Source organism: Larkinella sp. C7 (assembly GCF_006149005.1).
Lineage (GTDB): Bacteria > Bacteroidota > Bacteroidia > Cytophagales > Spirosomataceae > Larkinella.
In genome coordinates this window covers 288,358-346,028 of sequence record NZ_VBSL01000004.1, presented here as the reverse complement: position 1 = coordinate 346,028, position 57,671 = coordinate 288,358, and the positions used below count along the sequence as shown (strand labels likewise).

Below are 57,671 nucleotides of genomic sequence, written 5' to 3'. Positions count from 1 at the left end.
GTTTCTCGTTGACCGGGCTAAAAACCGTCCCTTTTTCGTTGGGATGGTTCAACTGCGTATTGTTCCAGGGGTGCAGTTGCTGTTGCAGCGAATGGCGGTTGGCAAACACCTCGCCCGAAAGGTGCAACTCGGCTTTTCCGTTGGAGACGGTTTTGGTGGTCAGATAAGGCCGCTCCAGGTGAATCGGCGGCACTATTTCCAGGCGAGCCCCCTGCCACATGCCCACACTGAAGAACGCTTCGCCCCCCGAACCGCCCGAGATTACCCAGGGTTTGATGATCCGGCCACTGGCCCGCGGATTGAAGCCGGTTCGTTTGGAAAAATCATAGTCGCCGGTCGAGGTTCGGGGCAGATTTTCGTAATCCGTGGCCTTGTTGCCCCAGTTTCCGGCGCGCACTTCCACCGTAATCTCATTCGCCTGCCCCCACCTGACCAGACGGCTGATTTCAACCGAAGGTCCGCCGAACATGCCCTCGTGAACCCCCACCAGGCTGTCGTTTACCCAGACTTTCGAGAAATAATCGACGCCGTCGAAGCACAGAAAGAGTAACGACCCCTGCGCAGAGGCTGGGAGGTTTACGGTTTTCCGGTAATACCAGACCTTTTCTTCCAGCCAGCGGTATTGCGTCGAGTTCTTGTGGTAATAGGGATGCGGTAATTTCCCGGCTTTGAAATAGGACCAGTGAACCGAATTGGGAACATGGGTCGGAAACGGGTCTTTCCGGGGCGTCTTCAGATCCGCTACGGGGGCATCGGTGTGCGACAATTCCCACCCGCTCCCCGACAACGCGATGTGCTGCGCTCCGGTGCGGGGGCTGATGCGGTACGGACTCCAGAGTTTCGGGCTTTTGTCATCCGACGGCGCCAATCCCGGCTGGGCCGAAACCGAACCGACCGTCAGCAGTGTTGTGAGTAGGAAGAACAAATAAATCGGATTATCTTTCATTGTTAAAAAGCTAAGGTCATGGAAGCACTCAAATTTGTACAAAGAGTTACCGACGATACGCTGGTGTTGCCGATGCCCCCATCGTATCGGGAGCAGGAGGTCGAGGTGATTGTTTTGAAGAAAGAATCGGTTCCAAAACCGGAACTGACGAAAGAAGAAAAGCTGGAAATTCTTCGCAAATACAGGGGTAGCTTGCCAAAGTGGGAGCCCGGCCCTGATTTTGAAGACGAAATGTATGCGCAGGAATGAAAATATTTGTCGATTCTTCGATTTTGATAGAATATATCAAAGATCAAAAGACTGGACTGCTGGAAGAGATGTTCATTCAAAGTCTTCCACTTTACTACAATAGCATTGTTCTTACGGAATACATCTACTACTTTCTGGGGCATCACGGCACAAAATCTCCCCGCACGTTGAAGGAAAATAAACGGATTCCTGAAATTGTGATTCAGAATGAACCGCTTGGCCTGCTTAGCTTGTTTGAACAAGTTAACAATCCCGAACCTCCTTCTTCGACTGTGATCCGTTTGATGAAAACATACAATTTGCTTCCGAATGATGCCATTATTTTGGCACATTGTCTGACTGCGGGTATCCATGACTTAGCTTCTTACGATTCTGATTTTCAAATTCCCTGCGCAAGTGAAGGCGTTACGTTAATCGACAGCGTCGAGGTGCTGCACGTTCATTTTCCGGCTTCATAAGGCCCCGGTTTCCCATATCCGCGCATCAGCAGCAAACCGCCGTCGAGGGTGATCGTTGAACCGGTCATGTAACTGCCCGACGCCACCAGATCGACCAGCACTGCCGCCACCTCCTCAGCCTGCCCCAGTCGCCCGGCCGGAATCCCCTGACTGACTTCCTGAAGCAGGGCCGGATTTTCCCAGACCGCCCGGTTGATGTCGGTCTGAATGGCCCCGATGGCGAGCGTATTCACCCGAATCTGGTGCGGAGCCAGTTCCATCGCAACGCCTTTCATCAGGGTTTCGAGCGCCCCCTTGGTTGCGCCGTAGAGACTCAGCCCCAAACCGGGTCGGATGCCGTTGACTGATGTTATCGTCCAGATGCTTCCCGCAACACCCTGTTTTACCATATTTCGGGCCACTGATTGAGTCAGGAAGGTGGTGCTTTTGAAATTGACCGCGTTAAACTGCTCAAAATCAGCTTCCGTTACGTCCAGAAAGTGCTTTTTGTACGAAACCCCCGCGTTGTTGACCAGCACATCCAGCGACCCCGCCAACTCCCACGCCTGTTCGCCCAGGCGGATGGCCTGAGCGGTATGCTGTAAATCGGCCTGCAACACATGAGCAACACCGCCCTTCTGCCGGATCGCGTCGGCGACGGTTTCGGCGTCGGCCCGGTTTTCGTGAAAGTGAATCACCACCTCACACCCTTCCTCCGCCAGCCGCAGCGCAATGGCCTTTCCAATACCGCCCGACGCCCCCGTCACCAGGGCTTTTTTACCTGTCAATCTCCTCATTGAGCGTCTCTTTTTCGATAGTCAATTTCGCTATTCAATATTTGATGTTCAGGATTCAATATCCCCTATTCCTTTCACATCCCTCCCACGGTCGGAAACCAATCCGGCCGATACGGATCCTGGTGAAAACGGGCGTAGTAATCGCCTTTCTCCTCGTAATATTTTTCGTAATGTTTCATCTTGTCCTCATCGAGCGTGACACCCAGCCCCGGCCCGGTGGGCACCTTGATGCAACCGTTTTCGTACTTCATCAAACCGCCCTCGATGATGTCGTCGGTGAGGTAATGGTAATGGGCATCACCGGCAAAATTCATGGTCGGAATGGTCGAAGCAGTATGAATCATGGCCGCCAGTTCGATGCCGAACTCCGCCCCGGAATGCATGGCAACGCCCAGATTGAAGGTATTGCAAACCGCAGCCAGGTCTTTCACCCCGCGCGGACCTTCCCAGTAATGCAGGTCGGTCAGCACAATGTCCACCGAACCCATCCGAATTGCCGGAGCGAGGTCGTCGAATTTGGCGGGATACATGTTCGTTGCCACCGGAATGCGAATCTGCTTGCGGACGGCGGCATTGCCTTCCAGTCCCCACGACGGATCTTCAAAATATTCGAGGTTCAGGTCTTCCATCCGGCGGCCCATCTGCACGGCGGTTTGCACCGACCACAAGCCGTTCGGATCGATTCGCAAGCCGAAATCGTCGCCCAATTGCCTGCGGCAGAGTTCCAAAACCCGAACCTCCTCTTTGGGAGCCATCACCCCCGCCTTGAGCTTCATCGCCTTGACGCCCAGCGTTTCGTGCAGTTCCTGGCAATAGTCGGCCAGATCTTCGGCGGTTTCGTCATGCCGGGATACTGCACCACCCCCACCCGGCCGGTCATACCGCCAGAACAGATACGCAATAAAGGGCACTTCGTCGCGGATGCGTCCGCCCAGCAAATCGCTCATCGGGCGCCCCAGCACTTTGCCCTGAATGTCGAGACAGGCCATTTCGAGGGCGGCATACAGGCGGGCATTGGACAGGTAATAAATGCTCCGCAGTACTTTCAACTTCATGATTTCCAGTTGAAACGGATCGAGCCCGATGATGCGCGGTTTCAGCTTTTGCAATGCCCCCCGCTGGTCTCCCCCGCCCACTTCACCCAGTCCGACAATGCCTTCGTCGGTGATGACTTCGACAATGGTCCGGAGAAAATAACCGGGATGCACGCCGGTATTGTGGCGAAGCTGGGCGTTGAGCGGAATGGCCACGCAGCGGGTTCGCAGGTCAATGATTTTCATACTTGTTTTTTTTGATTGCCGTATAAGGGCCTTATTCTACGATTTTAATGCGCATCGACCATGCGCCTTGTCAGTCCAGCACCACGACCTGCGTACGTGCGCCACTTTTCGGGAACTGAACTTCTTTCTCGTATTTCTTCCCGTTCCGTTGCGTAACCACTTTATACGTACCGTAGAATCCTTTATAACTTACCGCGTTATTTTTGGGCGAAGTCGTTACGTTCGTACGCCACTCCTGGTTGATAAGCCGGTCTAATACGTTGTAAGCGGGCTTTTTGGTAAAGTCACGGTTTAACAGCCCGCCTTTCCATTTGTCTTCGCCGGGCACGACCGTACCGTCCGGTTTAATGCGGGCGGGAGCGGCTGTTCCATCGACCAGATTCCACCAGATAATGCCTTCCACTTTGGGGTGACTAAACCATAGTTTGTAGTAATTCTCAGTCATGACGGCCTGGTATTCCGGGCCTTTCTCGGACAAAGCCGATACCGTAATTTCGGTAATGTGAATGGGCAAATTGAAGTCGGCGTACAAATCGAGGGTGTGGAACAAGGTGGAAGGCGTCATGGCTTTACCCTTCAGGATCTGTTCATATTCCGGCTCGCTGAAGTTATGAAACTGCATACCGATCGCATTGATTTTGGCATTCCGTAACAGCAGATTTTCGGTGAGCAGGTAATCGGCATTGTATTCACGCTTGTTGCTACGTCCCCAGATGCCAGTAGTGAAATTAAGCGTAAACACATTGCTGTTCGGGAAATGGCGCTCGCTTTCCTTAAACGCTTTCAACGCGAAATCTTTAGGCATCAGCACGTCGGGGTGTCGGTCGGTTACTTCATTGACTACGTCCCAAATCTGAATGTCGTGACCGTACCGCTCGCCGATTTCCTGAATCCGTTTGCTGATTTTCTGCTCCATGATTTTTTCATCCTTCGGTAACCAGGTTGGCAGCGACCAGCGCGGATTGTCCCACACGAGCGTATGGCCTTTGGGTGTGAGATTGTATTTCCGGACAAACTCCATCACGACGTCGGGCGCAGGACGGCGGTAACTATAGGGGCTATCTTTTCCAAAACGGAGTTTGCCCGGTTCAGGCTCCAGTTCGGGCCAGTAAAACGGAATGGTGACGAAATTGAATAGTTTGGCAAAATGCGCTTCATACAGCGCATCTTCTTTCGGATTCTTAAACCCCTTCACCATGAAGCCATTGGCTCCGAAGTAAAAATCGTGGCGGGTTTGTGTTAACGAAACCTCCCCGGTTGATATGGGATTCCCTTCTTTATCCGTAAACTGAATGGTGAAGGTCCCCATCCGGTTTTCGCGGATGCCATCGGCAATGCGTTGTTGGATGGCGGGGTCGTTCCACTGATTTTTATACTCGTCGGAAAGCTGGGCCGAAGCCTGAAGGGCCGAAAAGGTTAGGAATGCTGCCGTAACAATGTGTTTCATTTTCAATTGGTAACCGGTTGGAAATTGGCGGGCTAGTTATTTTTTGGAAATTTGAATTGCCCGATTGCGCCCGTTTTTATAATCCATCGTATCGGATATCGAAAACCGCTGATCAATACCCCGGATTCTGGTCAGTTGCGGTAAGGGCGGTGTTGTAATTCAGCTCCGCAACCGGAATGGGCCAGAACAGGTGTTTATCGGCCACGTCTTTTCCGGTGGCGGTTTTGATCACCTCTTTCAGTTTGGCCGTTCCGAGCCGTTTCAGATCGAGCCAGCGTTTGGCTTCGTACTGCGTTTCGTAGCCTCGCTCTTTCAGCACCAGTTCATGAAAGGTCGTCGCGGTATAGTCCGCCAGTTTGAAATCCACGTCCGAAGCCACCGTTGGCACCTTTCCGTAGGCCCGGCGGTGTACCTGATTCAGCGCTTCCATCGCAGCGGCCGTTGGCCCGGTTCCGGCCCGGCTGGCGGCTTCGGCATACAGCAACAAAATATCGGCGTAGCGGTAGATTGGGAAATCATTCCCCGCGCCGTCGCTGGTAGCCGCAACCGGGTCCGAAAACTTCTTGCACAAAATGCTGTTTTTCCCCAGGCCAATGTCCCAGCTATACCAGAAGGCGGTTTTCCGTAAATCTTTTTCGTCCCAGGTTTTCTGCACCGGATTGTTCTGGGTGTCGCTGTAATGCGCATAAAAACCGCCAGCACCGTGGAGTCTCGAACCCGGATGGTGCGCAAACATGGCCAGATACATTCCCTGCCCGCCCTGACGGGTTGCTTTCAGATACCAGATTTCTTCCGTCGAAGTAACGACCGTCGGGCCGAACACCTTGCTGTCAAAATCGGCGGCAACCGTCACCGGTACCAGCGAAAATTTCCCGGATTTGATGATTTCGTCGGCTTTGTCGCGGGCTTCGGCGTACTGGTTCCGGGTAAAATACACTTCGGCCAAAGCCGCCTTGGCCGCCCATTTGGTGGCCCGGCCCACCTGCGTGCCTTTGTCGGGCAGATTGGCTTCGGCTTCTTTTAAATCACTCAGAATCAAGGTATACACTTCTTCGGCGGTGTTGCGCTTGACATTGGGTTCATTGAGCGTCGCTTCGGTGCGGATCGGCACGCCACCCCAGTTGCGAACCAACCAGAAATACGCGAAAGCGCGCAGGTATTTGGCTTCAGCGACATATTTCGTGACGTCGGCCGGGCTGATACTGCTGCCTTTCGGGGCATTCTGAATCACCAGATTGGCATTGCGGATGCAGAGGTAGAACAACCGCCAGCCGTCGTCGGTCCGCGGAATGTTCGTGCTGTTCAGCCCCTGAAAATCGCTCAGCACCTGGTAGCTACCCCGGCCATAACTGTAATCGGTATACGCTTCGAGCTGCGCACCCAACTGCCCCGTGATGCCATTGGTGGCCCGGAGCTGGGCGTATGCCGCATTCACGGCCGCTTCTACTTCACTGGCGGTATTGTAAAACGTCTCCACCGCGACGGCTTTGGGCTTCTCAACCAGCACATCCTCGCAGGATAACAGGCTAAGAATCAGGGGAAGAAATAGTATCTTTTTCATATCTATTTGTGATTGAGCGAATGAGTGATTGAGTGAATTATCCATGCGACAGCCACTCAATCGCTCATTCACTAATTCGCTCAATAAAATTAAAAACCGACCCGCAGGCCAAAGGTGACGGATTTTGAGGTGGGATAGCTGTAGTGGTCGATACCCTGACCGATGGAATTAGCGCCACCCTGCGAGTTGGTTTCCGGGTCCCACCACGAGTATTTCGTGAGGGTCAGCAGGTTCTGCCCACTGGCGTAGACCTGCGCCGTCCGCATCCAGGTGACGCCCATTTTCTGCAAAGGCAGGTTATAAGCCAGTTGAATGTTTCGCAGGCGCAAATACGACCCATCTTCGACAAAGCGGTCGGAATAGTTGTAGCTGTTGGCGCGGGAAATAACCGGGTATTTCGCGGTGGTGTTGGTCGGTGTCCAGTGGTTATACAACACTTCCCGGGGCATGTTCAGCCCAAAACCGTAGTCGAGCGTGTTGTTGATCGAACTGACGTTGACCAGGTTGTTCCCCTGCGTTCCCTGCACGAAAAACGTCAGGTCGAAACCCCGGAACGACATGGCCGAATTAAAACCGTAAATAAAGTCGGGGTTCGGATTGCCGATGATGGTTTTGTCGAGCTGGTTGATCACGTTGTCACCGTTCTGGTCCACATACTTCACCTTACCCTGTTCGGTGTAGCCGTTTTCCACGTACCCATAAAACACGCTCATCGGCTGACCTTCGCGCAGCAGGTTGGCGGCATCGCTGATGAGCGTTACGCCCACACTGCCGCCCAGAATGTCCTGCCCGCCATTCAGTTTGACCACCTTGCTGCGGTTGAAGGAAATATTGCCGTTGACATCCCATTTAAACGCTTTGTCAAAAATTCGAGCTTCCAGTCCAATTTCCAGCCCTTTGTTCTGAATTTCGCCGACGTTCCGAATCGTGCTCGTAAACCCAAAACCGCTCGGTAACTGCACCGTATTGAGCAGGTCGCGGGTGTGTTTGATGTAATAATCGAGGGTCAGGCGGTAGCGGTTGCCCAGAAAACCCGCGTCGATCCCGAAGTCGGTTTGCTCCGTGGTTTCCCACTTCAGGTTGCCGGGCAACTGCGTTCCGGGGGCGAAGGTGTTGTAGAGCGCATCGTCGAACACGGTTTTTCCCGCCGACAGGTTGTTGAGGGTCGCATACGCCCCAATCGCCTGGCTACCCGTCAGGCCCCAGCTCGCCCGCGCCTTCAGGTCGGTAATGAACGGCACATTTTTCATGAACTCTTCTTCCGATACCCGCCAGGCCAGAGCGCCCGAGGGGAAGTAGCCCCATTTGTTGCCTTCGCTGTATTTGGAAGACCCGTCGGCCCGGAAACTGATCGTAGCCAGATACTTATTGTTATAGCTGTAATTCACACGCCCCAGATACGACAGCAACGTACTGAGCGAATAACCCGTCCCCGGAATACCCGGTGTTGCCGCCGAACCCAGATTGGCGGTTTCGGTGATGTCGCTCAGAAAGCCCACGCCCGACGCGTTCAATGATTTGCTCAGAAAATCCTGGTAAGTAAATCCGGCCACTGCCGAAATGCTGTGTTTGACGGCAATAGTTTTGATGTAGCTGATCGTGTTTTCACTCAACAGGCTCATTCCCCGGCTCGTCGACACGCTGGCACTGCCCTGGGAGTTGACAAATTTGGTTGTTGTGTAGGAGTCCGTGCGGTCATCGCTGTTTTCAATACCGCCGGAAATCTTGATGGCCAGGCCGTCGAACGGTTTGAACGTCAGGGCCGCGTTGGCCAGCACCCGGTTGGCATCGACATCATCGGAAGACTGGTAGATGTAATTGAGCGGATTGGTCAACACATTGGAAATGAAGGGATAGGCCGTTGCCAGTACGCGATACGAACCGTCTTCGTTGTACGGTGTCAGGGTTGGCGGGGCCGAAATGGCCGCCGAGATGAGCGAACCGCCCCGGTTGCCGCCCCCCGAATTCTGGCGGCTCGTTGTGATTTTGGTCAGCGTGGCCCCATACGACAGATTGAGTTTCCGGCTGACATCCGACGAGATGTTGGCCCGGAGCGAATACCGTTTGTAGTCACTGCCGATCACAATGCCCTGCTGGTTAAAAATGCTCCCGCCCACCGAATACCGCGTTTTCTCGTTGCCTCCGCTGATGGTCAGGTTGTGCGTCTGCATGGGCGCTTTCCGGAAAATCAGATCCTGCCAGTCGAACCCTTCGCCAAACCCATCGATCTGCGCCTGCGTGAAATACGGCGTCACTTTATCGGTCGTGGCCTGTTCGTTGTAGAACGTCGCATACTCCCGGGCATTCATCAAATCCAGTTTTTTGCGCAGGGTCTGGGTGCTGTAGCTGCCTTCGTAATCCACCTGCATTTTGCCGGATTTGCCCTGTTTGGTCGTAATCAAAACCACGCCGTTGGCCCCCCGCGACCCGTAAATCGCCGTCGCCGAGGCATCTTTCAGAATTTCAATACTTTCAATATCCGTGTTGTTGATGATGGTCGGATTGCTGCCCGAAGTCGGAAAACCGTCCACCACATACAGCGGTTCGTTGCTGCCCTGAATCGAGTTGGTCCCCCGAATCCGGACGCTGATACCGGCCCCCGGCGCCCCCGTGTTCTGCGTCACCTGCACGCCCGGCGCCCGGCCCGACAACGCCTGGAGGACGTTGGTTGCCGGAAACGCGTTCAGCTCTTTGGCCTTCACCTGCGCCAGGGAGCCGGTCAAATCCGACTTCCGGACGGTTCCGTAGCCTACCACGACGACCTCATCCAGTTGCCGGGAATCGACCACCAGAGCGGCATTGACGACCGACTGTTTCCCGACGGCGATTTCCTGTGCCACGTAACCCACCGACGAAATGACCAGCGTTGCATTGGCCTGGTTTGCCAATGTTAGCCGGTAATTTCCTTCCGCATCCGTTGTGGTTCCCGTTGTGGTTCCTTTGAGCGAAACCGACGTACCCGGTAAGGGCGCATTGTCAGCCGCCCCGGTTACCCGGCCCGTTATCACCACCGATTGCGTCCATCCGATCGACGGGATCAACAAAACCGCCAGACAGACACAAAGCCATCTATAAAGGTTTTTTTTCATAGGGTTCAGAATTTTAATTTTTATATTATAAAATCTAATTTTATTTCATTGCAATTCTAATCACAAATCCGGATTCACTCCAAATTATTTTCAGTTTTTTTATAAAAAATAGTGCTTTCAGTCGATTGATGGATTTCGCCGGACACAAAAAAAGGGCCGAAGCCCCGTTTTGCTTCAACACAATTCACTTTAAATCAATCGTTTATTAATCTTCTCAGCCGAATTGCGAAGTGAGGCAATCAGTTGTCTTTTGTCCAATGCCATGTAGCGATATTCGGGCAGGTAGATGCTAAGGCTGGCCACCACCAGGCCATTCTTGTAAATGGGCACTGCCAGTCCCATGACGTGGCGGTTGGCAATGGTTTGCAGGGCCAGTTCTTCCCGGCGAATAAGCGCCAGGGTCTCCAGCAGGTTCGATTCGGACTGAATTTCGGGCCAGGAGTCGCCGGTCGGAAGACCATATTTTGCGATAAACCGCTGCTTCTTTTCGTCGGGGAGCATCGCGATCAAAAGCCGCCCGGAAGCCGAATCGTACACCGGTTTGATGTCGGTCGTACGCACCTGCAAATCCTGTTCAGCGAAGGTCCGATACAATGCAATCCGCTGATTATCTTTAAGAACGGCCAGCAAACAGTTTTCATTGATGAGCAGCGTCAGGGCATCCATCTCTTCGCGGGCGGCTTCCAGCAAGTCTTTCTGGTACGACTTATTCCCCGTTAAATAATACGATTTGGCCCCCAGAATATACCCTTTTTTGGTACCGATCTGCTCGACATACCCCCGGGTTACCAGCGTCTTGAGAATGTTGGCGCAGGTACCGTGGTTCAGACTTAAGCCGTCGGCCAGCTCTGTCAGGGATTTGGGTTTCTCCGGTTCGTTCGCAATTTGCTCCAGCAGGTCAAGCGCGCGGTTAATTACCTGAATCATTTTACATCAATTTTATAATGCAAAATAAATGTAAATTATAACAAACCAAAAATCATCCTGTCTATTCCTTATCAACAGGCCCTTAAAACAAAACTGGCCGGGATCAGAGCTGCTTTTTGCAGCACCAATCCCGGCCAGCGAAATCACGCAATATCGAACCCGGTTACGGCATCGCCGTCGAATACAACTGGTTAAACAGCAGCTTGAACGTTCCCTGCGCCTGGGCGCGGAAGGTAATTTCCGGTCCAAAGGCGTAGAGTTTGCCGGAACCGACGGGAGCCATGAAAGCCGCGACACCATCCTGTAAATAGGCCTGACCCCAGGCCCAGCCACTCCGCAGCGGTTTGTCGGTCGAGAACCACGCCAGCGGTTTTACGGTCCCTTTCGCCACGGCATCCGGCGAGATTTTGAAAACCGGGCTGGCGTCGAAATACACATCGGTTTGCTTCGCCATGCCCCAGGTTGCCTGCTGGGTCGAGTCCAGATCGATCCGGAGAATGCTGCCGGGAATGTAGTATTTTTCGTTCGACAAGGGCCGTTCCTGACCCGCGTTGGTCATTTCGACCAGCGCATTTTTCACCGGCAAACCCAGGTGATAGGCGAGGTTGGTGCTGCTGCCGATGGTGACGACATTGCCGCCCGCTTCCAGAAATTTCCGAAGTTCCGGAATCGATTTTTCGGCGGTAATCTTGCCCAGCCACGGCCGGAATTCGGCGGGCAATTCTTCGGCTTTCGGTTCGCGGCTGGCATAACCGCCACCGCCACCCTGAGAAGCACCACCCGGTCCTGTCGACGGAATGGCGCGGGTTACGAACACGATCACATCGTATTTCTTCTTCAGATCACCCGCGTCGATGTCCTGCGAATACACCACCTGCATCGGAAAATGGTATTGTTCCATGATCCAGCGCACCCAGCCCGACGGCATTGACCCGCCGTAGGCATCCCACAGGGCAATCCGCATCGGGGCCACTTTGACCAGTGCGCCCGTCGGCCGTTTGGCCACGCCAACAACTTCCAGCCCCAATTCTTTGGCCGATTTGTCCAGAATTGACTTCGCTTTGGCTGAAGCCGGAACAAAGAACGTGCCCGCGCCGAGCGACGATTTTCCGCTAACACCGGTTGGTAACCGGAACACCTCAACACCCGATTTCAGCAAATCATTGACCGCAATGAAGGTGTTATTGGCCTGCGCGCTCAGCGCGTAGCCAGCCGCAGCCGTTGCATCGATTTTTCCTTTCGGCGACTGCAATTCGCCATACGGCAGCTTTTTGAACGGCCCGTCGAACCCTTCCAGAATCCGGTCTACTTTGACACCCATCTGGAACGCCAAAGTCCAACCAGCGGCATCGTACGGACGAACCGGCGGGCCACCGGGATACTGAAAATCGTTCGGGTGATCCTGCGGTTCGAACATGTCCAATACGTGGGGTCGGAACGCCTGATCGGTTTTCACGACGTACGAACCCGCCGGGTATTTCCTGCCTGCCACCGTAAAATCAGCCGTGGCTTCCTGAATCTGAATCCCGGTTTTGATGAGGGCATTGACAAACTTGACCGCCGTGGCAAAATCCGGCTGATCGGCCGAAATAATAAAGCCGCGCGGGTCCCGCAGGGCCGGATCTTTCAAAACCGCATCGAAATATTTCACCGGAATTCCACCGCCACGGGGCAGCAAACCGTATTGGTCGGGCGTTGTGGCACTGGCGGCTCCCGGAGCGGCTTTTTTCAAATCCGCCTGGTGCAACTGGTTGATCGCATCGACGCGTTTGGGCGAAAGCGTCCAGTAATCGGTGCTGCCGTGCTCGATGGCGTTTTTGCCCATCTTATAAATGTTGTACAGCAGCTGATCGCCGTGACGGGCCGCGTAATCCAGCGTGGCGTAATTAAGCGAGATCGAATAATCGATCGACTGTTTGAAATGCCATTTCTGGGGCGTCACCGGAAACGGCGTATTGCCGTTGGGAATCAGCCGGTTGGGAACGAGCGGCACATCTTCCGGGGTTGGGTTGCCGATGATTTCCGTCAGCAAACCGATCATGTTGTGGAAGTGCGTCGTGGTGCGCAACCCGCCGTTGTACCAGGTCGAGAAAACCGAACCGCCCAGTCGTGTAAAACCGGGTTTGTTTTCGGAATTCAGCCGGTTGATCATGGCCGCGCCGAGGGCATCGATTCCGGTGATCATCAGCGGCTCGAACACGTAATTGAACGGATCGCGATACGGCGGTCCCGCCAGTACCGAACCCGCCGGGCCGCGCTGGTGGTGGTTGTACATAATTTGCGGCAACCATTCGATAAACAACTGACGGCCAATATTTTGCGACTCTTTCATGTTCATGATGAAAAAGTCGCGGTTGTTGTCGTGACCCGCGTATTTCTGATACAGACGCGGCACATTTTCCAGCAAACGCTTTTCCGGTTTGGGTTCACGCATGTACCAGCTACTGACCAGTTCCTGCCCGTCGGGATTGGCGTGGGTGAGCAGAATCACCACGTTATCCAGAATCCGCAGCGTTTCGGGGTCTTTGCGGCTCACCAGCTGCCAGGCGGTTTCGATCAGTTGCATGGTGCCGACGGTTTCGGTGGCATGCAGGCCGCCATCAATCCAGACCACGGCTTTTCCTTCGGCGGCCATCGCACGGGCCTGCTCATCGCTGATGCCTTCGGCGCGGGCCAGTTTGGTGGAAATTTCCTTGTAGCGGTCGAGTTTTTTGAGGTTTTCGGGTGACGACACGATGATCATGTACTGGTGACGACCCTCTTCCGTCATCCCGATATCGACCAGTTTGGTACGGTCCGAAGCCGCGAGTTTTTTGAAATAGGCTTCGGTTTGGGTGTAGGTGGCGAGTTGGTAGTCGTCACCGATGTTGAAACCGAAATGTTCTTTGGGTGAGGGAATCGTCTGGGCCTGAACAGCGGTCTGGCTCAGAACGAGTAAGAAGAATAAACCTTGTAAAAAATGTCTTCTCATAGGAAATCGGATTAGTTCGTTGGTAAGACGAAATAAGCTAATTTTCTCGTTCTACAAATCAGTTACAAAATATAATTTTATCATTTATAATGATTGCCATATATTTTATGGAGAATTACAGAATATAAAGCCGTTGCGTGGCCCCAAACTCCAAACCAGCTACTCAATCTTCTTCAGCTCCTCCTGGCGGTCTTTGTCCAGACTGACTTTGTCGAAGTCGGCATTGGTATTCAGTTCCACGCTGTATCCCTGAATTTTATCAATCTCGACGGTGAGGTTGTTCGCGGTAAAATCGAAGATGTGACCACCGGCTTTGTGGTCGTCGGTCAGGTAGTGAAAGTGAAAACCGGGGACGTTGACCTTCGCCAGATAGCCCGGCAACAGAAAGCCGATCACCACCCCCCGCGTGTTGGTGAGGTTGAAAAGGTATTGTTCTTTGGCAAGGTGGTCTTTCAGCGACGGATACGGTTTTTTGGCGGCACCGGGGGCGCGGGCCGTCAGTTTCGGGAAGTCACCTTTCATCCGGATGGCGTATAGCTCGTTGGCGGGCAAAGCTGCCATCAGGTCTTTTTCGATCTGGTCGAGCGTGGCTGTCCCCTGGATGGTAAAGGTGGAATCCGCTTTAAAAAACTTCACAAACGCAATCGACGTGCTGTCGGTGTCCGGCATTTCATGAATGCTGCCGTCGGCACTTACTTTGTACACCGTACCCTGATGCACAATCAGTTCGCCGTCTACCCGGTTGAAGGTTCCAATCCCGAAATCGCCTTTGGTTTTCAGTTGCCCCAGCGTCAGATTGCCGTCGAAGACCCCGGCGAGCAGGGCATCGATGATGGAATACTGGTACATAAAATCAGTTGCCGGATTCGTCCTGGCGGTTTCGGCGGGTTGTTGTTGGGTGCAGCCCTGCATTAAAAAAAAAACCACCAAGCAGAATGGTCAGAACGTTGTTTTTAGCCGCAGCGGTTGAGTAAATAGTCATTTGAGGGAGAAAGGGTTATGGTTATTTATGAGGGAGAAAGGGTTATGGTTATTTACCCCCGTAGGGGTTAAACAGCGAAGCGTCGCCGGGCCGCCGGAGCGGTAGATAGGATCCCGATTAATCCGTTCCGCGTGCCGATAGGTACGCAATGATTCACAGGGAAAATGGGGTTGCGTACCTATCGGCACGTAAGCCTGATATTGCATTGTATTCTACCGCTCCGGCAGCCCGGCGACGCTTCGCTGTTAGATCCCTCCGGGATAAGTGGCTTGTATATCGAAATGAACCTAATTCCATTGTCGAAATTGGTTTACCGCTTCGGGCCAACGGAATCATAGACGATCACTTTTTCCCACAGGGCCGAATAGTCCTCCACGAATTTCAGGTGAATGGGGTGCGTCTGGTAAATCTCTTCATCCATCAGGTTATCGAAAAAGCACAGCCACGACACGGCATACGAGCGTTCGATCACGGAACGGGTGGTGGGTGCGGGCGTGCCGATGTGTACCAGTTTGATGGTCGGCACTTTAGCCAGTTTATTCAACCCTTCCATTAATTTGGCTTTATCGGCCTCGCTGCCCGGATTTTTCAGGTAAAAATAAACGTGATGGACAAACAGCTCTTTCGGTGCGCTGCCTGATAAACCCAGACCGAGTCCGGCCCCGACACTGCTTTTGACAAAGGCTCTGCGTGATTGTTCTTTCATAAAAATGTCGTCCGCTCATGGCGGTTTCTGAAAAAATAGAATGGGTTAAACCACAAAAATGAACAAGATTCTCCGCATTGCTGCCGGGGATTGTCGATTTCTGAAAAATACTTTCCCCGACCGAAAACCGCCCAAACCCCAGCTTATTCCGGGCAGATCGTTGGGGTCGGTTAAAATCCGTTACTTTTGCAGGATGGAAACCAATCTAGACCTTGCTCCCCTGCTTTCGAACCTGGGAATTGAAGCCTTTAACCCCATGCAGCGGGAAGCCCGGGAAGCGGTTGTGGCCGAGAAAGCGGTTTTGTTGCTGGCGCCGACCGGTTCCGGGAAGACCCTCGCTTTTTTGTTACCAATTCTGCAACTTCTTAAACCGGAGCAAAAAACAGTCCAATGTCTGATTCTGGCACCTTCGCGCGAACTGGCGTTGCAGATTGAGCAGGTCTGGAAAAAAATGGGGACGGGTTTCAAAGTCAACGTCTGCTACGGCGGGCATCCGATGGCGACCGAAATTCAGAATCTGAGTACGCCACCCGCCGTATTGATTGGAACACCGGGCCGCATTGCCGACCACATCGACCGCAAAACGGTCGACCTCGACGGCATTCATACGCTGGTGCTGGATGAATTCGACAAGTCGCTGGAACTCGGTTTTCACGACCAGATGTCCTACATCATCGGCGGCTTGCGGAATCTTCAAAAGCGGGTGCTGGTTTCGGCCACGTCAGGCATATCCATTCCGGAGTTTACGGGTGTGCGTTCTCCGGTCAAACTCGATTTTATTCCCGACGATGACCGCGACAAAAGCCTGACGACCAAAATTGTTATTTCGGAAGAAAAAGACAAAGTCGATACGCTGTTTCGCTTGCTCTGCGCACTGGATTCGGAAGCGGCTTTGATCTTTTGTAACCACCGCGATGCCGCCGAGCGCACCAGTGCCATCCTGAACGAAATGGGCATTGTTTCGACGTTCTACCACGGCGGCATGGAGCAGGACGACCGCGAACGCGCCCTGATCCAGTTTCGCAACGGCAGTGTCAGTTACCTCATTACGACCGACCTGGCCGCCCGGGGACTGGACATTCCCGAGATGAAATTCGTCATTCACTACCACCTGCCGCTGCACGAACACGAGTTTCTGCACCGTAACGGCCGGACGGCCCGGATGCACGCTTCAGGAACCGCCTACATTCTGCTGCACCGGAATGAAGAACGACCCCGCTATCTGCCCGAATCGCTCGATGAGTTTGTTATTCCGGCCAACCAGCCACTGCCCAATCCCCCCCAATTCCAGACGATTTACGTCAGTGGCGGCAAGAAAAATAAACTCAACAAAATCGACATTGTCGGTTTTTTCTCCCAAAAAGGCGGACTCGAAAAAGGCGATCTGGGCCTGATCGAAGTGAAAGACTTCATCTCCTTCGCAGCCGTCCGAAAGTCCAAAGTCAAGGAGTTGCTGGCGAAGATCAAGGACGAAAAAATGAAAGGGAAAAAGTATAAGATTGAAGTGGCGAGGTAGTTTTGACAAGACAAGAGAGGTGAGACAAGAGAATAAAAACCGTCTCTCTATACTCTTGTCTCACCTCTCTTGTCTTTACTTCTTTTTCGTAAAATCCAGGTCGTGGAAGTCGTAGCTAAAATCTGTTAAGGGCGAAATGGCTTTCATTTTCATCGAAACCGGTTTTCCTTCATAATCCAGACCAAACATCACAAACGCATCCGCTTCCAGACTCCGGTCGTTCCATTTGACCACGAACGTATTGCCTTTATAATGGAACAGTTCGCCGGTTAATCGCGGAGACCGCTTTGAGACAAACAGGAGTCTCAGGTTATCCGGCACAATGGAAACGTCACCCAGCCACTTGTCGTGATAGGTGCCGGTGTAAAAATGAATCGGCGGTTTTGACGCGGTACTCTCCTTTTCAGCCGCAACGGTTTTCCAAACCTCGTCGGTTACTTTGTCGGCACTGGCGGTATTTTCGCGCAGCCGGTCGCTGTATTCCTTCACCCGATCGGTGCCGGTGATTCCGAAATAACTGTCCAGAATCTGGTTGGTAATGGCCGTGAAAGCCGCCCCGGATTGCTGGTTGGTCAGCACGATGATGCCCAGTTTTAGTTCCGGTATTAGCATCACCTGCGTCACCATACCGGGCAAACCGCCGGTGTGCGAAATCTGCTTGTAGCCCTTGGCATCATTCAGTCGCCAGCCCAAACCGTAGGAACTGAAATGGGTGTTGTAGGGTCCGGGATTGCGCACCGGAATAATGGTTTGGGGCGACCACATGTCGTCCTGCACCTTCGGGCTGAACAGGGTTTTGCTCAAACCGTCGCCGTATTTTCCGCCATTGAGTTGCATGATCACCCATTTGCTCAGGTCGTTGATGCTGCTGTTGATGCCGCCCGCCGAATTCCCGACGTCCAGCCGACCGCGCCTGACCGTCCGCAGTTTGCCCTCGATCACGGCGTGGGCGTCGATGACATTCGATTTATTTTTGAGCCGGGAAAACGACGCTGCGCTGTTCTCCATCTGGAGCGGTTTCATGATCCGGGTTTCCACAAATTCCTCCCAGCTCAGGCCCGACGCCCGCTTCACCACCTCACCCGCCACCATATACAGGAGATTGTCATAATCGTATTTGGTCCGAAAACCGGACGTCTGTTTCAGATACCGCAGGTTATGAATCACGTCTTTCAACTGAAAATCGCTGGAATCGGGAAAGAACATCAAATCCCCGGCGCCGAGACCGAGGCCACTCCGGTGGGTCAGTAAATCGCGAATCGTAAAATCCTCGGTAACGTACGCATTGTAGAGCCGGAACTCCGGGATGTAGTCGATCACCTTGTCGTCCCAGCTCAGTTTGCCCTCATCGACCAGAATGCCGAGCGTTGCCGCCGTAAACGCCTTGCTGTTGGAAGCAATGCCGAATAATGTATTGGCATCGACCTTCTGTGTGGAATGCATGGACCGGACGCCGTAGCCTTTTGAATGAATTACCTTTCCATCTTTTACTATGGCGACGGCAATGCCCGGCACCTCGAAGGTTTTCAGTGTATTTTCAACCAGTTGATCGATTTGGGGCGCGGTGATGACCTGCGCGAAAGCCGGTTTTACACTCAGGAAACTGACCAGCAAAAGGCCGATGAAGTGGATTGGTGTTCTCATAAAGGGTATTTTGATGGGTTTTTAAAGATACACAGTTCGCGCCGATTAATTATTCATCCCTCCAGCAAACCATTCATCGATCCGTTTTACCGCCGGAGTACTATGCATAGCAAGGTAGCGATTTTCGCCGTTGTTTTGACCCATCGAAACGGCGAATCACAAGCTGCCGCAGAAAACAACCGATACGAAACACAACACAAAAACAACAAATACCATGAAATCACTCATCGCTTCCGCTTTCCTCGCTTTAACCATTGCCACGACGTCATCCAGCTTTGCAGCTGATCACAAAGAAACCGCCAAGACGCAATCTACCTACCAATCAGTCGTTTATCCGGTAGTCAACACGTCGAAAATTCGGGTGAATGTCAATAAGGACAAAAATGCCAAAATCAATGTTACGCTGAAAAACGAAACCGGTGAGATCCTGGCTTCTGAAAGATTGGGCAAAGGACACGAATCGTCGGCCATTCGCTTTGACCTGAACCAACTGCAGGATGGTATTTATCAGGTTGAAATTTCGGATGGCAATACCAAACAGGTGAAAGAAGTAAAGTTGCAGACCTCATCACCAACGGTGACTACAGAACGTCACATCGCCATGAACTAAGACCCGAAATCTTCGGGTGGTAAACGAAAGAAGCCGGCTTTTCAGCCGGCTTCTTTCGTTTTTAATAGTCCTTCTCTCATTTGCCACCGGGCCGGGAAGGGCGCACCTCAATCTTGCTGGGGAGCGTCCGGGCGGGCATCCGAATCAGGTCGGCGACGATCTGGCCGATGTCTTCCGGCTGAATTTTCCAGGCGTCTTTTTCACTCGGCTCGTGGTTGTTGAAATACGAAGCCACTGAACCGGGCATGATGGTCGTCACCTTGATGCCTTCGCTGCGCAGGTCGAGCATCAGCGCCTGGGAAAAGCCGACCAGCCCGAACTTGCTGGCGTTGTAGGCCGTGCCGTTTTCGAAAAAGTTGGTACCGGCCAGGCTCGAAATCGTGATAAAATAGCCTTCCGATTTTTTCAACTCGTCCAGGGTGGCCTTGATGGAATTGAAAACGCCGGTCAGGTTGATGTCGATGGTTTCCTGCCACTGTTCGGAGGTCAGCTCCTGAATCGGCGCAAAATGACCCACCCCCGCGTTGGCGATCACATAATCCAGCCGACCCCACTGCTGGGTGATGGCATCGACGGCGCGTTGCTGCGACACCAGATCGCGGACGTCGGCGGCAATGCCCAGCGCAAAACCGTCCTTGATTTTGTTGAGCGATGCGGCCGCTTCCTCGGCCGCTTCCTGTGAGCGGCTGGTGATGGCCACCCGGATTCCTTCGTTGATCAATACTTCGGCAATGCCGTATCCAATGCCTTTCGATCCGCCGGTAACGAGGGCGGTTTTGATGATTTCTGCCATACTGCTAAAAATAAAATTGAGTCGTTGACGCTTCGCGAAGCTGATGAGATAACCGTGCGTTTTACCGGAAAGTTTGGTTTATCTCAGTAACCGGTGTCAAGATCATGCTTTTGGAGGGGTGACCTAAACCCTGTTCCATGAAATTCCTTTTTCTTATTAGTGCCCTTTTATTGACCACCCACACCGCCTTCTCCCAAACCATCCCTTCCAAAGTCTATTCCTGGGAGAACGCGCCGGTGGTCAAAAAAGACGGCGTGATCGATCGAACGATTGTGGAAGGCACCACGCGGGATTTCAATGATTTCTCCGTCCACGGCATCACGCTTCCCCCCAACCGAGCCCCGCAACCCGCCCAAACGCTGGACGACGAGATTCTGATCATCGTCAAAACCGGGGAACTGACCGTTTCGCTCGGGAGCCGGATCAAAACCGTAGGTCCCGGCAGCGTGGTGCTGATCATGCCCGGCGATGCCCACCGGCTTGAAAACAAAAGCACTACGCCCGTCACGTATCACCTCATGCGATACACGTCGAAAGAAGTACCGGATCTGGATTTAGAGCAAATGAAAGGCCAATCGTTCTGGGTCGACTGGAAGGATGTGGCATATCAACCCAACGCCAAAGGCGGTCGACGCAATATCTTCGACCGCGCAACAGTCATGTGCAAACGGTTTGAAATGCACGTTACGACGCTCAATGAAGGCTTGTGGAGCCATCCGCCCCACACCCACCGGGCCGCCGAAATCCTGCTCCTGATTGAAAACACCGCCCAGGAAAGCATTGATGGCGTGATGCAATCGGCGAAAGTGGGCGATATCATTTTCCTGGAATCCAACGTTCCCCACGGCATTTTGAATACCACCAAAGGTTCGTGTACGTATTTTGCGTTTCAGTTTGAGTAGTGGTCAAATTGACGGTTAATATCATTTAAAATCCCTTCTCGATTTTAAATATGCCCCATGAGGGGCAAAACAGCACAGCGTCGGTAGTATAGGAAGACTGTTTTTCCCTCGCGTGCCGTGAGGTACGCGACCCTCGAATTTCTGTGAATGGTTGCGTGCCTGACGGCACGCGGAAATAACCAATCATCTATTCTACCGACGCTACGCTGTTTAATCCCTACGGGATATTGGGATGGGAGGGCTGTCCTTTTCTACCGACGCTGCGCTGTTTAATCCCTACGGGACAACTAACGCTCTTAATTGAATAAACCCCTCACCACCTTCCGCAAAATCGCCACACTCTGTTCCAACTCGGTTTCGGTGCTGGACGCGAACCCCAGCCGGGTGCTGTTCAGCGCTTTTCCGGGCGGATTGTGCGCCAATCCATCCGAAAAGGTCAACCCTTCCGCCTTGGCTTTTTGAGCAAGTTGGGCGAGATCGATGGTTGGATCGAAGATCGCCCAAACCGCCAGACCGCCTTCCGGTTTGTCATATTGCACATGATCCGGTAACGCACTGGTTAGCAACGAACAGAAGTGGTTACAGCGTGAGAGATAAGTCTGGTGGGCCTTTTTTAAATGCCGTCGCATGTCGCCGTTTCGGAACAGTTGACCGATTGCAAATTCCAGCATCGCGTCGCCCTGCCGGTCGATGATGCGTCGCAGGCGGGCCAGTTCATCGATGACGGTTTCGGAGGCCACCACGTAGCCGATCCGAAAAGCCGGGGCCACCGATTTCGACAGCGAACCGATGTACACCACCATGCCATTCGGGTCGGCGCTGGCCAGGGGTAAAATCGGTCGGCGGAGGTAATGAAATTCGTAGTCGTAATCATCTTCCAGGATCACAAAACCGTATTGCTGACTCAGTTGCAACAGCCGGAGCCGCCGGTCGGGCGGCAAAGTGACCGTGGTCGGATAATGGTGGTGGGGCGTCACATACACCAGCCGAACCGGGCGACGCTGGCAAAGCTCCGCGAGGGCGTCCACATCCATGCCGTGCTGGTCGACGGGAACGGTCAGCAATTCGGCCCCGGCCTGCTGAAAATTCATATTGGCTCCCGACCAGTTGGTTTCACCCACCACCGCCGTCTGACCCGGTTTCAGCAGCAGTGTACTGGCCAGGTGAATGCCCATCATGCTGCCGCGCGAAATCAGAATGTTGTCGGCGGTTGTTCGCAACGCCCGGGTTTCGTTCAGGAAAACCGATAATTCTTCCCGCAGAAGCCGGTTGCCTTTCGGATCGCCGTAGCCAAAATGCTGCTGCGGATTTCCCCAGCGAAAATAGCTCCGGTACGCGCGGGCCAGTTCCTCCATCGGGGCCAGCCGGATGTCCGGAAAACCGTCGTCCAGCCGCAGGCCGTCTCCCATCAACAACAACGAACGAACCAGGTGCGGCCTGGATTCGAATTGAAAACCGGGTTCCCGGCGGTTTCGCTGCTCATCAACCTCTTTGCCAAGGGTTTGCGGCCGAACCAGCGGCAACGAATCGACCACAAACGTACCGCTGCCCGCCCGCGATTCGAGCCAGCCTTCCGCCAGCAATTCATCGTAGGCTGCAATGATCGTTTTGCGGTGAAGCTGAAGCAGCTCGGCCAACTGCCGCGTTCCCGGCAACTTCTGCCCGGTTTTTAATACGCCATCGCCGATCAGCCGCCGGAGCTGTTCGGCCAGTTGCAGGTAGACCGAGGCTTCGGCGGATTTATCAACGGCAATCAGGGTCTTGAAAGGCGGCATACCGGACTACTTATTTTTGAAAAACCGGACGACATAGATAGTCCGGTAAAGGTGCAAATTTGCAGGACAACTCACAATTTTAAATCGTTTACGGTTTTCAGTATTTGGTTTACGGTGGCTGACGCGCTCTTATCATGCGCCAGCCACCGTAAACCAAATACTGAAAACCGTAAACCAACTTAACACATGCAAACCCCGCGTACAACACCCAGCCGCTCAGCAAAACGGGCTCATTATGAGGCCGAAACGATTTATTCCATTCTCGATGAAGCCCTCTACTGCACCATCAGTTATGCCATTGATGGACAGCCGGGATCAATTCCAACGGCTCACGCCCGGCTGGACAACCGGCTGCTGATTCACGGATCGGTGGGCAGTCATTTTATTCGGGAAGTCGAAAAAGGAATTCCGGTTTGCATTTCCGTGACGCTGCTCGACGGCCTGGTGCTGGCCAAATCGGGGTTCAGCCACTCGGTCAATTACCGCTCCGTCATCATTTTTGCCACCGCCGAAAAAGTGGAAGACTATGCCCAAAAAGTGGAAGCGTTGGCCCTGATTACCAATAAATTGATCCCAAACCGCTGGGATGATTTACGGAAAGAAACGGAAAGTGAAATCCGGAAAACAACGGTTTTGTCATTCTCACTGGACGAAGCCTCCGCCAAAATCCGGACGGGCGGCCCTAAGGACGAACCGGAAGATCTGGCGTTGCCAATCTGGTCGGGCGTCATTCCGCTGGAAACCGTTCGTCGGGCGGCTATTCCCGATGAATCGAGCGTGGCTTTACCCCTGCCTCCCTATCTGCAGTAAGAACAGCGTATAACGACATTACGAATGAACATTGTTTTTTTAAGAGTAGGAATTTTACATTCTTACGTTTAACAGGAGTCCGGAAGCTATCGTCCGGGCTCCTGTTGTATGAAGACCAGTGGAAATGCGTCGGCCGGAATGGACTTGCTGTTTTGGGAGCAGCTCAAGACCGGGAACGAAACCGGTTTGCGGAAATTGATCGACAAGTATTTCAACGCTCTGCAGAACTATGGCTACAAATTTCTGCGGGATGAAGACTTCGTCAAGGACTGTGTTCAGGAGGTGTTCATCGAAATCTGGAACCGGCGCGAACGCGTGGCGGTCCCCGACAGCGTCCGGGCCTATCTGCTCAGTTCCGTCCGCAAGCGGGTATTGCGCGAGGGTTACCGGCAGCGCATCAACCGGGACGATGAGCCGACGGATCTCGAAAATGACCTGAATTTCGTGGAATTTTCGCCGGAATGGTCGGTTATCGAACAGGAAAGCCTGGCCGAAACCACCAAACGGATTGCCGATTCACTGAATCAACTGCCCAAACGGCAGCGTGAAGTGATTTACCTCCGCTATTACCAAAACCTCGAACGCGACGAAATTGCCGAGATCATGGGCGTCAACCCGCAGTCGGTTTCCAATCTGTTGCAGGCCGCCTTCAAAACCTTCCGCGACAACTGGGTCGGTTTTATCCTCTTTATCGACCTGATCAAAACCAGCACTTTTTAAATAAACGAACACGGGCGGGTATCCAACCGAATCATCCGCCATCTGTTCATAGCATGAACGCTTACCACCATGAGGACGCCCGATTATCGAAACTACAGCGTTGACGATTTGACGCGGGACGAGTACTTCCGGCATTGGGTCATCGACCGCAACGCCCAAAGTGGCGCGTTCTGGTCGGAATGGCTGGCCGAAAATCCGGATTGCACCGACAAAGTGCAGGTAGCCCGGGCTTTTTTGCAGGCGCTGGAGGAGAAAAATACCGCCTTACAACCGGCCGAACTGGATCAGATTTTTAATAATATCGTTCAATCCAATCAGTCGAGCGTCGTTCCGTTGTGGCAAACCACGGTTTTTCGGGTGGCGGCTTCCCTCCTGCTTTTTATTGGTTTGGGTTATCTGGCGTTCACCTATGCCGTCAAATCCGATGCGCGCCGACAGGCCGATACCCGGCTGTCGTCCCTTGAAAACCTCAGCCCTGCCCTGGCGAGTGATTACACCGAAACCGTCAACGAAAGTGCCGAACCCCGGACGTTTGTGCTCCACGACAGCAGCACGGTGGTTCTATATCCCAAAGGGACGCTGCGGTATCCGAATCGTTTTTCGGCCACCAAACGGGAAGTTTACCTGAGCGGGCGGGCGTTTTTTTCGGTTAAGAAAAATCCAAAAATGCCGTTTTGGGTATATACCGATCAGATTTCGACGCAGGTGTTAGGAACCAGTTTTCAGATTACGACGGGCGAAACCAACGCCAAAGTGGAGGTTCGGTCGGGCCGGGTGTCGGTCTACATGCGGAAAGATGTGGAGAAAGAACAGCCCGCCCGCAAGAACGAGTCAGTCGGCATGGTGCTGACGCCCAACCAGCAGGTGGTGTTCTCGACGACCGAAAAACGCCTGGTGAAATCCGTTGTCGAGCAACCGATCACGCTTCAGAAGGTCACCAAAGAGGCTTACATTTTTGAAGAAGCACCGGTTTCGGAGGTGTTTTCGTTGCTGGAAAAAACCTACGGGCTGACGTTCATTTACGATGCGGCCAACCTGAAAGACTGTTACCTGACGGCCAATCTGGCCGGTGAATCGCTGTTTGAAAAACTCAATCTGATCTGCAAAATTACCCGCTCGTCCTACGAAATGGTAGACGGGCAGATCGTTATTCACAGCGAAGGGTGTGAAAATAACTAGTTATAATTGAACCGATTAGGCAATTCCAGTAAATTTTTTCTAAAAAAATTACTGGAAACCAGTATGCAACCACTGCTGTCGCTATCCATGAGCAAACCCCTTTTCTCATGGATAGACTTTATAAAAAGCCCCTTTCCTTCCGGACCCTCATGAAACTATCGGTTATTCAGCTGCTGATGACGATCCTGTTTATGGGTGCAACCTATGCCCACGATGCCAACGGCCAGGAAGTGCTGGACCAGCGCATCGCGGTAAAAGCCGAAACCACCAACCTGAAAAAAGCACTGACGTTTCTGGAGCGCCATGCCAATGTCCTTTTTATCTACAACCCGCGTGAAATTCAGGTCAACCAGAAGGTGACACTGGAAAACCGGTTTGTGACCCTCAAGGAAACACTCAACGATTTGCTGACTCCGCTTCATATTCGCTACGAAGTAAGCGGGAAACAGATTGCGCTTTTCAAAATGAACGGCACCGGCAGCACGCTTCCGGGCAACACCCTGACTACCAGCGACGTTCTGGCCGACCTAACCGTATCCGGTACGGTTTCAGACGAAAAAGGCGAAGGCTTGCCGGGCGTCAGCGTGCTGGTGAAAGGCACCACGCGCGGCACGACGACCAACGGCGACGGGAAATACCAGATTGTCGTTCCCAATGAATCGGCCGTGCTGGTTTTCAGCTTTGTCGGGTTTGTTTCGCAGGAAATTGCGGTGGAAAAACGCACCAGCCTCAACGTTTCGTTGAAAACTGACAACAAGAGCCTGGAGGAAGTCGTCGTGGTGGGCTACGGAACCGTCAAGAAATCGGATCTGACGGGTTCGGTGGCCAAAGTCGGCGAAGCCAACATCAAGGCAACGCCCATTCCGTCGCTCGACCGGGCCATGCAGGGCCGCGCTGCCGGGGTTCAGGTGGTGTCGAATTCGGCCCGGCCCGGCGGAAATTCCACCATCCGGATTCGGGGTTCGGGTTCGGTCAATGCCGGCAATGATCCACTCTACGTCATCGACGGTTTTCCGACTACCGGTCTGAACTCCATCAACACCGACGACATTGAGTCCATCGAAATCCTGAAAGATGCTTCGGCAACCGCCATTTATGGTTCCCGGGGTTCCAATGGCGTCGTGCTCGTCACGACCAAACGCGGCAAGGCCGGCAAGGCGGTGATTAGCTACGAAGGCTATTATGGCAACCAGTCGGTACGCCGGAAGCTCCCGATGCTCAACGCCCGCCAGTTTGCCGAACTGGTCAACGACGCCCAGATCAACAACGGCGGCAAGGCCTATTTTGACGGCAGCACGGCGGATCGTCCGCTGGTTTCAACCCTGGGTGAAGGCACCGACTGGCAGAGTGTCGTCATGCGCGATGCGCCCATCCAGAACCACCAGCTCTCGGTTTCGGGAGGTGCTGAAAAATCCCGGTATGCGGTGTCCTTCGGCTACTACGGCCAGGATGGTATTCTGCTGAAATCGGATTTCAAACGCTACACGCTGCGGGCCAACCTCGACAACGACCTGACGTCGCGCCTGAAAGTGGGAGTTACCATGCAGGGGGCCTATACGCTGACCAACAACCCCCGCACCGAAACCGACGGCAACCTGGCCGTGAGTGGCATCATCAGTTCGGCCCTGAATTATTCCCCCACGTTTCCGGTGCGGAATGCCGACGGAAGCTACTACAAAAACCAGGGTGCCCTGAACGGACTGGGTGCCGACAATCCGCTGGCCGTCGCCAATGAGTTTACGGACAAAACCGCCCTCATCCGCATTCTGGCCAACGCCTATGTGGATTACAAAATCATCGAAGGGCTGACCTTCCGGACCAGCTTCGGAACGGATCTGCAAAGCTCGAAAAACAATTACTACGTCACCCGGCTGGCGGTTCTGGGCGCGAGTGTGGGCGGTAGTGCCTCCGTTTCCAATTCCCAAAGCGTCAACTGGCTGAACGAAAACATCCTGAATTACACCCGCCAACTGGCTCCTAAACACAGCCTGAATGCGGTTTTGGGGTATACGATCCAGGGCTTGTCAGCCGAAAGTGTGGTGGCCAATGCCAATACCTTTTCCGACGACTTTGCTTCGTACAACAACCTGGCAGCCGGTTCGACGCTGGTGGCACCACGCTCCGGGAGCAGCGACTGGCGGCTGATTTCTTATCTGGCGCGGGTTAATTACGGCTTCGACGACCGCTTTCTGCTGACGCTGACCGGTCGGCGGGACGGGTCGTCGCGCTTTGGCCCGAACAACAAATTCGGTTTCTTTCCGTCGGGTGCCATCGCCTGGAAACTCGCTAATGAACCCTGGCTGAAAGACCTCACGTTTATTTCCGATGCCAAACTGCGGGCCAGCTACGGTCTGTCGGGGAATCAGGAAATCGGGAATTACCAGTATCTGGCCAACATCAGCTCGGCCCCTTACGTCATCGGCGGGGCACTGAACGTCGGATCGGCCACTGCGGGCATTGGCAACCCCGATTTACGCTGGGAAAAAAACGCTCAATTTGACGTTGGTTTTGACGTTGGATTGTTCAATAACCGCGTTCAGGTATCGGCCGATTATTACATCAAAAAAACCTCTGATCTGCTTTTTAACGTGGGTGTCCCTACTTCATCCGGTTTTTCTACCACGCTGAAAAACCTGGGCAGTGTTCGCAACAAAGGATTCGAATTTTCGATGAACACAATCAACGTAGACCAGGGCGGTTTTCGCTGGACGTCGGAATTCAATATCTCCTTCAACCGGAATAAAATCCTGTTCCTGGATGGCCGGAAAGAGTTCAGAACGGGTTCGGATGCCACCATTTCCAACACCACCCAAAATCCGATTTTGCTGCGGGTCGATAGTCCACTGGGCAATTTCTTCGGGCTGGTTACCAACGGCATTTTCCAGAACCAGGCGGAAGTGGATGGATCGGCCCAAAAAACGGCCAAACCGGGTGATCTCCGGTATGTGGACCGGAACGGCGATGGCGTGATCAACGATTCTGACCGGGACATCATCGGCAACAGCAACCCGGATTTCTTCGGCGGGCTGAACAACACCTTTTCCTACAAAGGCTTCGATTTAAACATTTTTGTACAAGGTTCATACGGCAACGAAATCCTGAATTTTGCCACCTTCGACCAGTTGAACCTGACAGGGGGCAACAACCAGTCGGCCCGGGCGCTGGACCGCTGGACGCCCACCAATCCGAGCAACACCATTCCCCGCGCCAATGCCGGGGGCGGCTCGCGGCTGCTTTCGTCGCTGCACGTCGAGGACGGTTCCTACCTACGCTTTAAAAACATTTCGCTGGGGTATAACCTGCCCAAAAGCCTGTTGAACCGCCTGTCGGTTGGCTCCGCCAAAGTGTATGTAACCGCCCAGAATTTTATCACCCTGACCTCGTATTCAGGCTATGATCCGGAAGTGAACCGCTACGGAAGTTCGTCACTGAGCCAGGGGCTGGATTATGGCGGCTACCCCTCCGCAAAAACCGTATTGGTAGGTCTGAACCTGAAATTTTAATGCATAGATCTCTATGAAAACCAACACCTTACTACTCGTTGTGGCCCTATTGGCAACCGCCTGCGAAAGCCAGCTCGACCTGTCTCCCGTAACGAACCTGACCAATGCCACCTATTACAAAACCGCCGACGATGCCAAAGCGGCACTGGGAGCGTGTTACAACGCCATCGGCAACCTGGACCCGAACCTGGACATCACCACCACCGACGACGCCATTCCCTTTCTGACGGGCGACGCCAACCGGCCGCTGTTGTGGCGGTATGACATCACGCCCGCCAACACCTTTGTCAGCCTGTATTCACCAGCCTACCGGGGCATCAACCGCTCCAATACCGTCATTGACCGCTTGCCCGGTATTGCGATGGATGAAACACTGAAAAAACGGTATATCGCCGAAGCGAAATTTCTCCGCGCGTTGCATTATTTCAACCTCGTGCGGCTCTATGGCGACGTGCCGCTGGTAACCAAAGAAACTACCTCGCTGGAAGGCCTGGAACTCCCCCGGTCACCGGCGAACGACATCTACGCCCTGATTGAAGCTGATCTGAAAGAAGCCGAGAGCATTTTGCCGGTTACGTATCCGGCCAGCGAGTCGGGCCGAGCTACGCAGGGAGCGGCCAAAGGAATGCTGGCGAAACTCTACCTCTGGCGGGCCGGAACCACCGCCGGTTCGCCTTTCTGGACGCAGGCGGCCACCAAAGCGAAGGAAGTAATCGACCAAGGCGTTTATGCACTGTATGACAACTATGCCGACGCGTTTGCGCTCACGGCGCGGGGTGGCAAGGAGAATATCTTTGAAGTACAGTATCTGACCGATGTGCGTGGCCACAACATTGGGCGCGGTTTTGGCGTCCGGGCGGCCCTGATTTACCCCAGTGGCGGAGCGGGCATTGCGCGGGTCAGCGCCAGTTTGTTCAATGCCTATTCCGCAAACGACAAACGAAAGCCGGTTACGTTCATCACCTCGTATGTCTATAACGGGGTGACGACCAATCTTTCCATCACCGATCCTGATCCCACCAAAGCGGTTTCTTTCCAGAAACTGTGGGATAAAACCGCCAAAACCAACGGCGGTGAAGGCACGAGCATTCCGATCCTGCGGTATTCCGATGTGTTGCTGATGCAGGCCGAAGCCCTCAATGAAGTGAACAACGGGCCGACTGCGGAAGCGTATGCCGCCATCAACAAAGTGCGCATCCGGGCGGGCCTGACGGCCTTGACGGGCCTCAACTACCAGCAATTCAAAGAAGCGGTTCTGCTGGAACGGCGACTGGAACTGACGTTCGAGAACAACCGCCGGTTCGATCTGATCCGGACGGGCAAACTGGTCGAGGCCGTGAAAGCCGACAATACGTTCAACCGGAATCCGGTCATCAAGCCTTTCCACGTTCTGCTGCCCATTCCGCAGGTGGATATGGATGCCAATCCGAGTCTGGTTCAGAATCCCGGCTATTAATCGAACCAACCAAACATGATGCGCAGTCGAAGAGACTTTCTGAAAGCAACCAGCCTATCGGTGGCCACCGCTGCCCTGCCACCGATGGGAACCCAACACCCGGTTCCGCATTCTTTCGTTCCGAAGAAGACGCCGACCATCATGCTGCGCTCCTCGTGGCGGGATGCCAACATCGGCGATCAAGGTCACACGCCTGGCACGTTAAGGCTCCTCGAACGCCATATTCCGGAAGCGCAACTGCTCCTCTGGCACGCCGAACCCCGGCCCGAAACCGAAAAACTGGTGACCCAAAATTTCCCGAAAGTCAAAATTGTGCGGGGTAATTTTTATACAGGAGACCAGCTTTCGGACGAGCTGAAAGCGGCTTTCGACCAGACGGATCTGCTTATTCATAATTCGAGCCAATCCTTTAATTACGGCTTGTATAACTACGAATGGGGCGGCCCAATCAGGGTGCTGACACCGTTTTACTACTGTTACGACAAGGGGATTCCGTTCGGTATTTATGGACAGTCGTTCGATAAATTCGCCCCGCCCTCGCAGTATTTTTTTCGGGATATTCTGAACCGGGCGGCTTTTCTGTACGCCCGCGACAACGAATCGCTCAACTTCCTGAAAGCCGAAACCTTCCATCCGTCCATCCTCGAATTTGCCCCGGACGGCTGTTTTGGAATCGATATCCGGGATGAACGCAAAGGGCTGGCGTATCTGACACAGGCGGGTCTGGAAGATGGCAAATTTCTGGTGGTGATTATCCGAACCAACACACCCCATTTCAACGAAAAAGGGGAAGGAAATTTACTGAATCCCACGAAACCGACGCCTGAGCAACAGGAGCAGGACCGCACCCGGATGGCTAAAATCAGGGAGGTCATTACACACTGGGTCAAGGAAACCGGCTATAAAGTGCTGCTGGCCCCGGAAGTAGATAAAGAAATGCCGCAGGCAAAAAACCACCTGTACGATCAACTGGACGCGACCACCCGGCAGAAAGTCGTTTTGCGCGACACCTTCTGGAATGCCGATGAAGCCATGTCGGTTTATGCCCGCGCTCATTCTCTGATTGGGATGGAACCGCACTCGCTGATTATGGGCCTGGCCCTCGGCAAACCGGTGGTTCACGTTCGCTCCCATTTCCACGGTCGAAAAGGCTGGATGTTTCGCGACATCGGCTTGCCTGAGTGGCTGTTTGAAGTGGACGAAAGCCCGGCTTCGGCCTGGATCGACCAGCTCTCTAAAATTCACCGCGACTATCCGGCGGCCAAAGCCAAGGCCCAAAAGGCGATGGCGTTCGTGCAAAAACGTCAGTCCGAAAGCATGATGGCTGTCCGCAAAATCGTGGGTTTACCAAGCACCAAATAGTATGACACCTGATTCAACGTATTCCAACCGACGCATTTTCCTGAAAAGTGCGGCCCTGGCAACCGCTTCACTCCTGGCCTCGATAAAAGGCATTTCCGGCAAAAAAGCTCCCGCCATTGTGCTGCGGTCGTCGTGGCAAACAGTCAACATCGGCGACATCGGGCACACGCCCGGCGTCCTCTCGCTGCTGGAAAAATACCTGCCCGACGCCAGCATCCGGCTCTGGCCGAGCAGTGTTGGCAATGGCGTTGAGGAGTTGCTCAAACGCCGGTTTCCCAGGGTTTCCATTGTCCAGACACCGGAAGAGATTGCGGCTACCCTGAAAGAATGTGACTTTCTGCTACACGGTTCCGGGCCGTCGCTCGTCGCCCGCAAGGATGTGGAACGCTGGCACCGGGAAACCGGCAAACCGTTCGGGATTTACGGCATCACCTTCCCCGGCGTTTACGCGCCCGGCCCGGCGGCCAGCAAGGTCAATCCGCTGGACGTCGAGTTGTTAAACCATGCCCGATTCGCGTTTTTCCGGGATTCTGTTTCGCTGGAGGTAGCGAAAGAAATCGGGATCAAAAGCCCAACGATGGCCTTTTGCCCGGATGGTGCCTTCGCCGTGGACTTCCGGAATGACCAGGCCGCCACCGCCTTTCTGTCGAAACACGGATTGGAAGCAGGTAAATTTCTGTGCGTGATTCCGCGCACCCGGTTTACGCCCTACTGGGAAATTCCCGCCAAAAAAACGCCCTTCGATGCGGAAAGAAACGCGATCAATCAACAGATGAAGGAGCAGGACAACGCCCCCCTGCGGGAAGCAATGATCGCCGTGGTGCGCCAGACCGGGTTGAAAATCCTGATTGTTCCGGAAGACGAAACGCAGGTCAAGCTGGGCAAGGAAATTTTGCTCGACAAACTGCCGGATGATGTAAAGAAAAACGTGGTGTGGCGCGACCGGTATTGGCTCACCGACGAAGCACTCAGCACCTATCTGTTGTCGGCGGGTTTGTTCGGGCTCGAAATGCACTCGCCCATCATGTGCATCGGCCACGGCATTCCGGCCATTGTCTGCCGCTTTGCCGAACAAACCAGCAAGGGCATCATGTGGCGGGATATTGGTCTGGGCGACTGGCTGTTCGACATGGACAAACCCGAGGAAGTGGCCCGGGTTGTTCCGGCGGTTCTGGCCATGGCCAAAGACCCGAAAGCCGCGAAGGCGAAGGCCGCAAAGGCCCGGCTTTTTGTTGAAAAACGCCAGCGCGAAACGATGGCAATTTTAAAGACAACCCTGATTGGCTAGCTCCAGGTGCAATCCGGGGGTTGCGGCTCCAACCGCTTCAATGATATTCTAAACCGTTGCATTCATGCAAAACCGTCGATCTTTTCTTCAACAAACAACCGCCCTCATCGGCCTGCTGATGAGCGTTCCGGCGCTGGCCCAAAAAGCCGCAAAAAAAACCATTCTGCTGCGTTCCGCCTGGCAAACCGTCAACATCGGCGACATCGGACACACGCCGGGCATCCTCACCCTGCTGGAACGATACCTGCCCGACGTCACGATTCAACTCTGGCCGTCGGACATTGGCAACGGCGTGGAAGCACTCATCCGGAAGCGCTTTCCAAAAGTAATCATCCTGAAAGGCCCGGAAAAGATTTCGGCGGCTTTCAACGACTGCGATTTTCTGCTGCACAGTTCCGGGTCTTCGCTGGTGGCCCGGAAAGACGTGGATCGATGGCACCGGGAAACCGGCAAACCGTTCGGCATCTACGGGATTTCGCTGCACGGCGTTTTCCCAACGCCACTGGCATCCAACGCCACCTCGGCGGCTGAAGTGGAACTGATCAGTAAAGCGCAGTTTATCTTTTTCCGGGATTCGGCCTCGCTCAAGTTTGCGAAAGAAAAAGGAATTACCTGCCCCATCATGGAATATGGTCCGGATGCGGCTTTTGCGGTCGATCTGCGGGATGATGCGTCGGCGGAGGCTTTTCTCAAAGCGCATCAGCTGGAAACCGGTAAATTCATGTGCGTCATTCCCCGACTGCGGTATACGCCCTACTGGAAAATCCCCGCTAAAAAAGCCGCGTTTGACGAGTTCAAGCACACCCGGAATGAGGAAATGAAAGAACACGATCACGCCGTACTCCGCGAAGCCATCAGCGCGGTCGTTCGGCAAACGCCAATGAAAATCCTGATCTGTCCGGAAGACGAAACGCAGGTGGCGATTGGCAAAGAAATGCTGTATGATCCACTCCCCGCCGAAGTCAAAGCAAAAGTCGTCTGGCGGGATCGCTACTGGCTCACCGGTGAGGCCATCAGTACCTACCTGCGGTCGGCGGGTTTGTTCGGGCTCGAAATGCACTCACCCATCATGTGCGTCGGCAACGGCGTTCCGGCCATCGTCTGCCGGTTCGACGAACAAACCAGCAAAGGCATCATGTGGCGGGATATTGGCCTGGGCGACTGGCTGTTCGATATGGACAAACCCGCTGAAGTGGCCCGCATCGTTCCGACGGTTCTGGCGATGGCCAAAGACCCCAAAACCGCAAAAGCCAAAGCCGCAAAAGCCCGGACTTTCGTTGAAAAACGCCAGCGCGAAACGATGGCAATCGTGGGCAAAACGCTGGCGGTCTAGCCATTTCACCAAGCCCGCCGGGCTTTTCCCCGGGGACAACCCGGGGCTCACTCCTATAACATCCAAACGAGTACCCATGCCAAACCGCAGAGAATTCCTGAAGCATACACCGTCGCTGATCGGGTTGTTACTCAGTGTTCCATCCCTCGCCAACGCGACATTCCCCGCTAAAAAATCCATCATTCTCCGCTCCTCGTGGCAGACTGAAAACATCGGCGACATTGCCCATACGCCCGGCGTTCTGACGTTGCTGGAAAAGTACCTGCCGGATGTCGAAGTTCGTTTGTGGCCATCTAATGTGGGCAACGGCGTGGAAGAAATGCTGATGAAACGGTTTCCCAAACTGGTTATCCTGAAAACTGCAGACGAAAAGAAGGCGGCTCTGGCCGAGTGCGGTTTTCTGCTGCATGGCTCCGGGCCGTCGCTGGTGGGTCGAAAAGAAATTGAACAATGGCGGGAAACCGGAAAACCGTACGGCATCTACGGCATCACCTGGCCCGGCGTATACGGCTTTCCTGAAGACCGCTGGAAGTTTAATCCGGCGGATGTCGAGTTGCTCACCAAAGCCCGGTTTGCCTATTTCCGGGATTCGGTTTCGATGGAATTTGCGAAGTCCAAGGGCGTTGCCTGTCCGATTATGGAGTTCTGCCCCGACGGTGCATTTGCCGTGGATATTCGGGACGATAAAGCCGCCGACGCTTTTTTGAAGAAACACGGCCTCGAAACCGGCAAATTTCTGTGTGCGATTCCGCAACTGCGGTTTTCGCCCTGGTGGGAACTGCCAGCCAAAAAACAAACCGTCAATGAGGCCAAGCACGCCCGGAATGAGCTGATGAAGGAGCAGGATAACAAGCCGATTCGGGAAGCCATCATTGCCGTCGTTCGCCAGACGCCAATGAAGGTATTGCTGGTGCCGGAAAACGAAACGCAGGTTCGGATTGGCAAGGAAATGCTGTATGATCCGCTCCCGGAGGATGTAAAATCCAAAGTCGTCTGGCGCGATCATTACTGGCTCACCGACGAAGCCGTCAGCACCTATATTCGCTCGGCGGGCTTGTTCGGCATCGAAATGCACTCGCCCATCATGTGCATCGCGCTGGGCATTCCGGCCATCGTCTGCCGGTTTGAAGAACAGACCAGCAAAGGGGCCATGTGGCGCGATATTGGTCTGGGCGACTGGCTTTTTGATCTGGATACACCCAAAGACGTTGCGGGGATTGTTCCGGCGGTTCTGGCAATGGCCAAAGATCCGAAAGCCGCCAAAGCGAAGGCCCTGAAAGGCAAGCAGTTTGTCAATCAGCGGCAAAAAGAAACGATGGCGGTGGTGAAGAAAAACGTCGAAGCCTAGGGACAATTTTCGTGTTTTCCCTACGATTTTGCGCCGACGAACTTCCGTAATTCCTGGTAAATGAGGTTATTTTGCCAGAAGAGCTGGGTCACCATCCCAACGTGTTTTTTACCCGGCAGAACCGTGTATTCGTGTTTTACGCCCAGTTCCTGAAGACGCTGGTGGAATTTCCGGGTACTATTGGCAATGCTCGGATACGTCCGGCTGCCGGTGTAAATCAGCATGGGCGGACTGGCGGGCGTGACCTGGTTGTGAGCCGACATCGCCCGCCAAACCGTGGAATCTTTCCCGAACGGTACGAGGTATTGTTCGTCATCGGGATACTCCATTTTCTGAAGATAGTCGAACATATTCAACCCGGCCGGATCATCGAGAATGGCACCCTTGACGGGATTTTGGGTCAGTCCGAACTTCTGAAACAACCGGTCGTCCGTCGCCAGCAAAGCCGCCAGTCCCCCACCCGCCGAATGACCCATGACGACAATCCGGTTGGGATCTCCGCCAAATTCGGCGATATGCTGCGAGGTCCAAAGCAGGGCGCGAACACAATCGTCGGCCATGCCGGGCACCAAAACCGCCGGGGAAAGGCGGTAATTGATAATTACGGCCACCATCTCCTGTTTGGCCAGGCGACGGCCGATAAACGTATAAAGATTTTTACTACCGCTGTCCCAGTTTCCGCCGTGAATGAAAACCACAACGGGAAAAGGCCGCGCGGCTTTTTGTTTGGGCGCATACACATCGAGTACATGACGTTCTGCATTGAAATCCGGGGCGTCGGCGTTCACGTACGGAATGTCTTTGGTCCGGACGCTGGGTCGCGCCGTGGCGTATTCATGAATGAAAAGACTGAGCAGGCCCACGGCAAAAAAGGCAACGGGAATTTGCCAGAGCAGTCGGAGAAGGGACATTAGGCGAGCAGGTTGGACGGTACCATTTCGTAGCTTTTTAAAGGTAAACAACTGAATGTCACAATATGCACGGTTGTCTTTTAAAAGAAAAGATAAATGTAAAATGATGAACGTCAAATGTAAAAGTGCTGGATGGGCAACTTCTTTTACATTCAGCGTTCATCATTTTACATTTATTATTCTTTTTGATCACCACTTAAACTGACAACTCCGCTGCCGCCGGTTCATCCAGAAACCAGTGTACATCACCCTGGGCGGCCCGAATCAGTTGAGCGGGGTGATTTTCAATGTCTTCGGCTCCATTCAGAACCGCGTTAACGGCTTCGGCTTTTCCTTTTCCGTAGACCAGAAAGGCCAGATGATAAGCCAGATTTATCAGGGGAGCGGTCATCGTAATGCGGGACACATTCTGATCTTCCAAAAAAACCGCCTTCACCGAAACCGAGGTATCGTGCAAAACCGGCGTGTTCGGAAACAACGACGCGGTGTGCGAATTGTCGCCCAGACCCAGTAAAACCAGATCAAATCGAACCTGTTCGGCCTGATATCGGTGCTGAATGGCCTGGGTGTACTTCATCGCGGCTTCCTCCGGCGACAGGCTCGTATCGACCGTAAAAATGTTCTTAGCCGGAATCCGCAGCGGCTCGAATAGCGCTTTTTTGACCATCAACGCATTGCTGTCCGGATCATCGGACGGAACGTAGCGCTCGTCGCCGAAGAAAAAATCGACTTTGTCCCAATCCAGTTGGCTGCTGAATTCGGGCGAAGCGAGCAGTTCATACAGTTTTTTGGGCGAACTGCCGCCCGAGAGCGCGACCGAAAACCGTCCCGTCGTGGCAATCGTTTCCTTTGCCGTTCGGATGAAGAATTCGGCCAGTTCCAAAACCGCCAGGTCGGCGGTTTTGGAGATGTGTAAAATCGGCTGGCTCATCAATGTTTTCCGTTTAAGGGCAGTGTAAACCAATGAAATCCGTCCTGCGCAATGAGGGCTTCGGCGTTTTCAGGGCCCCACGAACCGGCTGAATAATTCGGAAAACTCAGGCTTTTCTTGCTTTCCCAGGCGTGTAGAATCGGCATGATCAGGTCCCAGGCGGCTTCCACCTGATCGCTCCGCATGAACAGCGTCTGGTCGCCCAGCATCGTGTCGAGCAGCAGCGTTTCGTAGGCTTCTGGCGGTTTTCCGGCATAGGTGCCACTGTAATCGAATACCAGATCGACCGGATTGAGCGTCATGTCCAGACCGGGCCGTTTGGCCTGCATCTGCAACCGGATGCTCATTTCGGGCTGAATGCTGAAAACCAGCCGGTTTTGCTGCCAGTTTTCGGCGGATTCGGGCGGAAAAATCGAGTGCGGAATGTTCTTGAACTGAATCGAAATGATGGACGCGGACTGCGCCAGGTGCTTGCCGGTTCGGAGGTAAAACGGTACGTCCTGCCAGCGCCAGTTGTCGACGAAAAACTTGAAGGCTGCAAACGTCTCCGTATTGGACTCCGGATTCACTTCCGGCTCTTCCCGATAGCCTGCCACTTCCTTGCCTTCAATCCAGCCGTGGCCGTATTGTCCGCGAACGGCCGAAAACCGAATCGCGTCGGCATCGAACCGGCGCATGGATTTCAGGACATCCACCCGGCGGTTCCGGATTTCGTCGGCATCCAGGTTGATCGGCGGTTCCATCGCAATCAGACACAGCAACTGCAGAATGTGGTTCTGCACCATGTCGCGCGTCGCCCCGGCGCCGTCGTAATACCCGCCCCGGTCTTCGACGCCCAGTTGTTCGGTCACCGAAATCTGGACGTGGTCGATGTAATTGCGGTTCCAGATCGGTTCCAGCAGGGCGTTGGCAAACCGGAAGGCCATGATGTTCTGCACGGTTTCCTTGCCCAGATAATGGTCGATGCGGTAAATCTGTTTTTCGTCAAAAATGCCCTGCAATTGTTTATTCAGGGCTTTGGCCGATTCCAGATCATGCCCGAACGGTTTTTCAATGACGATGCGGGTGCGCTCCATGCCGTCTTTCGGGCATTTTTTGGCGATGTTGTCCGCAATGATCGGGAAGAAATTCGGAGCCACCGCCAGGTAATAAATCAGGTCGGCTTTCTCGTTCCATTCGGCTTCGTACGACTCGATCCGGCTCCCCAGTTCCTGGTAGGTCTTCGTGTCTTTCAGGTCCGAAACCTGGTAGTAAATGTTTTTGCTGAACGTGTCCCATTGCTCGGCTTTGGCTTTGCCACTACGGGAAAACAGGTTGATGCCCTCCAGCAGTTTTTCCCGGAACTGATCATCACTGAGTTGGGTCCGACCGGTTCCGATGATTGAAAAATGGGACGGCATCCAGCCGTCTAAATACAGGTTGTATAAAGCCGGCGCGAGTTTACGCCAGGCTAAGTCGCCGGTTCCGCCGAAAATGATAAATACGGTGGGTTGCGGTGTGAGCGTTGATTTCATGGTTTACCGGGTAATGGCGTCCAGTGGGTGTGGAAAACGCCTTCTTTACCAATTAGTTCGTAGGTGTGAGCACCAAAATAATCGCGTTGTGCCTGAATCAGATTCGAGGGCATGTTTTCGCTGCGAAATGCATCAAAATAGGTCAGGGAAGCCGCAAAAGCCGGCAAGGCAATGCCCGCTGTCAGGGCCGAAGCCACCACCGACCGCATGCCCGGAACGGTTTCGTTCACCAGCGTTTGCACCGACTCGTCGAGCAGCAAATGCTCCAGACTCGGTGCTTTTTCGTAGGCGTTGAAAATCTCATTGAGCAAGGTCGCCCGAATGATGCAACCGCCCCGCCAGATTTTGGCAATTTCGGCCAGGTTGAGGGTATACCCGTACGAGATGGAAGAACGGTACAGAAGATCGAGCCCCTGCGCGTAGGTCATCACCGTACTGAAATACAAAGCCTGTTCCAGACTTTCCAGCAAAGTCTGTTTATCGATTGTCAGGAGCGACGGTTCGTCGCCGTACACCGTAGCGGCTTTGATCCGTAACACTTTGTATTTGGATAAATTGCGCATCGAGACCGCCATATCAATCGTCGGAATCGGCACTTCCAGATCCATCGCCACCTGCGAGGTCCACTTGCCGGTTCCCTTCGATTTGGCCTGGTCTTTAATCAGATCGATCAGATACTGGTCGGAGTCCGGTTCCTTGAATCCGAAAATATCCCGGGTCACTTCAATCAGAAACGATTGCAGCCGTCCTTCATTCCAGTTTTTGAAAAGTTCGTAAATTTCCGCATTGTCCAGTTTCAACCCTTTGCGCAGCACTTCGTAAGTTTCGGAAATGAGCTGCATCAAACCGTACTCGATCCCGTTGTGCACCATTTTCACAAAGTGCCCCGACGCCCCCGGCCCGATGTAGGTCACGCAGGGAACGCCATCGACTTTGGCGGCAATGGCGTCAAAAATCGGTTTCAGGGTCAGGTAAGCGGCTTTGTCACCACCTGGCATCATGCTCGGTCCTTTCCGCGCACCTTCTTCGCCCCCGGAAATCCCCATTCCGAAGAAATGAAGCCCCTTGGAATCCAGCGCTTTGTCGCGGATGTCGGTGTCCGTAAAGTGCGAGTTGCCGCCGTCGATGATGATGTCGCCCGGTTCGAGCAGCGGCACCAGTTTGTCGATCACGTTGTCCACCGGTTTGCCGGCAGGCACCAGCATCATGATGGCGCGGGGTTTGGTCAGGCTCTGGGTCATGGCCGCCAGATCCGTAAAGCCTTTGACCGGTTTGCCTTCGCCTTCTTTTTCAAAACCGGCCACCTGGTCGGGATTGATGTCGTAACCGGCTACCGGGAAGCCGTGGTCTGCCATGTTCAGCAGCAAGTTGCGGCCCATCGTACCGAGGCCGATCATTCCAAAATTATACTTCGTTTCTGCCATTGAACTCGTGCAAGTTTATCGGTTGGTTTTTAAGCTTTTCCAGAATGGCTTTGGTGGACTCAAACGTCTGGTGGTGCAGGGCGTTGATGCCCAGTTTGCGGGCGGCTTCCACCAGCATCAGCCGGTCGTCAAAATACACGCACTGTTCCGGACGGGCCTGCGCCACACCCATCGCCAGCCGGAAAATACCGGGGTCCGGTTTTCGCATGCCCACTTCGCAGGACGAGATGAAGGCATCGAAACACCGGTGCAGCTTGAATTTTTTGATGCGGTATTCGTTCAGTTCGCGCCCTTCGTTGTTGATGGAAATGATCCGGATGTCCCGGTTTTCTTTTTTCCATTCCGTCAGCCATTGCAGCATGTCAGGCAATTCCAGCGACTGTGCAAACATAAACGCCTTGAAATCCTCCCGCGTGAAATCGCGCGGCTGGCTGAAAACGACCGTGTCCAGGTATTCATCGAGCGTGATGCGACCAATTTCGTAGGTACTGAACATGAAATCGTGCAACACGTCCATTTCCGAATAATCGAAACCAAACGCGTCAGCCGCCCGCTGCCGGGATTCGTGCCCCCAACCGTTGGTCAGCAGCACGCCCCCGACATCGAGAAAAAGGATTTTAAGTGGTGCGAGATCCATTATCAGGCGGTTTCGAGCGATTTTTTCTGGGTTTCGATGGCCGCCAGCAGTTTTTCGTAGGGCTTGTTGAATTTATCGATGCCTTCGTCTTCCAGTTTCTGGGTGATATCGTCGATGTCGATGCCCGCCGTTTTGAGTTTTTCCAGAATCTCGGTCGCTTTGTCCAAGTCGTTTTCCAGGCGGCTTTGCGCATCGCCGTGGTCGCGGAAAGCCACCAGCGTTTCCATCGGAATGGTATCGACGGTGTTGGGTCCGATCAGTTCTTCCACGTATTTGGTATCGGGAATCGCCGGATTTTTGCTGCTCGTGCTGGCCCACAACAAGCGCTGCGGTTTCGCACCGAGTTCCTTCAGTTTCGCAAACCGCTCGCTGCTGAACACCCGTTTGTAGATCTCGTAGGCTTTGCGGGCCGAGGCAATGGCCACCTGCGCCTTCAGTTCGGGCAATCCTTTTTCGTCCAGAATCGGATCGACCATGACGTCGATGCGGCTCAGGAAGAAACTCGCTACCGAGGCAATTCCGTCAATCGGCTGACCAGCGGCCGCGCGGGCTTCCAGACCGGAGATATACGCGTCCGTTACCGCTTCGTAGCGATCCAGTCCAAACAACAACGTGACGTTGATGTTGATGCCTTCGCTGATGGCGGTTTGAATGGCCGACAAACCGGGCGCGGTTCCGGGAATTTTGATCATCACATTGTCACGATCTACGGCTTTCCAGAGTTCGCGCGCCTGTTTGATGGTCCCTTCGGCATCCAGCGCCAGAAATGGCGATACTTCCAGGCTCACGTAACCGTCCGCACCGCGCACATCTTCTTCTTCGTAAACCGGCTTAAACAAATCAGCCGCCCGCTGAATGTCGCTGACGGCCAGACCGTAAAATATATCTTCGTTGCTTTTGTCCTCTTTTGCCAACGTCTTGATGTCCTCATCGTAGTCGGAGCTGCTGCTGATGGCTTTCTCGAAAATCGCCGGATTCGACGTGATACCGCGAACGCCATCCTCATCGATCAGCTTTTGCAGTTCGCCGGAATCCATAATTTTCCGGTCGATAAAATCCAGCCAGATGCTCTGACCAAACTCATGAATTTGTTTTACGCGATTGGTTGCCATGTGTTGAGGGGTTTGTAGTTTATGGTTGTTTTGGGACTTTAGTTTTCGGTTTTCAGTATTCGGTTTACGGTGGCTGACGCGTTAGTGAGTGTGCGTCAGCCACCGTAAACCGAATACTGAAAACCGAAAACCTACTTCTTTTCCAGTTCAATCACTTTCTTCAATCTCCGCAGGTGTCGTTCGGCACCGCTGAACTTTGCTTCCAGGAACGCCTGGACAAATTCTTCGGCGACCCGGTTTCCAGTAATACGTCCGCCGAGGCAAATTAAGTTCATATCATCGTCTTCCACACCCTGGTGCGCCGAAAAATGGTCGTTGATCAACGCGGCCCGCACGCCGGGGATCTTGTTGGCGACGATGGCTGCGCCTACGCCACTCCCGCAGACCGCCACGCCCCGCTCTACATCGCGGCTGGAAACCGCCTGCGCCAGCGGAATGATCAAATCGGGATAATCGTCCAAAGAATCCAGCCGGTACGCACCAAAATCAACGACTTGGTAGCCCAGATTGATCAGAAATGCTTTCAGCGTTTCCTTCAGTTCGAAACCGCCATGATCAGCGGCAATGCCTATTTTCATTTTTTTTATTTTTAGTACTTCGTTATTCGGTCTTCGTTATTCAGTATTCGATATTAAAGTTCTAACAATGAACGTATTAACTAAATAACGAATAATGAATGTTGAATAACGAACATTGAAGTTTAACGATCCAGCAACGCCTTCGCCCGCTTCACCACATTCGTCACCGTGAAGCCAAACTTTTTGAACAATTCTTCCGCCGGGGCGGATTCGCCGAAGGTGGTCATGCCCAGAATATCGCCTTCGTCGGTGACGTATTTATACCAGCCCATTTCGGCACCAGCTTCCACCGCCAGCCGTTTTTTCAGGGCTTTCGGGAATACTTTTTCCTTGTAAGCCGCGCTCTGCCGGTCGAACAGTTCAAACGATGGCATGCTCACGACCCGGGCCGAAATGGCTTCTTTTTTCAATGCTTCCTGTGCCTGAAACAACAACGAAACTTCCGAACCGGTGCCCATCAGAATCACATCCGGCTCTTTTTCGGAATCCGACAAAATGTAAGCGCCTTTTTCCAGTTCCGTCGCCGGAGTGTATTTTTCCTGATCGATGACCGGCAATCCCTGACGGGTCAGCACAATCACAACGGGCCCGCCGGGATGCTGAATGGCCACGCGCCAGGCCTGGGCCGTTTCGTTGGCATCCGCCGGGCGAATCACCACCACATTGGGCATGGCCCGGAGTGCCATCAACTGCTCAATGGGCTGGTGTGTCGTTCCGTCTTCGCCCAAACCGATGCTGTCGTGCGTAAAGATAAAAATCGGGCGGATTTTCATGATGGCCGCCAACCGAATCGGGGGCCGCATGTAATCCGAAAAGACCAGAAACGTCGCGCCGTACGGAATAATCCCTTTCGTCACCGCCAGTCCGTTCAGGATCGCTCCCATTGCGTGTTCACGAATCCCAAAATGGAAAATGCGGCCATCCCGGTTTTCTACCGAAAAGGACTGGTAATTTTTCAGATCCGTATCCGTCGACGGCGACAGATCGGCCGAACCGCCAATCAGGTGCGGCAATGCGTCGGCAATGGCATTCAGCACTTTTCCGGAGGCTTTCCGGGTCGCAATTTTCTCATCACCGGCAGCAAAAACCGGGATCTTTTTCTCCCAGCCTTTCGGCAATTGGCCGTTGCTCACCAGCTCATACTCCTCCGCCAGTTCGGGGTATTTTGCTTTGTAGGCCTTGTAAAGATCGTTCCATTTGTCCTCTTTCTTCGCGCGCTCTTTCCCGATTCCCCGGTAATACTGCAGCACGTCTTCCGGCACGACAAACGATTTTTCGGGATCGAATCCGAATTTTTCCTTCACCAGCTTGATTTCATCGGCACCCAACGGTGAACCATGCGCTTCTGCGGTGTCTTCTTTATTCGGACTACCGTAGCCAATGTGCGTCCGCACTTTGATCAGCGAAGGCCGTTTGGTTTCTCCCTGTGCGGCTTTCACGGCCTGATACAAGGCTTCCAGATCATTGCCATCGGGGACGACCTGCACGTGCCATCCGTACGACAGAAACCGCTGGGCAACGTCTTCCGTAAACGTCAGATCGGTGCTGCCTTCGATGGAAATGTGGTTGTCGTCGTAAAAATAAATCAGGTTGCCGAGTTGCAGGTGCCCCGCCAGCGAAGCCGCTTCGGCCGTAATGCCTTCCATCATGTCGCCATCGCTGCAAATGGCGTAGATTTTATAGTCAAAAAGCGGAAAATCCGGTTTGTTGTAGCGAGCGGCCAGGTGATATTGCCCGATGGCAAACCCGACGCCGTTGGCAAACCCCTGCCCCAGCGGCCCGGTCGTTATTTCAATGCCTTTCGACAAACCGTATTCCGGGTGGCCGGGCGTCTGGCTATCCAACTGGCGAAACGCCTTCAGATCATTCATACTCAGCTCATAACCGGTCAGGTACAGGTAACAATACTGCAACATACAGCCGTGCCCCGCCGACAGAATAAACCGGTCGCGGTTGGGCCAATCCGGATTTTTCGGATTGTAGTTCATGGCTTCTGTCCAAAGAATATGGCCCATCGGCGCGGCTCCCATTGGCAAACCGGGATGGCCGGAATTGGCTTTCTGCACGGCATCGGCGGCCAGAATCCGGACGGTATTGATGCCTAGCTGTTCAATGGATTGGGTTGGGGTTTTCATCGAAAAGGGGGATAATACTACACGTAACGTTGACTTAGTTAACCCCCTGCCAAAAGGGTTTGTTCGTTTCGGACGGGTTATTTCGCGGAGTTGAGCGGAGAAAAGGGAAGTTAAGCGGAGTTTTTTTTCAATTATTTCTCCACTTAATTTCCTTTTTCTCCGCTCAACTCCGCGAAATAACGCTTTTCATTGTATTTTCGAGCATATGAAAACAGCCTTCATTCGCTTTGTAGCCAGCCTTCTTCTAGTACTTCCTATTGTCACACAGGCGCAATCATTCCCGTTAGAAACCGTTAGAAGTTATCCTTTTCCCTCCGACCTCACCAGTTCGGCTCAGGGGTCGCGGCTGGCCTGGGTGTTCAATGAACAGGGGCGACGGAATGTTTACGTCGCCGAAGGCCCGGATTTTGCGCCCCGAAAACTCACGAACTATACCGAAGACGACGGACAGGAAATCACCAGTCTGGCCATCTCTGCCGACGGAAAATGGGTCGTCTACGTGCGCGGTGGCGATCACGGTTCCAACTGGGATGAAGCGTTGCCGGTCAATACATCGTCCTCGCCCAACCCTATCAAGGTTCAGATCTGGAGCCTTCCCTTTGCGGGTGGCGAACCGAAGTCATTGTCGGAAGGGGATGAACCACTGATTTCGCCCAAAAATGATCAAATTGCTTTTATCAAAGGCCATCAGGTCTGGACGGCCCCCATCGACGGATCATCACCCGCCAGGAATCTCTTCACGGCCCGGGGCGAAAATGGGTCGATTCAATGGTCGCCCGATGGGTCGCGCCTGGCTTTCGTCTGTAACCGGGGTGATCATGCTTTCGTCGGGGTTTTCACCAATTCCGAAACGCCCATCCACTGGCTCGCTCCCTCCTTTTCGCGGGATCGTTCCCCCCGCTGGTCGCCCGACGGCACCCAAATTGCCTTCGTCCGAACCCCCGGTGCAGGGGGCGCACCCGATTCCCTGCTGACTCGAAAACACCAGCCCTGGGGAATCTGGACGGCAGATGTCGCCACTGGAAAAGCTCAACCGCTCTGGCAGGCTCCCAAAACACTGGCGGGGTCGTTGCCACCCACCCACGGCGGCACCAACCTGCACTGGGCCGCCAACAACCGAATTGTATTCCTTTCGTACCAGGACGGCTGGCCCCACCTGTATTCGATGCCCGCTACGGGCGGCTCTCCCCTGCTGCTGACGCCGGGCGGTTTTATGGCCGAGCACATTCAACTAAGCCCCGACCGCAAGTGGCTGGTTTTTAGCGGTAACACTGGCCCCGACAAACAGGACATCGACCGGCGACACGTGGTTCGGGTTCCGGTCGACAAAGCCGCCGTGGAAGTGCTGACCCCCGGAGCCGGACTGGAATGGACGCCGGTTGTGACGGGCGACGGAGCGACGATCGCCTTGATCAGTGCCACGGCCCAGCGTCCTCCGCTGCCCGCCGTCATACCTTTTACGAAAGGAACGCCCCGGCTGCTCGCCCAAAATCTGATTCCCGCCAATTTTCCAACCAGCCAGTTGGTGACGCCGAAACAGGTCGTTTTCAAAGCTGCCGACGGTGTCACGGTTCACGCCCAGCTTTTTGAACCGGCGGGCGGGCCTGCCAAAAAACCGGCGATTATTTATATACACGGCGGCCCCATGCGACAGATGCAACTGGGCTGGAACTACTCCGATTATTATTCCAATGCCTATGCCTGGAACCAGTATCTGACAAGCCTCGGGTTTGCGGTTTTGTCGGTCAATTACCGGCTCGGCATTGGCTACGGTTACGCGTTTCACCAACCCGCCAGGGGCGGCAAAAATGGCGCGGCCGAGTACCAGGATATCCGGGCGGCCGGGGAATGGCTGGCGAAGCAGCCCCAGATCGACGCCAGCCGGATTGGGGTGTATGGCGGTTCCTACGGCGGATATTTGACGGCCCTGGCACTGGGTCACGACTCCAGATTGTTTGCCGCCGGGGTCGATATTCACGGCGTCCACGACATGACCAACGAGCGAACCGAACAGGTTTCCCACCAGATCGAGCAGATTCCGGATGCCCAACTGGCCGCAAAGGTAGCGTTTGAATCATCGCCGATTTCGGTGGTGAACACCTGGACCTCGCCCGTGCTGATCATCCACGGCGACGACGACCGCAACGTCCGGATCAGCCAGAGTACCGATCTGGTCCGTCGGCTGGAAGCGAAGGGCGTCCCGATGGAGACGATAATCATTGTGGACGATACGCACCACTGGATGCGGCACGCCAATGCGCTGAAAGTGGGACAGGCCACGGCAGATTTTTTCAAACGCAAATTGCTCAAAACAGAAAAGTGATTTTTTCTTCATCGGTTTACAACGCATCGCGGTACAAACTGGTCACTACAGCATGTCCTTATCAACCAAATGCCTGTTTCCCATGAATCGCTTCTTTTTACTGTTACTGATGGTTCTGTTTTCCGGTTGTGACAAAAGTGACCTCAAACCCGATCTGATTACGATGCAGGTGGCCGACCATTACCAGGATTGCACGGGTGTTGGCCCCATGAAATGCCTGTTGGTCAAAATTAACGATGCGCCGAACTGGACGTATCATTACGCGGGTATTGAAGGTTTTGCTTACGAAGAAGGGTTCGAGTATAAACTGACCGTGAAGCGGGAGAAAATCAAAAATCCCCCGGCCGATGGTTCCAGTATCCGGTATACGTTGGTCAATGTGATTGAAAAAATCAAACCCTAACCCAGCAAAACCGCTTCGCCCATGAAAACCTTTACCCTGGCCGGTCTATTGTTTTTTTGTTTTTACACGACCCAGGCCCAACACTGGCAGGGACAGATAGGCACCAATTTCGCCACGTTGCCGGGCCGCTCACTGGAACTAACCTCGGCCTGGAGTCCGAATCTGAATCAGTGGGCGCTGACGTTCCATGCCGGGTACACCTACCAGAATTCGTTCGGTGGTTTTCGTTCCGGGTATGCCTGCGATTGCGGAGTCGATAACCTGAAAACATCGGGGGCGTTTTTCAAAGTAGGTTCCCGTTTTGATGTGGTGCGCCGAACCGGTCGTTCGACCAAAGTGGGCCTGCCGATCGGTGTCAATCTGATTGGTTCGCAATACCGGCAGGTAGGTACCATCGAGTCGTTTCCCGGAGGCACCTCCATTTATCGCCCCCAAACTGCCAGCGGTTTTGTGCTGGGAATGGGCCTGACGGCGGCCTTGAACATCCGGTTTTCGTCCCGCTGGAATCTGGATCTGGGCGTTCAGAAATTCATTGCCTTGCAAAAGCGAACAGACTATTTCCTGTTCGACAATTTCATGTCGCACCAGCCGGGGATCGGACTCACCGACTGGAAAAACTCCTTTCCCGGTTTGCAGGGGATTGTCGGTTTGAATTATCGGCTGGGGCAGTTATAGATTTTTTTTATTCATCATCCCTTCCCAACTTGCCGTTCTTAATTCAATTATTCCATGTCAACTCCAAATTCCCCCGTGCGGGTGCTCGTTGTCGGCTGCGGCAACATGGGTTCCTCGCACGCCATAGCGTATTCAACGAACGACGGTTTTGAAATCTGCGGCATCGTTTCCACCGGCAAAAGCAAGGAAGTTCTCAATGAACGTCTCGGCGGTGGCTACGCCTTGTTCACCGATCTGGCCACGGCCCTCGCCGAAACCAAACCCGATGCTGTTTGTATTTCGACCTATCCCGACACCCACGAAGCCTTTGCTATTCAGGCACTTGAACACGGCTGTCATGTGTTTATCGAAAAACCGCTCGCCGATACCGTCGAAGGGTCCGAGCGCGTGGTGGCTGCCGCCGAAAAAGCCGGCAAGAAAGTCGTCGTCGGCTACATCCTGCGCCAGCACCCTTCCTGGGAGAAGTTCATCGAAATTGCACACGAAATGGGCAAACCGCTCGTGATGCGCATGAACCTGAACCAGCAAAGCCACGGCGGCATGTGGACCGTTCACCGGAATCTGATGAAAAGCCTCAGCCCGATTGTCGATTGTGGCGTCCATTACATCGACGTGATGTGCCAGATGACCCGCTCGAAACCGACGCAGGTGAACGCCATCGGTGCGCGGCTGACGGAAGAAATTCCGGCGGGCAACTACAACTACGGCCAGTTGCAGATCCGGTTTGAGGATGGGTCGGTGGGCTGGTATGAAGCCGGTTGGGGACCAATGATGAGCGAAACCGCCTTTTTTGTCAAAGACGTGATCGGGCCGAAAGGCTGCGTTTCCATTGTGGCGAAAAATGCCGGAGCCGCCGGCAAATCGGACAACGTGGATTCGCACACCAAAACCGAATCACTCCGGGTTCACCACGCGCCCCTCGACCAAAACGACCAGTTTGTACAGGAAGACACCTGGATCGACATGCAGGACGAGCCGGATCACCAGGAGCTTTGCAACCGCGAGCAACGGTATTTTCTGAAAGCCATTCGGGAAAACATCGACCTGACGGATCACTTGCAGGACGCCGTCAACAGCCTGCGCATTGCCTTTGCCTGCGATGAATCCGTACGGACCGGCCAGCCGGTGATGTTGTAAATGCTGGTCAAGTGGGGTCGCCCGGCGATTGCAGATCTTGACCAGCAGCATTCGGGCTGTCCACTTCTGTAATCTGATACGCGACGGCATGGGCGCCGGGTTCGGCTTCCAGATGAATCCATTGGGCAAAGTGACGGGTAAAACTCGCACCGTAATAAAAAATCAGTGAGGAGTAGAAAACGAACAGGAGAATCAGCATAATCGACCCTGAAGCACCAAACAGGGAACGAACCGAACTGGTAATTAAAAACCGGTCCAGCACCTGCTCTCCGGCTTCGACCAGAATGCCCGTCACCAAAGCACCCACCCAAACCGCCGGCCACCGGATGCGGATATCGGGCAAATACTTAAAAATAACGGCAAACCAGACGGTCAGCATCAAAATCGACAGAAGATGCTGACCGACTTCCGTCGACCAATCATACATCGCGCGCTGTTCCAGGCTATCTTTCAAGGGTAGAAATGTCCGGCGAACAGCCAGCGAAACCGTGAATAAAAAACCGGAAAACAGGATGATGCCCAATGCAACGACCCGATCGACCAACAGGTGCCAAACCTGTCTTTTAGCGACGGTCTTCACCCTCCAAAGCTGATTCAATGAATTCTTGATGATGGCAAACAGGGTGGTGGAAGCACCCAGCAAAAGCACAATGCTTAGGCCGGTTAAGAACGGATTGGAGCGCTCCTGTTGCAGATGCCGGGAAATATCCTGCAATTGACGGGCACTCTGGTAACCAACCAGTTCAGCCAGTTTACGGATCAGCAGGTGGTTCACGCGTTGGCCATGTTCATTGAACAACTCTTCATACAACTGACTCAGGATAATGACGATGGGCGGTAACGCAAACAGACTGAAAAAAGCTGTTGCTGCCGCCATGCGAATGGGGTCATTCGTTTTCAGATCCGAAAAAGCCCGAAATGCTAATTGAAAAACAGGAATGGCTTTTTTCACGGTTGGTCAGGTAACAATACCCTTCACTAACCCTGCGTTCAGGCACATAGTTTAGACGTTTCTCTACTCTTTTGATACCCCACGCTACCTGAATAGCGTTTATCTTTGCTTTTTCGATCAACTAGCTGATTTCGATGAAAACCCTGCTACTCGCCTTTGCTCTGTTTTTCGGGGCATTTTCTGCCGTTTATTCACAGTCGACCACCAAAGCCGACACGCCAAAAATTTATGACCCGACTGCCAATGCGCAGCAGGACATCCAACGGGCGGTTGCCCAGGCGCAAAAAGAAGGCAAACACGTTTTGCTGCAACTCGGGGGCAACTGGTGTGTGTGGTGCCTCCGGTTCCATACCCTGACTACGACCGATACGACTCTCAACCGCATATTGACCGACAATTATGTTGTTCTGCGCGTGAACTACAGCCCGGAGAACAAAAACGAGGAAACCCTGGCACGACTGGGCTATCCGCAACGGTTTGGCTTTCCGGTTTTTGTGGTGCTGGATGAAAAAGGGAACCGGCTACATACTCAGAACTCGGCCTATCTGGAAGAGGGAAAAGGCCACAGTCCGAAACTGGTAGCAGATTTTTTGCAGAGCTGGTCGCCGAAAGCCCTGGATCCGAAATCGTATCTCCCGAAAAAAAGTAAGTAAAAAAACGAAGCGTACCGGGTTCCCTGCGGTTTCACATTCCTACCACCTGTAACTACATTTTGCTTCCATGCGGTCTTTGGTCCTCCTATTGGTCCCCATTTTTCTCAACAGCACCCCGGTTTTTGCCCAAAAAGCCCACGAAATCCAGCGGTTTCAGTTGAAGGAAGTGAAACAGGGCGTTGCCGTCGATGCTGCTCACTTTTACGTCATCAACAACACCTCTCTCACCAAACATACGAAAACGGACGGTAAACAGGTGGCCGCCTGGCGGGACACGACGGGTTTATTGAAACACCTGAACAGCGGTGTGGTCCTCAACCGGAAACTCTACTGTGTTCATTCCAATTACCCGGAAGTGCCCATGGTGAGTTCCATCGAAATTTTCGATACCGAAACGATGCAGCACATCGGTAATCACAGCTTCGGGTTGCTCCCCGGCTCGGCCACCTGGGCCGACTTTTACCAGGGCTACTGGTGGGTCGCCTTTGCCAACTACTCCGACAAAGCCTCGGCCGAAGGGCGCGACAACCGCTGGACGATGCTGGTGAAGTTCAACGCCAACTGGGAGCGGCTGGAATCCTGGCAATTTCCGGCAACGGTTTTGCAGGCTTTCGCCCCCAAAAGTACGTCTGGCGGCACCTGGGGAAAAGATGGTTTTATTTACTGCACCGGTCACGACAAACCGGAACTGTATGTCCTGAAACGCCCTGACCGTGGCTCTACCCTGCAACACGTAAAAACCATTCCGACCATCAGTGAAGGACAGGCCTTCGCCATCGACCGCAGCGTGAAGTCCAAACTGATTCTGTATGGAATTACCCGAAACGATAATTTTGTGGTTGTTTCGGAGGTGAAATAATAATCTCAACACCGAACAATGAATGTTGAATATCGAATAACGAATAACGAATAACGAATAACGAAGGCCATCCGGACTCTTCTTTCAATAACCGTTGTTCGAAATTCGTTATTCTATATTCATTATTCGATATTAAAAACCGCATTACAGCTTAAAAATCCCCGTCACATATTTGGCGTTTACCCGGGCGCCGGGTTTGGCGGTGGCGGTGGCAATGTCGATTTCCCAGATGTAGGTCCCCTCGGTGTAGCTCGTTACAGGCAGGTAAGTTTTTCCGTTTTCAACCGGCAACGACATCGTGATGCCCCCTTGTCCGGCATGGGCCGGTATGCCGCCCGACACTTCTTTCACGGTTTTGGCATTCAGGTCGATGATGACCACGCTCAGGTTGACATCTTCGTAGGCCCATTGCCCGTTGACGGTTGGAAAACGGCCCATTTCGGCCAGCACCAGTCCGTTGCCCAGATACTGGCAGTAGTAGATTTTCCGGTTGTTCGAAATCTCATCCAGGTTGAAAAAATACGTGGGGTCGAAAACCGTCTCTCCGTTTTTAATCCGCAGAAAACCAGCCGGCTTGGTCCGTTGTGAAAACGTATACGCCGACGAAGCCACGGTGTATATATCGCCGTTTTCGGTTTTGATCAAGCCATTGCTGCTGTTGGACGAACCCGCCGGTCCCGTACGAACATCCTTGATGACTTTCTCCAGCGTAAAAGCCGGATAGGTGTAGATGGCCACATACGCCGTGTCGGTGAAAGCGGTCTGCAACGTAGTCCGGTTTTGGAGGTAATACGACACATACGCTTTTCCGTCGCGAACCCGCATACCCGACGGCCACACCAGGTCATCCCTGAACAGGGGAGCCAGCGAATTTTTCACCTGACCCGTGAGCGTTGGCGTGGCAACCGTCGCCGTGTAAAATGTGGCGCTCCGGTTATCGGCTGCCGTCCGGGGAATCTGAATGCCGCCGAGCGTATTGTCATCAATGACCGTCGGCACATCGAAGTATTTTTCAAAGGTAAAACTTCCCTTCTGAACCAGTTTGTTCGATGCGTCGAGCACATAACCTACTGCCGAGGGCGTGCCCTGGTTAGCCCCGCTCCCACCGATGCTGAAGACCGTTTTGCCGGCCTGCACGTACGTCCGGTTTCCCGTTTGCGCAATTCCCTGACCGGCCACCGACAGCGTGCCGCTGGTGATCGACGTGGTTTGTAACAGATAATCCGTTGATTGACTGGCTCCTACATCCCGGATGGCGACGACATACCCGCCGGTAACCGCCGGTGGATCAACCGGGTCAGGGTCCTTGCTACACGAACTCAGCGACAGCCAGCAGCCTACAGCCACCAGCATCAGGATGGTTTTGTTGTACATAACGATGCATGATAATGGCTACAATTTACTGATAATTATGGGCAAAATCCAGGATTTTACTCCTGCAACAGCGCCTATGTTCTATCAGCCCCTGGGTTCAACCGGTTTCCCTTTTTACAAATCAGGTGTTCGATTGCACAATTCAATCAGAGGTTGTTGCCATCCATACCGGAACGGGTTGAAACGGGCGGGCGGGATCAGTTAGTTTTGTTTATCGAAACCAAACAACAACACGACAATGAACACACCACAAATTCTGCGCGGATGGACCCGCGCAGCCCTTCTTCTGGCCGGAAGCCTCACGTTTCTGACGGCCTGCAAAACCCATTCGACCGAACCGAAACCCGGCTCACCCAGCAAAACCGGTGGAAAAGCGGGTTACGTTACCGGAAAGGTGACCGATCCGCAGGGAAAACCGTTGCCCCGTGCCACGGTATACATCGACAATATGGTTATCAAAGGGCGCGGGGCTGAAGCGGCCAGTAGCAGTGATGGGTCATACCAGATTCAACTGGTGAAAGACCTGGGGCAGTGGGTAGCCAAAGGATATATTCTGAAACAATACAATAACCGGGTCTACAAAATCCTGCTCGATCCCGAAAACCCGGACAGCTTTTCGGAAAATGAAAAACCGGTTCGCCATTTTCAGTGGAAACTGACCGGCCACGTTCCGGATCTGAGTCTGGATCTGTATTATGGCGGAACAGCAGAATTGTTTCGCGATCCCAATGTTACCGACCTGCCAGATACCGAAAATATTGAGTTTACCTTCAAACCCGTCGGCGCACTCATCGACGGATCGACCGGTAAAACGCTCAAACTCCGGGTTGCCAAACGCACCCACGACTTTCTGAAGGACATTCCGATGGGCCGCTATGAGATTTCGGCGGTGTATAAACCCACGGGAGAAACTTTGCTGGTGACCGATGCCTGGGGGGATGATCTGGTCTACAAACCGTCGGTTACACTCGATTTTTTAGGTACCGATTCGGCCACCCGCTCCAATACACTGGGAATTGGCTACACGAATCGGCGGTAATGGATCGCTTTAGGGACGTGTCGCTAACGGCTTAATCATTCGGCGACACGTCCCTAAAGCGATGCGGGCCTTCTTACTTCTGCTTCCGGCGTTCTTTGAGTTCGGCTCTCATTTCTTCTTTAATGGCCTGATACTGTTGGTATTGATCGGCATTCAGAATCTTTTTCAGCTCCTCGTCTTTCTTTTTCATCACGGCCTGAACCTGCCGCGCCGTGCGGAGGTTTCGACCACTGGTTTCTATCAACGCCTGGTTTTGTTTGGCATATTTCAGGTTGATAGCCGCCACCGGAGTTTCCTGGTCAGCGGACAGATTCAGCTTTTCTTTCATCCGCGCCGTCATTCGGGTGGCGCGTTCTTCGGGTGTTCCCAATTCTGCCCGCTGGGCAAACGATGAGGTTGAAAGCAGGAGAAGGGCAACGAAACAGACGGCTTTTGACAGGTTGGTTTTCATACTTTTCGATACGCGTTTCATTTTATTGGGTTGGCTTTTGGTTGAATGGTCTGCGCGACCGCGAAGACGCTACAAACGTAGCCTGCGGATAGTCCGAATTCAGGAAAACCGCCGTGAAGCCGATCAATTCGGCCCTCAAAGCGCCAGGACTCCGGGTGAAAGCTCAGAACTCCTCCATCCATTTTTTGAACTGGGGCGCGCGGTCTTTGCTGATCACCACCGATCCGCCCGGCAGGGGCTGAAGTTGCAATTGCAACCGGCCGTTAAAATACAGCTCCGCTTCCTGAATGCTTTTCCGGGAGACAATAAACTGGCGATTGGCACGAAAAAACTGCTGCGGGTCCAGCTGGATTTCCAGATCGTCCAGCTTCTGATCGATGGGATAGCGGATTTTGGTAAACAGCGTTGCGGAAACCACACCCCCTTCAATGTCAAAATAGGCGATGTCGCTCACCTTGACCGGCAGCAGTTTGTCCCGAAACTGAATGAGAAAGCTGTTTCGGTAGGTTTTGGGGAGAAACACCCGGCCACTGAGCATTTCCTGCATCTGTCGCACCAGATCGTCGGTGGCCGGGCGGGTCAGCGAACGGTATTTCAGCAGACTGGCTTCCAATGCCTCCCGTTCAATGGGTTTCAGCAGGTAATCGATGCTGTTGAGCTTGAAAGCCCGGATGGCATATTCGTCGAAAGCGGTCGTAAAAATGATCGGACACGGCACCCGAACCTGTTCCAGCAGCGAAAACGACAGCCCATCGGCCAGTTGAATGTCCGAGAAAATGAGGTCAGGAGTTGGCAGGGTCTCCCACCGCTCCCGGCCTTCGGCCACACTATCGATGACCGCCAGAACCGTCAGGGAAGGTTCGATCTCCCGCAGCAAGGCGGTCAGGTGCGTTGCCGCCAGCACTTCATCTTCGATCAGTATAACGCGCATCAGACAGCCGGAATTAAAGGTAAATCAACATTGAACTCGCGCTCGGTTCGAACAATCTGAATGGTCTTCCCGGTCAGCAGCCGGTAGCGGTTTTCCAGATTGGGCAGGCCGGTTCCGGTTCCATCGGCGGGTTCGGGTTTAGGCTGGTAGCCATTGCTGACCCGGATGAACGCGCCCGACGGATCGATCGAGAGCCGAATTGTCAGCGGTTTGACGTTAGAAATAACGTTATGTTTAACGCTATTTTCGATCAGAAGCTGCAAAGACATGGGCGGAATCAGCCAGGGCGCTTCGGCAGGCAACTCGTTGTGTATTTGCAAGTTATTGCCAAATCGCATCGTCAGCAGGAATGAATAAGCCACCGTAAACTGCATCTCTTCCGCAAACGGAACCAGTTGCCGGTTTTGAACCTGGAGCGAATACCGCAACACCTGCGACAGTTTGGACAGATAAAGCTGCGTGTTGGCACTCCCTTCCCGAATTAGCGAACTGAGGGCATTGAGGGAATTGAACAGAAAATGAGGATTGAGCTGGGCGCGCAGACCGTCGAGCTGGGCTTGCAAACTTTCCCGTTTCAGCCGCTCGTTTTCGGTTTGCATGCTGCGGTTTTGTTGCAGAACCGTCAGGAAATTTGCCACCAGCAAGGCCGTTCCCCACACGAAAAAACCGCGAAAATAGGTGGTGACAAACACGAGAATCGGTCGCTCGGGGTACCACGGCAAAACCAGCGCCACGAAGAGCGCGTTGATTGCCAGAAACAGCAGAAAGTTGATACCGTACCAGCCTGCGAGGTTGAGCCAGGGTTCATAGCGTTTCCGAATCAGCACATACCGGTTTAGTTCAATGAAGAAAAAGGTGAACGCGATGTGGAACAGCACCCGAACAACGAGAAAAACCGTGTCCGGCAAACCGGGAATAACCGCCAGTTGGGTTGGGTTCGCCAGCCGGATCAGCGGCAGGTTCACCAGAACCGCCACGATTACCGATGCGATCCCGGAGATTTGCCGAAAAGAAAAGCGCGCATTCATGCTGCAAAGATGACGCCTTCGGGGACGAATCGGGTACGAATCGAACTGAAACCGGAAAATTCGACGGTCAATCCTCCAAAAACCGCCCTCAATTTCTTATTCCGTTGCCTTGTCAATGATTTCAGCGGCCTCCATCATGTCATCTTTTTCGGGCGTCGGCACTTCTTTCGGCACCGCGTCGGGGACATAAGTCAGCGAAATCAGGATCGGAAAATGGTCGGATCCGCAGTTCGGCAGTCGGCGAATCAACCGCAGTTTGAAATGGTGAGACACAAAAATATGATCGAGCGGCCACCGCAAAAAGAAATAGTTGGCGTGGAAGGTATTGTAGAGTCCACGGCCGATGCGCGGGTCGAGCAGGCCACTGACGCGCTGAAAAAGCCGCGTCGAGTGCGACCAGGCCACATCGTTCAAATCCCCGGCGACGATGATGGGCTCCTCCCGCCCCCGCACCTCCTTGCCCACCACCAGCAACTCCGCATCCCGCTCCGTCGAGCGGTAGTGTTCCGTGGGGCTGGGCGGCATCGGGTGAATCCCGTAAAAATGAATCACCTGTCCCGAATCCAGTACAAGCTGGGCGTAAATCGACGGAATATCATCCTGAATCAGAAACCGCACTTCGTGGTGCTGAATGGTAAACCGGGAGTAAAACAACAGGCCGTAGGTGTTTTCGAGCGGATGCAGAATCCGGTGCGGAAACTTTGCATCCAGCGGTTCCAGTTCAGTTTTCCACCGCTGATTTGCTTCCAGAATCATGACCACATCCGGTTTGTATTTTTCCACCAGTTTCAACACGTCAGGGCATTTGGTATTGTCCATGAACACGTTGGCATTCAGGATCCGGATGGTGTTGCGGTCTTCCGAACGGTCTTCAGACGGTTTTCCGAAATACTTCACCTGCTTCCGGTGCAATTGCGTAAAGGGGTAGATCAGCCAGCCTTCGTAGACCAAAGCCGCCAGTAAACCCGTCACG

Annotated in this window: 49 protein-coding genes (2 of these 49 only partly in view); 21 read left to right on the top strand and 28 right to left on the bottom strand. The window is 53.6% G+C overall.

The genetic code is table 11. From position 1 onward, the window contains the following. Nucleotides 1–946, bottom strand: partial view of a sugar-binding domain-containing protein gene (locus FH871_RS12475; RefSeq protein ID WP_138991760.1) — the start only. Its footprint begins 1,934 nt before the window's first position; the window shows 946 of its 2,880 coding nt (coding positions 1–946); its start codon is at nt 944–946; its stop codon lies off the left edge, out of view. Nucleotides 947–964: 18 nt separating this feature from the next. Between FH871_RS12475 and FH871_RS12470 the strand changes: the two genes are divergently transcribed. Next, a complete protein-coding gene (locus FH871_RS12470) occupies nt 965–1,195 on the top strand; it encodes a hypothetical protein (RefSeq protein WP_138991759.1) in 231 nt (76 codons plus the stop codon). Beyond that, entirely contained in the window at nt 1,192–1,653 is a 462-nt protein-coding gene (locus FH871_RS12465) for a type II toxin-antitoxin system VapC family toxin (RefSeq protein WP_138991758.1), read from the top strand. The genes FH871_RS12470 and FH871_RS12465 overlap by 4 nt, the downstream gene beginning before the upstream one ends. Here FH871_RS12465 and FH871_RS12460 read toward each other — a convergent pair. From FH871_RS12460 to FH871_RS12420, 10 genes are all read right to left on the bottom strand, one after another. Continuing rightward, a complete protein-coding gene (locus tag FH871_RS12460) occupies nt 1,635–2,429 on the bottom strand; it encodes an SDR family NAD(P)-dependent oxidoreductase (RefSeq protein ID WP_138991757.1) in 795 nt (264 codons plus the stop codon). The genes FH871_RS12465 and FH871_RS12460 overlap by 19 nt on opposite strands. Nucleotides 2,430–2,503: 74 nt before the next feature. After that, nucleotides 2,504–3,709 (bottom strand): enolase C-terminal domain-like protein, encoded by a 1,206-nt coding sequence (locus tag FH871_RS12455; RefSeq protein WP_138991756.1) that lies wholly within the window; start codon nt 3,707–3,709, stop codon nt 2,504–2,506. Nucleotides 3,710–3,779: 70 nt separating this feature from the next. Then, entirely contained in the window at nt 3,780–5,156 is a 1,377-nt protein-coding gene (locus tag FH871_RS12450) for an endo-1,4-beta-xylanase (RefSeq protein WP_138991755.1), read from the bottom strand. A 112-nt stretch (nt 5,157–5,268) separates the two neighbouring features. Next, complete coding sequence (locus FH871_RS12445; protein ID WP_138991754.1) at nt 5,269–6,717, bottom strand: RagB/SusD family nutrient uptake outer membrane protein; 1,449 nt, start codon at nt 6,715–6,717, stop codon at nt 5,269–5,271. A gap of 89 nt (nt 6,718–6,806) precedes the next feature. Then, nucleotides 6,807–9,806 carry a TonB-dependent receptor gene (locus FH871_RS12440; protein ID WP_138991753.1) on the bottom strand — a complete coding sequence of 1,000 codons (3,000 nt, stop codon included), beginning with the start codon at nt 9,804–9,806 and terminating at the stop codon, nt 6,807–6,809. Between the two features lie 189 nt (nt 9,807–9,995). Continuing rightward, the gene (locus FH871_RS12435) at nt 9,996–10,733 is read right to left on the bottom strand and encodes an IclR family transcriptional regulator (RefSeq protein ID WP_138991752.1); all 738 of its coding nucleotides are present in this window, start codon (nt 10,731–10,733) and stop codon (nt 9,996–9,998) included. A 163-nt stretch (nt 10,734–10,896) separates the two neighbouring features. Further along, a complete protein-coding gene (locus FH871_RS12430) occupies nt 10,897–13,704 on the bottom strand; it encodes a M14 metallopeptidase family protein (RefSeq protein WP_138991751.1) in 2,808 nt (935 codons plus the stop codon). Nucleotides 13,705–13,863: 159 nt separating this feature from the next. Then, nucleotides 13,864–14,553, bottom strand: a complete 690-nt coding sequence (budA, locus tag FH871_RS12425; protein WP_229317249.1) for an acetolactate decarboxylase — start codon at nt 14,551–14,553, stop codon at nt 13,864–13,866. Between the two features lie 4 nt (nt 14,554–14,557). Then, on the bottom strand, nt 14,558–14,686 hold the full coding sequence (locus FH871_RS33985; RefSeq protein WP_255516903.1) for a hypothetical protein: 129 nt from the start codon (nt 14,684–14,686) through the stop codon (nt 14,558–14,560). A 310-nt stretch (nt 14,687–14,996) separates the two neighbouring features. After that, on the bottom strand, nt 14,997–15,392 hold the full coding sequence (locus tag FH871_RS12420; RefSeq protein ID WP_138991750.1) for a Dabb family protein: 396 nt from the start codon (nt 15,390–15,392) through the stop codon (nt 14,997–14,999). 193 nt (nt 15,393–15,585) lie between these two features. On the opposite strand from FH871_RS12420, the gene FH871_RS12415 reads away from it, so the two are divergent. Next, nucleotides 15,586–16,908: a DEAD/DEAH box helicase gene (locus FH871_RS12415; protein WP_212768222.1), complete on the top strand. Its 1,323-nt coding sequence runs from the start codon at nt 15,586–15,588 to the stop codon at nt 16,906–16,908. Nucleotides 16,909–16,983: 75 nt separating this feature from the next. Here the strand turns inward: FH871_RS12415 and FH871_RS12410 are convergent, their stop codons facing one another. Next, entirely contained in the window at nt 16,984–18,552 is a 1,569-nt protein-coding gene (locus FH871_RS12410; RefSeq protein WP_138991749.1) for a serine hydrolase, read from the bottom strand. Between the two features lie 214 nt (nt 18,553–18,766). On the opposite strand from FH871_RS12410, the gene FH871_RS12405 reads away from it, so the two are divergent. Further along, nucleotides 18,767–19,162 (top strand): T9SS type A sorting domain-containing protein, encoded by a 396-nt coding sequence (locus FH871_RS12405; protein WP_138991748.1) that lies wholly within the window; start codon nt 18,767–18,769, stop codon nt 19,160–19,162. A gap of 76 nt (nt 19,163–19,238) precedes the next feature. Here the strand turns inward: FH871_RS12405 and FH871_RS12400 are convergent, their stop codons facing one another. Next, entirely contained in the window at nt 19,239–19,955 is a 717-nt protein-coding gene (locus tag FH871_RS12400; RefSeq protein ID WP_138991747.1) for an SDR family oxidoreductase, read from the bottom strand. Between the two features lie 137 nt (nt 19,956–20,092). Here FH871_RS12400 and FH871_RS12395 point away from each other — a divergent pair, with 137 nt between their 5' ends. Beyond that, nucleotides 20,093–20,857 (top strand): cupin domain-containing protein, encoded by a 765-nt coding sequence (locus FH871_RS12395; RefSeq protein ID WP_138991746.1) that lies wholly within the window; start codon nt 20,093–20,095, stop codon nt 20,855–20,857. 296 nt (nt 20,858–21,153) lie between these two features. Here the strand turns inward: FH871_RS12395 and FH871_RS12390 are convergent, their stop codons facing one another. Then, complete coding sequence (locus FH871_RS12390; RefSeq protein ID WP_138991745.1) at nt 21,154–22,632, bottom strand: PLP-dependent aminotransferase family protein; 1,479 nt, start codon at nt 22,630–22,632, stop codon at nt 21,154–21,156. A 186-nt stretch (nt 22,633–22,818) separates the two neighbouring features. On the opposite strand from FH871_RS12390, the gene FH871_RS12385 reads away from it, so the two are divergent. The 9 genes from FH871_RS12385 (at nt 22,819) to FH871_RS12345 (ending at nt 35,631) form a co-directional block, all read left to right on the top strand. Beyond that, complete coding sequence (locus FH871_RS12385) at nt 22,819–23,442, top strand: pyridoxamine 5'-phosphate oxidase family protein (protein WP_138991744.1); 624 nt, start codon at nt 22,819–22,821, stop codon at nt 23,440–23,442. A gap of 108 nt (nt 23,443–23,550) precedes the next feature. Then, nucleotides 23,551–24,162, top strand: a complete 612-nt coding sequence (locus FH871_RS12380) for an RNA polymerase sigma factor (protein ID WP_138991743.1) — start codon at nt 23,551–23,553, stop codon at nt 24,160–24,162. Nucleotides 24,163–24,231: 69 nt separating this feature from the next. Further along, the gene (locus FH871_RS12375) at nt 24,232–25,341 is read left to right on the top strand and encodes a FecR family protein (protein ID WP_138991742.1); all 1,110 of its coding nucleotides are present in this window, start codon (nt 24,232–24,234) and stop codon (nt 25,339–25,341) included. A 107-nt stretch (nt 25,342–25,448) separates the two neighbouring features. Next, on the top strand, nt 25,449–28,844 hold the full coding sequence (locus tag FH871_RS12370; RefSeq protein ID WP_229317247.1) for a TonB-dependent receptor: 3,396 nt from the start codon (nt 25,449–25,451) through the stop codon (nt 28,842–28,844). Nucleotides 28,845–28,857: 13 nt separating this feature from the next. Beyond that, nucleotides 28,858–30,300, top strand: a complete 1,443-nt coding sequence (locus FH871_RS12365; RefSeq protein WP_138991740.1) for a RagB/SusD family nutrient uptake outer membrane protein — start codon at nt 28,858–28,860, stop codon at nt 30,298–30,300. 15 nt (nt 30,301–30,315) lie between these two features. Next, entirely contained in the window at nt 30,316–31,662 is a 1,347-nt protein-coding gene (locus FH871_RS12360) for a polysaccharide pyruvyl transferase family protein (RefSeq protein ID WP_138991739.1), read from the top strand. Nucleotide 31,663: 1 nt separating this feature from the next. Further along, a complete protein-coding gene (locus tag FH871_RS12355; protein ID WP_138991738.1) occupies nt 31,664–32,950 on the top strand; it encodes a polysaccharide pyruvyl transferase family protein in 1,287 nt (428 codons plus the stop codon). Between the two features lie 64 nt (nt 32,951–33,014). Further along, a complete protein-coding gene (locus FH871_RS12350) occupies nt 33,015–34,283 on the top strand; it encodes a polysaccharide pyruvyl transferase family protein (protein WP_138991737.1) in 1,269 nt (422 codons plus the stop codon). A gap of 76 nt (nt 34,284–34,359) precedes the next feature. After that, a complete protein-coding gene (locus tag FH871_RS12345; protein WP_138991736.1) occupies nt 34,360–35,631 on the top strand; it encodes a polysaccharide pyruvyl transferase family protein in 1,272 nt (423 codons plus the stop codon). 20 nt (nt 35,632–35,651) lie between these two features. On the opposite strand, the gene FH871_RS12340 is transcribed toward FH871_RS12345, so the two are convergent. The 8 genes from FH871_RS12340 to tkt all read right to left on the bottom strand — a co-directional run bounded on the left by FH871_RS12340 (nt 35,652) and on the right by tkt (nt 44,873). After that, nucleotides 35,652–36,542 carry an alpha/beta hydrolase gene (locus tag FH871_RS12340; RefSeq protein WP_138991735.1) on the bottom strand — a complete coding sequence of 297 codons (891 nt, stop codon included), beginning with the start codon at nt 36,540–36,542 and terminating at the stop codon, nt 35,652–35,654. Nucleotides 36,543–36,738: 196 nt separating this feature from the next. Then, on the bottom strand, nt 36,739–37,473 hold the full coding sequence (gene pgl / locus FH871_RS12335; protein ID WP_138991734.1) for a 6-phosphogluconolactonase: 735 nt from the start codon (nt 37,471–37,473) through the stop codon (nt 36,739–36,741). Next, entirely contained in the window at nt 37,473–38,987 is a 1,515-nt protein-coding gene (zwf, locus tag FH871_RS12330; protein ID WP_138991733.1) for a glucose-6-phosphate dehydrogenase, read from the bottom strand. Before zwf ends, pgl begins: the two co-directional genes overlap by 1 nt. Next, nucleotides 38,984–40,411, bottom strand: a complete 1,428-nt coding sequence (gndA, locus tag FH871_RS12325) for an NADP-dependent phosphogluconate dehydrogenase (protein ID WP_138991732.1) — start codon at nt 40,409–40,411, stop codon at nt 38,984–38,986. Before gndA ends, zwf begins: the two co-directional genes overlap by 4 nt. Further along, nucleotides 40,392–41,048, bottom strand: coding sequence for an HAD family hydrolase (locus FH871_RS12320; RefSeq protein WP_138991731.1), 657 nt, complete (start codon nt 41,046–41,048; stop codon nt 40,392–40,394). Before FH871_RS12320 ends, gndA begins: the two co-directional genes overlap by 20 nt. Nucleotides 41,049–41,050: 2 nt before the next feature. Continuing rightward, nucleotides 41,051–42,160, bottom strand: a complete 1,110-nt coding sequence (tal, locus tag FH871_RS12315) for a transaldolase (protein WP_138991730.1) — start codon at nt 42,158–42,160, stop codon at nt 41,051–41,053. A gap of 131 nt (nt 42,161–42,291) precedes the next feature. Continuing rightward, a complete protein-coding gene (locus FH871_RS12310; RefSeq protein ID WP_138991729.1) occupies nt 42,292–42,738 on the bottom strand; it encodes an RpiB/LacA/LacB family sugar-phosphate isomerase in 447 nt (148 codons plus the stop codon). A gap of 122 nt (nt 42,739–42,860) precedes the next feature. Continuing rightward, nucleotides 42,861–44,873, bottom strand: coding sequence for a transketolase (gene tkt, locus FH871_RS12305; protein WP_138991728.1), 2,013 nt, complete (start codon nt 44,871–44,873; stop codon nt 42,861–42,863). Between the two features lie 205 nt (nt 44,874–45,078). Between tkt and FH871_RS12300 the strand changes: the two genes are divergently transcribed. The 4 genes from FH871_RS12300 (at nt 45,079) to FH871_RS12285 (ending at nt 49,411) form a co-directional block, all read left to right on the top strand. Continuing rightward, the gene (locus tag FH871_RS12300) at nt 45,079–47,196 is read left to right on the top strand and encodes a prolyl oligopeptidase family serine peptidase (RefSeq protein ID WP_138991727.1); all 2,118 of its coding nucleotides are present in this window, start codon (nt 45,079–45,081) and stop codon (nt 47,194–47,196) included. 82 nt (nt 47,197–47,278) lie between these two features. Next, nucleotides 47,279–47,599: a DUF4377 domain-containing protein gene (locus tag FH871_RS12295; protein ID WP_138991726.1), complete on the top strand. Its 321-nt coding sequence runs from the start codon at nt 47,279–47,281 to the stop codon at nt 47,597–47,599. 21 nt (nt 47,600–47,620) lie between these two features. Beyond that, entirely contained in the window at nt 47,621–48,274 is a 654-nt protein-coding gene (locus FH871_RS12290) for a hypothetical protein (protein ID WP_138991725.1), read from the top strand. A 54-nt stretch (nt 48,275–48,328) separates the two neighbouring features. Beyond that, nucleotides 48,329–49,411 carry a Gfo/Idh/MocA family protein gene (locus FH871_RS12285; protein ID WP_138991724.1) on the top strand — a complete coding sequence of 361 codons (1,083 nt, stop codon included), beginning with the start codon at nt 48,329–48,331 and terminating at the stop codon, nt 49,409–49,411. A 7-nt stretch (nt 49,412–49,418) separates the two neighbouring features. Here the strand turns inward: FH871_RS12285 and FH871_RS12280 are convergent, their stop codons facing one another. After that, nucleotides 49,419–50,363, bottom strand: a complete 945-nt coding sequence (locus FH871_RS12280) for a YihY/virulence factor BrkB family protein (protein WP_229317245.1) — start codon at nt 50,361–50,363, stop codon at nt 49,419–49,421. 134 nt (nt 50,364–50,497) lie between these two features. Here FH871_RS12280 and FH871_RS12275 point away from each other — a divergent pair, with 134 nt between their 5' ends. Then, nucleotides 50,498–51,016, top strand: a complete 519-nt coding sequence (locus FH871_RS12275; protein WP_138991723.1) for a thioredoxin family protein — start codon at nt 50,498–50,500, stop codon at nt 51,014–51,016. A gap of 67 nt (nt 51,017–51,083) precedes the next feature. Further along, the gene (locus tag FH871_RS12270) at nt 51,084–51,875 is read left to right on the top strand and encodes a hypothetical protein (RefSeq protein WP_138991722.1); all 792 of its coding nucleotides are present in this window, start codon (nt 51,084–51,086) and stop codon (nt 51,873–51,875) included. A 144-nt stretch (nt 51,876–52,019) separates the two neighbouring features. Here the strand turns inward: FH871_RS12270 and FH871_RS12265 are convergent, their stop codons facing one another. Next, nucleotides 52,020–53,249, bottom strand: coding sequence for a DUF4374 domain-containing protein (locus FH871_RS12265; RefSeq protein WP_138991721.1), 1,230 nt, complete (start codon nt 53,247–53,249; stop codon nt 52,020–52,022). Nucleotides 53,250–53,487: 238 nt separating this feature from the next. Here FH871_RS12265 and FH871_RS12260 point away from each other — a divergent pair, with 238 nt between their 5' ends. Continuing rightward, nucleotides 53,488–54,288, top strand: a complete 801-nt coding sequence (locus FH871_RS12260) for a carboxypeptidase-like regulatory domain-containing protein (RefSeq protein ID WP_138991720.1) — start codon at nt 53,488–53,490, stop codon at nt 54,286–54,288. A 73-nt stretch (nt 54,289–54,361) separates the two neighbouring features. Here FH871_RS12260 and FH871_RS12255 read toward each other — a convergent pair whose 3' ends face one another. The 4 genes from FH871_RS12255 to FH871_RS12240 form a co-directional block, all read right to left on the bottom strand. Then, nucleotides 54,362–54,739 carry a hypothetical protein gene (locus tag FH871_RS12255; protein ID WP_138991719.1) on the bottom strand — a complete coding sequence of 126 codons (378 nt, stop codon included), beginning with the start codon at nt 54,737–54,739 and terminating at the stop codon, nt 54,362–54,364. Between the two features lie 163 nt (nt 54,740–54,902). Next, nucleotides 54,903–55,670 (bottom strand): LytTR family DNA-binding domain-containing protein, encoded by a 768-nt coding sequence (locus FH871_RS12250; protein ID WP_138991718.1) that lies wholly within the window; start codon nt 55,668–55,670, stop codon nt 54,903–54,905. Beyond that, nucleotides 55,670–56,698 carry a sensor histidine kinase gene (locus tag FH871_RS12245; RefSeq protein ID WP_138991717.1) on the bottom strand — a complete coding sequence of 343 codons (1,029 nt, stop codon included), beginning with the start codon at nt 56,696–56,698 and terminating at the stop codon, nt 55,670–55,672. The genes FH871_RS12250 and FH871_RS12245 overlap by 1 nt, the downstream gene beginning before the upstream one ends. 96 nt (nt 56,699–56,794) lie before the next feature. Then, nucleotides 56,795–57,671, bottom strand: the 3' portion of a protein-coding gene (locus FH871_RS12240) for an endonuclease/exonuclease/phosphatase family protein (RefSeq protein WP_138991716.1). 197 nt of this gene lie beyond the right edge of the window; the window shows 877 of its 1,074 coding nt (coding positions 198–1,074); its start codon lies off the right edge, out of view; its stop codon occupies nt 56,795–56,797.

Excerpts from the sequence above, each read along its gene's own strand:
- FH871_RS12470 (WP_138991759.1), top strand. The coding sequence starts at position 965 with ATGGAAGCACTCAAATTTGTACAAAGAGTTACCGACGATACGCTGGTG.
- FH871_RS12345 (WP_138991736.1), top strand. The coding sequence starts at position 34,360 with ATGCCAAACCGCAGAGAATTCCTGAAGCATACACCGTCGCTGATCGGG.
- FH871_RS12440 (WP_138991753.1), bottom strand. The coding sequence starts at position 9,806 with ATGAAAAAAAACCTTTATAGATGGCTTTGTGTCTGTCTGGCGGTTTTG.
- FH871_RS12430 (WP_138991751.1), bottom strand. The coding sequence starts at position 13,704 with ATGAGAAGACATTTTTTACAAGGTTTATTCTTCTTACTCGTTCTGAGC.
- FH871_RS12400 (WP_138991747.1), bottom strand. The coding sequence starts at position 19,955 with ATGGCAGAAATCATCAAAACCGCCCTCGTTACCGGCGGATCGAAAGGC.
- FH871_RS12385 (WP_138991744.1), top strand. The coding sequence starts at position 22,819 with ATGCAAACCCCGCGTACAACACCCAGCCGCTCAGCAAAACGGGCTCAT.
- FH871_RS12370 (WP_229317247.1), top strand. The coding sequence starts at position 25,449 with ATGGATAGACTTTATAAAAAGCCCCTTTCCTTCCGGACCCTCATGAAA.
- gndA (WP_138991732.1), bottom strand. The coding sequence starts at position 40,411 with ATGGCAGAAACGAAGTATAATTTTGGAATGATCGGCCTCGGTACGATG.
- FH871_RS12390 (WP_138991745.1), bottom strand. The coding sequence starts at position 22,632 with ATGCCGCCTTTCAAGACCCTGATTGCCGTTGATAAATCCGCCGAAGCC.
- FH871_RS12375 (WP_138991742.1), top strand. The coding sequence starts at position 24,232 with ATGAGGACGCCCGATTATCGAAACTACAGCGTTGACGATTTGACGCGG.
- FH871_RS12465 (WP_138991758.1), top strand. The coding sequence starts at position 1,192 with ATGAAAATATTTGTCGATTCTTCGATTTTGATAGAATATATCAAAGAT.
- FH871_RS12355 (WP_138991738.1), top strand. The coding sequence starts at position 31,664 with ATGACACCTGATTCAACGTATTCCAACCGACGCATTTTCCTGAAAAGT.
- FH871_RS12245 (WP_138991717.1), bottom strand. The coding sequence starts at position 56,698 with ATGAATGCGCGCTTTTCTTTTCGGCAAATCTCCGGGATCGCATCGGTA.
- budA (WP_229317249.1), bottom strand. The coding sequence starts at position 14,553 with ATGTACCAGTATTCCATCATCGATGCCCTGCTCGCCGGGGTCTTCGAC.
- FH871_RS12415 (WP_212768222.1), top strand. The coding sequence starts at position 15,586 with ATGGAAACCAATCTAGACCTTGCTCCCCTGCTTTCGAACCTGGGAATT.
- FH871_RS12360 (WP_138991739.1), top strand. The coding sequence starts at position 30,316 with ATGATGCGCAGTCGAAGAGACTTTCTGAAAGCAACCAGCCTATCGGTG.
- FH871_RS12365 (WP_138991740.1), top strand. The coding sequence starts at position 28,858 with ATGAAAACCAACACCTTACTACTCGTTGTGGCCCTATTGGCAACCGCC.
- FH871_RS12460 (WP_138991757.1), bottom strand. The coding sequence starts at position 2,429 with ATGAGGAGATTGACAGGTAAAAAAGCCCTGGTGACGGGGGCGTCGGGC.
- FH871_RS12290 (WP_138991725.1), top strand. The coding sequence starts at position 47,621 with ATGAAAACCTTTACCCTGGCCGGTCTATTGTTTTTTTGTTTTTACACG.
- FH871_RS12265 (WP_138991721.1), bottom strand. The coding sequence starts at position 53,249 with ATGTACAACAAAACCATCCTGATGCTGGTGGCTGTAGGCTGCTGGCTG.
- FH871_RS12450 (WP_138991755.1), bottom strand. The coding sequence starts at position 5,156 with ATGAAACACATTGTTACGGCAGCATTCCTAACCTTTTCGGCCCTTCAG.
- FH871_RS12455 (WP_138991756.1), bottom strand. The coding sequence starts at position 3,709 with ATGAAAATCATTGACCTGCGAACCCGCTGCGTGGCCATTCCGCTCAAC.
- FH871_RS12445 (WP_138991754.1), bottom strand. The coding sequence starts at position 6,717 with ATGAAAAAGATACTATTTCTTCCCCTGATTCTTAGCCTGTTATCCTGC.
- FH871_RS12255 (WP_138991719.1), bottom strand. The coding sequence starts at position 54,739 with ATGAAAACCAACCTGTCAAAAGCCGTCTGTTTCGTTGCCCTTCTCCTG.
- pgl (WP_138991734.1), bottom strand. The coding sequence starts at position 37,473 with ATGAGCCAGCCGATTTTACACATCTCCAAAACCGCCGACCTGGCGGTT.
- FH871_RS12350 (WP_138991737.1), top strand. The coding sequence starts at position 33,015 with ATGCAAAACCGTCGATCTTTTCTTCAACAAACAACCGCCCTCATCGGC.
- FH871_RS12395 (WP_138991746.1), top strand. The coding sequence starts at position 20,093 with ATGAAATTCCTTTTTCTTATTAGTGCCCTTTTATTGACCACCCACACC.
- FH871_RS12435 (WP_138991752.1), bottom strand. The coding sequence starts at position 10,733 with ATGATTCAGGTAATTAACCGCGCGCTTGACCTGCTGGAGCAAATTGCG.
- FH871_RS33985 (WP_255516903.1), bottom strand. The coding sequence starts at position 14,686 with ATGACTATTTACTCAACCGCTGCGGCTAAAAACAACGTTCTGACCATT.
- zwf (WP_138991733.1), bottom strand. The coding sequence starts at position 38,987 with ATGAAATCAACGCTCACACCGCAACCCACCGTATTTATCATTTTCGGC.
- FH871_RS12250 (WP_138991718.1), bottom strand. The coding sequence starts at position 55,670 with ATGCGCGTTATACTGATCGAAGATGAAGTGCTGGCGGCAACGCACCTG.
- FH871_RS12285 (WP_138991724.1), top strand. The coding sequence starts at position 48,329 with ATGTCAACTCCAAATTCCCCCGTGCGGGTGCTCGTTGTCGGCTGCGGC.
- FH871_RS12410 (WP_138991749.1), bottom strand. The coding sequence starts at position 18,552 with ATGAGAACACCAATCCACTTCATCGGCCTTTTGCTGGTCAGTTTCCTG.
- FH871_RS12420 (WP_138991750.1), bottom strand. The coding sequence starts at position 15,392 with ATGAAAGAACAATCACGCAGAGCCTTTGTCAAAAGCAGTGTCGGGGCC.
- FH871_RS12300 (WP_138991727.1), top strand. The coding sequence starts at position 45,079 with ATGAAAACAGCCTTCATTCGCTTTGTAGCCAGCCTTCTTCTAGTACTT.
- tkt (WP_138991728.1), bottom strand. The coding sequence starts at position 44,873 with ATGAAAACCCCAACCCAATCCATTGAACAGCTAGGCATCAATACCGTC.
- FH871_RS12340 (WP_138991735.1), bottom strand. The coding sequence starts at position 36,542 with ATGTCCCTTCTCCGACTGCTCTGGCAAATTCCCGTTGCCTTTTTTGCC.
- FH871_RS12275 (WP_138991723.1), top strand. The coding sequence starts at position 50,498 with ATGAAAACCCTGCTACTCGCCTTTGCTCTGTTTTTCGGGGCATTTTCT.
- FH871_RS12260 (WP_138991720.1), top strand. The coding sequence starts at position 53,488 with ATGAACACACCACAAATTCTGCGCGGATGGACCCGCGCAGCCCTTCTT.
- FH871_RS12380 (WP_138991743.1), top strand. The coding sequence starts at position 23,551 with ATGAAGACCAGTGGAAATGCGTCGGCCGGAATGGACTTGCTGTTTTGG.
- FH871_RS12310 (WP_138991729.1), bottom strand. The coding sequence starts at position 42,738 with ATGAAAATAGGCATTGCCGCTGATCATGGCGGTTTCGAACTGAAGGAA.
- tal (WP_138991730.1), bottom strand. The coding sequence starts at position 42,160 with ATGGCAACCAATCGCGTAAAACAAATTCATGAGTTTGGTCAGAGCATC.
- FH871_RS12320 (WP_138991731.1), bottom strand. The coding sequence starts at position 41,048 with ATGGATCTCGCACCACTTAAAATCCTTTTTCTCGATGTCGGGGGCGTG.
- FH871_RS12270 (WP_138991722.1), top strand. The coding sequence starts at position 51,084 with ATGCGGTCTTTGGTCCTCCTATTGGTCCCCATTTTTCTCAACAGCACC.
- FH871_RS12295 (WP_138991726.1), top strand. The coding sequence starts at position 47,279 with ATGAATCGCTTCTTTTTACTGTTACTGATGGTTCTGTTTTCCGGTTGT.
- FH871_RS12405 (WP_138991748.1), top strand. The coding sequence starts at position 18,767 with ATGAAATCACTCATCGCTTCCGCTTTCCTCGCTTTAACCATTGCCACG.